This window comes from Archangium sp. (assembly GCF_057119385.1).
Window position 1 is genome coordinate 1 of record NZ_DBNGVP010000030.1, and the last position, 45,117, is coordinate 45,117.

Genomic DNA, 45,117 nt, shown 5'->3' on the forward strand with positions numbered 1-45,117 from the left:
GCGGGATGGAAAGTTGACGACCGAGCCGAAGCCGGAGAAGTGAGAGGCACCAGCGTCGCTCCGCTCCGATGATCGGCTTCGCCCGGAACTGGTGATCGGCTTGAGCCGGAATCGGTGATCGGCTTCGTCCGGAACAAGTGATCGCAATGGCCGGAATACGCAGTATGCGTCACGCCGCGTCATCCACGGTGAGCAGTGGGATGCCGCGCTTCTTCAGTTCGGGAGCGCGGCGCCCCCTGCGAGTAAAGGCCCCCTACTGACTCAACTCCCTCTTGATGCGCTCTAGTACTGCGTTGGGACGCCCCATGAAGGCATCAAGCAGACGTCTTTCGACACCGTGCGGTTCCCAAACAGTCGCTGGCTCGAGCCCGATACATTCTTCGGGGGTCGCCTCTCTCGAATTGCCGAGGGTGTCGAAAATCCAACAACGCCGGAGTGGGCCCACTTCCATTCTGAATTGGACAATGGGTTGCGTCAGGCGCTCCTCAATCTCTCTCCACCCAATGAGCTCCCATGACTTCGGGTAGGGATGCTTGACCATGATCCTGAAGAGAACGGGCTCGGATGCGATCCTGTCCAGGTCCGAGTCTGGACTGGTGGTCCTGTGATTGTAGAAGGCATCAAAATGCAATTCGAGAACCCTTCCATAGCCGAAGGAGCCGTCTGGGAGGGGAATTCTCCAAAATGAACCTGGCTTATGCGTTGGCTGCATGCCCTAGTACCCTGTGTAACGGTGAAGTTCGCCCCAGCGAATCGTGGCAGCATCATGAAGCCGTCTGCCCCGAGGGTTGTCTTTTGACACTGCGCGCACGATGTTCTCGGTTCGATGGGGCTTGCCAGTGTCGGACTGGGCGCCTCCACTGAAGTCTATCAGTTGCTGCTCTCTTCCGCGAATCCGCCAATACGCAGGGTCATCATACCTCTGAGCGTAGTCGATGGCGGCTCCAACGTCGAACACATCAAGTTGTGCATCATCGAATGAAACACCCCTCGGCTCTTGGTTCTCGTCAATGTGATGATTCCTGTCTCGGAGCCTGATGGCCAACTGTGCCTGGAGGTCAAGGGGCAGGCTGAGGTCAACGACCATGCTGGTCCGGCCAGAGTAGTAGAGGTTGGTTGCCTCATTGAACTTTCTGTAGGCCGCATAGAGACGGCCGCGTTTCTTTTTGCTTTCTCTGGCGGATTCCGTATCTGGCCACTCACTGGGCGGAGCGCGGGGAGAAGACACCGACTCAGGTTGGGGCGTGGGCGCGCTTGTCTCTACTGACACCGTGCCATCAGGCGCATGGTGAATGAGGATCTCCATCTCGATGGTGCTCGGAGTCGCAGAGTCCTTTGGGGAATACCGGCCTTGAACCCATCCAGAAACATCTCCGAAGTGCGTGCCGTAGAACTTGTCCGCGACGTCGATAGGGGTCTGCTCACCGTCCACAACCGCTTTGATGGTGAAGCAAAGCAGCAGAACACTGCCTGCGGCCGCGGCGACCGCGCCACTCGTCACCAGGGATTCTCCTACCGCAGCGCCAGTGCCTGCTCCTGCCGCGGTCGTGCCGCCTTGCGGCACCGGGCGAAGCATGCCGCGGGGGACCCCATCTCCTGTGCCTCCGCCCGGAATCCCTCGCAGCGGTGGCCGGGAAGGGAGAAGTGGAGCCGTCGGCTGCCTCGCTCCCGGCGCAGGCACGGCGGCAGATGCTCCACCTTGTTCTGCCTTCTCGAAGCCGCTGCTCGGGACGTAGACGCAGTACCTTGTCTGTGCAGTGGCAGGGAGAGCGCTCCGGGGTGCGCTACTGCACCCCACGAGCAACATGCATGTCAGCAAAGCCACCCCTCTGGGCACTCGGCGCCTCCTGGCATGGGCTCAGCTCGCGAAGAGCCCCTCGCGGTATTACAGGGAGGCGGAGCGTGCCGTTCAAGACTCCGTAGCACGGCATGAGGGAAGGGCGGCCTGTGCAGCCGGGGGCGGTGCCTTCTTTCACTCCCCACTCACTCCGAGCACCGCGCGCAGCCGTGCCGCCATGGCGTCCACCTGCGGCGGGTGGATGCTCCCGACGTGGCTTCCCGGCAGGGGCACCAGGTCCAGTTGCTCCCGCTTCACGTACTGGTCCCAGCCGAGCGTCTCGTCGCGGATGGAGCGGGACTCCTCGCTGGTGAAGAGCATCACCCGGCCGTGGAGCGCCGGCACCGTCCAGCGCTGCACCTGGGGCACCAGCACCTCGCCGAGCACGTGCCACACGCGCGCCAGGTGCTTGCCGTCGAAGTGCGGCGCCACGACTCCGGCGTCACGGGCCCGCTCGGCCACCCGCTCCCATTGGGCGGCGAGGCTCATCCCGGCCAGCTCGCCCTCCAGCGTCTCGTCCAGCACGCCGAACTCCTGCGCCATCAGCCGCACGCCCTCCATCTGCTGGGGCGCGTGCGTGGCGAGCGCCGTGAAGGTGTCCAGCAGCGCCAGCAACTCCACCTTCTCCCCCGCCGCCTCGAGTGCCGCCGCCACGCCGAACGCCGCGCAGCCTCCGTATGAATAGCCGAGCAACCGGTACGGCCCGTGCGGCTGCACCGCGCGGATGTCCTTCACGTACGAGGCGATGCGCTCGTCGAAGGTGGCGAAGGGACGCGCCGCCAGCGTCTCCGGTGCCTGGATGCCGAAGTGGCGGAACTTCCGGCCCAGCCGCTTGATGAGCGGGTAGTAGTGGTGCAGCTCTCCGTCTCCCGCGTGCAGGAAGAAGAGCGCCGGGGCGTCCTCCGGCGTCTCCGCTCCCGACAGGTGCACGATGCTCGTGGGCGGCGGTCCGGCTTCCAGTTGCTCGCGCAGGGCCTCCGCCGTCTCACGCAGCACCGGGTACTGGAACAGCGTGGCCAGCGGCACCGGGATGCCGAACTCCTCTTCCAACCGTCCCAGCAGGCGCATCGCCAGCAGCGAGTCGCCGCCGAGCTCGAAGAAGTTGTCTCCGGCGTTGACCTCGGGCCGCTGCAGCACTTCCTTCCACAAACGCTGGAGCGCCATCTCCAGCGTGGAGCGGATGGGCATCTCCAGGGTTCCCATCGCCGGGGTCTCGGCGGGGGCCGGGGCCGTGGGGGCCGCTGCCTCCGGAGCCGGCAGCGCCTTGCGGTCCACCTTGCCGTTGTTGTTGACCGGCAGCCGCTCCATCACGACGAAGGACGCGGGCACCATGTACGTGGGCAGTAGCGCCGCCACGTGCGCGCGCAGTGCCTCCGCCCGCACCGCCGATGGGGCCTGCACCCAGGCGCACAGCTGCTGCATCCCCGTGGCTCCCGTGCGCGCCATCACCACCGCCTCCTCCACCTTGGGGAAACGCCGCAGGCACGTCTCGATCTCCGACAGCTCGATGCGGAAGCCGCGGATCTTCACCTGGTGGTCCGCCCGCCCCAGGAAGCGCAGGCGTCCATCCGGCTGCAGCCGCGCCAGGTCCCCCGTGCTGTACATGCGCGCACCGGGCTCGTGGGAGAACGGATCCGGCATGAAGCGCTCGGCCGTCATGTCCGGCGCGCTCAGGTAGCCGCGCGAGAGCGCCGCCCCGCCGATGTACACCTTGCCCGGCAGGCCCGGCAGCACCGGCTCCAGGTGCTCGTCGAGCAGGTAGACGCGCACGCGCGGAATGGGCCGGCCAATCGGGAACGTCGGCGCCGTGCCCACGCCCTCGGCACCCGGGATGTCACACGTGGCCGAGGTGATGGTGCACTCGGTGGGCCCGTACACGTTGACCCACGGGGCATGCGCGCCTCCCACGCGCACCCAGGACTCGAACGTCTCGCGCTTGAGCACGTCTCCGCCCGGCGCCAGCAGGTGCAGCTTCGCCGGCACGCGCTGGCCCTGCGCCTCCATCTCGCGCACCCACTCCTCGATGTACGTGGGCGGCAGGCTGATGACCGTGATGCCTTCCTGCTCCAGGTAGGGCGTCATCGCGTGCGCCGGCACGAGCCCGCTGCGCATCACCACCGTGGCTCCCACCACCAGCGGCGGGTACAGGTCCTCGGCGGCCGCGTCGAAGCTCAGCGGGGCGAACTGCAGCATCCGGTCTCCCGGCCGCAGCCCGAAGCGCTTCGCGATGGCCACGTTGTGGTTCACCACCGAGCGGTGCTCCACCATCACGCCCTTGGGCTCACCCGTCGAGCCCGAGGTGAAGATCATGTACGCCAGCTGCGCGTCGGATACCTCGCGAGGCCCGGGGACGAGCTCGCCCGGGACGTGCCCGGGCTGCTCGGGGACTTCCACCACGGGGGCGTAGTCGTCGTGCGTCTCCATCGCCTCCGCGTCCACCCAGAGGCGGCGCACGCCGGCCCGCTCCAGCACCGCGCGCTTGCGAGGCTCCGGCCAGCCCGGATCCAACGGGACATAGGTGCCGCCCGCCTTGAGGATGCCCAGCAGCACGGCCATGGCCTGCGCGGTGGGCTCCATCATCACGCCCACCCGGTCCTCGGGCCGCAGCCCCTGCGCGACGAGCCGGGCCGCCAGCAGGTTGGCGCGGGCGTTGAGCTCGGCGTAGCTCCAGGTGGTGGTGTGGTGGGCCACCGCGGGCGCGTCCGGCGAGCGGCGCACCTGGGCCTCGAAGAGCGTGTGGATGCACGCCCCGGCCGGGATGTCCTGAGGCCCGCCGTCGAGCGCCGCCAGCACCCGCGCCCGCTGCGCGGAGGACAGGAGCGACAGCCGGGACAGCGCCACGTCCGGGGCTCGCACCGCCTCGGAGAAGAGCTGCTCGAAGGCGCGGGCCATGCGCTCGGCCGTCTCCGGCGTGAAGAGCGCGCTGTCGGTGGCGATGACGCCGGAGGTGGGGCCCTCGGGCTTCTCCACCAGATGCAGCACCACGTCGTACGCCGGGATGATGCTCTCTCCCTCCAGCGTGGACACGCCGAGCCCCTCGAAGGCCGGAGCCCCGAGCGTGTCCAGCAGCAGCAGTGCCTGGGCCAGCGGCGGCGCCGAGCGGTCCGCGTCCGGGTGGACGGCGTCCGCGATGCGCTTGAAGGGCACCTCCTGGTGGGCGGTGGCGTGGACCACGGTGCCGTGCGCCCGCTTCAGGAGCGCGCGGAAGGAGGGCTCGCCCGAGACATCGGTGCACAGCGGCACCACGTTGGCGAAGTAGCCCACCAGCCGCTCCGTGCCCGGCAGCAGGCGGCCCGAGAAGGGCGAGGCCACCACCACGCTCGACTGGGCGCTCAGCCGGTGCAGCCACGCCTGCATGAGCGCGAGCATCGCGGTGAAGGTGGACACGCCCTCCTGCCGGGCCAGGGCCTTGAGTGCGGCCACGTCTCCAGTGCGCAGGGACAGCCGCACCGGCCGCATGTTGGCGTTGAGCGCGGGCGCCCGGCGCGGGAAGTCGAGCGGCAGATCCAACACCGGCGGCGCGTCCGCCAGCGCCCGCTTCCAGGACTCGAGGCCCTCGTCGAGCCGGCGGAGCTGCTCGGGCCGGCGCTGCCAGAGCGCGAAGTCCGCGTACTGCACGGCCGCGGGAGGCAGCAGCGAGGGCTGTCCGGCGATCGCCGCGCGGTACGCCTCCGCCCACTCACCCAGCAGGGCCTGCAGGCCCATGCCGTCCAGCACGAGGTGGCTCACCGCCGTGACGAGCACATGCCGCGTGCCCGCCTCGTCCAGCCGCACCAGCTCGAAGCGGTACAGCGGTCCCCGGAGTGCGTCGAAGGGCTGGTGGTCGTGCCGCGTCGCGATGGCGCTCGCCGCCTTGCGCGCCTCCTCGGGCGGCAGGTGCGAGAGGTCCGTCCGCGTGAGCACCGGAGCGCTCCTCGGGTTCACCTGGGCGAAGACGGTCCCCGCCTCCTGGGTGAAGGTGGTCCGCAGCGTGTCGTCTCGGTCCACCACGGCCTCGAGCGCCGCTTCCAGCTTCGCGACGTCGAGCGGGCCCTCGAGCACGAGCGCGGACACCACCACGAAGGGCGGGGCCTCGGGCAGTTGCAGCGCGTACCAGAGCCGCTCCTGCACCAGCGAGGCCGGGAGGCGCGCGGGACGCTGTCCGGACGGCTTCCACTCCGCTTCCCGACGGGGCTCGCTGCCGAGCAGGGCCGCCAGTCCCGCGACGGTGGGCGAGGCGAAGAAGGACGCGAGGGGCAGCTCGGCACCGAGGGCCTGGCGCACGCGCACCACCAGCCGGGTGGCGCTCAGCGAGTGGCCGCCGAGGCGGAAGAAGTCCTCGTCGCGGTGCACCGTGTCCACACCCAGCACCTGGCAGAAGAGCTGAGCGAGCAGCTCCTCCACGGGCCCGCGCGGTGGCTCACCCGTGGGCCGGGCCTCGGAGGCGTCCAGGGGCAGGGCCTCCAGGGCCTTGCGGTCCACCTTGCCGTTGGCGTTGAGGGGCAGGGCCTCCCGCGTGACGAAGCGGGAGGGCACCATGTACGCGGGCAGCGAGCGCGCCAGGGCCCGGGCGAGCGCGGTGCTCTCCACTCCGGGCCCGGCGGGAACCACCCAGGCCACGAGCTGCTTCTCTCCGCCGTGGAGCTCGCGTGCCAGCACGGCGGCGTCGCGCACCTCGGGCAGGGCGAGGAGGGCGGCTTCGAGCTCCGCCAGCTCGATGCGCACGCCGCGCACCTTCACCTGGAAGTCGGCGCGGGTGACGAACTCCAGCAGGCCATCGGCGCGCAGCCGGGCGAGGTCTCCCGTGCGGTAGAGCCGCTCTCCGGGCCGGGCACTGAAGGGGTGCGGCACGAAGCGCTCGGCGGTCCACTCGGGACGGCCGAGGTAGCCGCGGCCCACGCCCGCTCCGCCGATGAACAGCTCGCCCACCACGCCCACGGGCACGGGCCGCAGGGACTCGTCGAGGACGTACGTCTCCAGGTTGGCGCGGGGCGTGCCGATGGGCGTGCTGCCTCCCGTAGGAGCCGTGCGCAGGAGGTGCATCGTGGTGGTGTCCGTGCACTCGGCCGGCCCGTACACGTTGCCGAAGGACACCGCCGGGTAGCGCTCCAGCCAGGTGCGGCACAGCGCGGGCGGAAGCGCCTGCCCACCGATGAGCATCCACCGCAGGCGGCGGAACGTGGGCGCGTGGGCGGCGTCGCCCTCCTCCAGGATGGACTGGAGGACGGACGGCACCAGCTCGAGGAAGGTGGCGCCACAGGCGTCCAGCTCCGCGGCCATACGCGGCGGCTCGCGGACCACCTCGTCGTCGACGACGTACGTGGAGCCGCCGAAGGAGAAGGCCCCGAGCATCTGCCAGACGGAGATGTCGAAGCCCATGCTCGCCGTCTGGGACAGCCTGTCCTCCGGCGTGAGGCCCAGGTCCTCCTGCTTCCCGAGCGCATGGTTGAGCAGGCTCCGGTGGTCGATCATCACGCCCTTGGGCGTGCCGGTGGAGCCCGAGGTGAAGACGACGTAGGCGAGGTTGCCGGGCGTGGCGCGGCGGGGCAGGGGCTCGGGGCTCTCGGCGTCGAGTCCCTCCAGGGAGAGCACGCGAGGACGCCGCGCCTCGGGGAGGAGGGCCAACGCCTCGGAGAGCAGCTCACTGGTGCCGCCGAGCGGAAGGACGAAGGGCGCACGGCTCTCGGACAGCAACTGCGCGATGCGAGCGGCGGGCAGTTGTGCGTCGAGCGGCAGGTAGGCACCCCCGGCCTTGTGGAGGGACAGGACGGCGCGGATGAGCCCCTCGGTGCGAGGAGCGAGGACGGCCACGAGCTGCTCGGGACCGACGCCCTGGGACACCAGCCGCCGGGCGGCGCGATTGGTGTGGGCCTCGAGGTCTCCATACGTCCACTGTCCGCCTCGGAATGCGAGCGCCACGCGCTGGGGCGCGGTGCGGGCGTGGGACGAGAAGCGCTCGTGGATGCAGGTGTCCAGGGGCCAGTCGCGCGTGGCGCCGCGGGCGGCGTGGAGGACGTCCTGGCGCTCCTCGGGCGTGAGCAGGGGCAGCGTGTCGAGCCGCGCGTGGGGCTCGCGCAGCGCGTGGGTGAGGAGCTGGACGTAGTGGCCCAGCAGGCGCTTCAGGGTGCCGGCCTCGAAGAGCTCGGTGCTGTAGCGGATGGCGAGCTGGTAGCCATCGGGGCCCTCGAGGATGCCGAGGGAGAAGTCGAGCGGGCTGCTCGCGGACTCCACCGTGAGGGGGCGGCCCTGGAGGCCCGGGAGCGCATCGGCGAGGGCGTGCTCCACCCGGTTCAGGTCGAACAGCACCTGGAAGAGGGGCGAGTGGCTCGGCGTGCGCGGGACGTCGAGCGTCTGCACGAGGCGCTCGAAGGGAACGTCCTGGTGGGAGATGGCCTCCAGGGTGGTGGCACGCACCTGGGAGAGCAGCTCGGCGAAGGAGGCGGAGGGCTGGAGGCGGGTGCGCAGCACCAGGGTGTTGACGAGCAGGCCGACGGTGTCCTCGGTGGCCGGGTGCGAGCGGCCCGAGACGGGCGTGCCGACGCAGAAGTCCGTCTGCTGGGAGTAGCGGTGGAGGAGTGTGGCGAACGCCGCGTACAGCACCATGAAGGGCGTGGCCTGGTGCTGGCGGCAGAAGGCGCGCAGGGCGTGGACGAGCTCGGAGGGGAGCGCCTGGTGGCCCGTGAAGCCGCCCTGATGCGAGAGCACGGCGGGACGGGGCTTGTCGGTGGGGAGCCGCAACAGTCCCGGCGCGCCCGTGAGCTGGCGCTTCCAGTACTGGAGCTGGGCTTCCTCGCGCGCACGCACGGGCGCGGTGCGCTGCCACGCGGCGATGTCGCTGGAGTCCAGGCGCACCGGTGCCAGCGAGGGCGTGCGGCCCTGGCCGAGCGTCCGGTACGCCTCGGCCAGCTCGCGCACGAGGATGTCCAGGGACAGGCCATCCACCAGCAGGTGGTGGAAGACGAGCAGCAGCACGTGGCGCTCGGGGCCCGTGCGCAGCAGCCGGAAGCGGTAGAGCGGGCCCTCGTCCATGGAGAAGGGCCGGTGCACCTCCTCGCGCAGCCAGTGGGCGAGCCGTTGCGGCGTGGCGGCTCCGTTCCACTCCTCGGCGAGCAGGAGCCGGCCGGGCAGCGGCTGGAGGACGGGCTGGGGCTGTCCCTCGCGGGACGGCACGGCCAGCCGCAGCACGGGGTGACGCTCCAACAGCCAGCGCAGCGCCGCCTCCAGCGTGTCCTCGTCCAGCGGGCCCGTCAGCTCGACGGCCTCGGGGATGTGGTAGGCGCCGGAGTCCGGGTGGAGCTGCTGGATGAACCACATCCGCTCCTGCGAGAAGGACAGCAGCGGCGGAGCGCCCGCGGGGCGGGGCGTGGGGGCGGGGAGATCCTCGGCGGCGGTGCCCCGGAGCTTCGACAGCGCGCGCGCCAGTCCCGCGATGGACGGAGCGGAGAAGAAGGCGGCCAGGGGCAGCTCGGCGCCGAAGGCCTGACGGATGCGGGCCACCAGCCGGGTGGCGCTCAGCGAGTGGCCGCCCAGCTCGAAGAAGTCGTCGTCGCGGTGCACCTTCTCCACGCCCAGCACCTGGCAGAAGAGCTGGCCGAGCAGCTCCTCCACGGGGCCTCGCGGGGCCTCGCCCGAGGGGGCTGCCTCGCTGGCGTCCACCGGCAGGGCGAGCAGCGCCTTGCGGTCTACCTTGCCGCTCGTGGTGAAGGGCAGCTCGGGCAGCGAGACGAAGCGCGAGGGCACCATCGCCTCGGGCAGCGACGCGGAGAGCCCCTCGCGGAGACGGGTCACCTCGCGGGCCGCGTCTCCCTCCAGCACGAGGAAGGCCTCCAGCCGCGCGTCCTTCTGGCTGCCGCGCACCACCACGGCCGCCTTGCGCACGCCGGGCTGGCGCAGGAGGGCGGCTTCCACTTCCTCCAGCTCGATGCGCACGCCGCGCACCTTCACCTGGAAGTCCGTGCGGCCCAGGAAGCTCAGCGTCCCATCCTCGTTCCACCGGACGCGGTCGCCCGTGCGGTACAGGCGGGCGCCGGGGTCACCGGAGAGGGCATCGGGCACGAAGCGCTCGGCCGTGAGCTCCGGGCGCTCGCGGTAGCCGCGCCCCAGGGGCGTGCCGCCGATGAACAGCTCACCGGGCACACCGGGAGGAACGGGCTCGCCGCGCGCATCGAGCACGTAGATGCGGCAGCGGTCCAGCGGGCGTCCCAGGCGCACGGGCTCGCCGAGCCGCATGCGTCCCGCGACGACGTTGATGCTCGTCTCCGTGGGGCCGTACGTGTTGACCAGCTTCGTCCGCGTCAGCGCGAGCTGGCGTACCAATGGGTCGGGCAGCACCTCGCCGCCGGTGACGAGCACCTTCAGCGAGCGGAAGGCCTCCAGCGCACCGGGCTCCTCCAGCGCGGTGGCCAGCGAGGAGGGCGTGATGACGACGTGCGTGACGCCGTGCTGGACCAGGTCGCGCCCCAGCCCGAGCGGGCCCACCTCGCGCAGCACGGTGCGCGCGCCGCGGGTGATGCTGAAGAGCAGCTCCTCCAGGTGGATGTCGAACGAGAGGCTTCCGGAGGAGGCCCAGCAGTCACCCGGCTGCGTCTCGTAATACGGATCGAAGGCCGCGAAGCAGTGGACGACGTTGCGGTGGGTCAGCTCCACGCCCTTGGGCTCACCCGTCGAGCCGGACGTATAGAGGAGGTAGGCGAGGTTCTCGGGGCGGGCCCTCGGCCAGGGCGTGGAGGACGGGAGCACCGTCTGGCGCACGGCCACCGGATCCACCATGGGCACGCCTATCTCCACGCCGTCGAACAGCGCGGGCCGGGAGACGACGAGCCGTGCACGGGCCTGCCGCAGCAGCGCGGCGCGGCGGCTCGCGGGATGCGAGGCCTCCAACGGGAGACACCCGGCGCCGCTCATGAAGATGGCCAGCAGCGACACCACCGCGTCGAGCGAGCGCTCCAGGCACAGGCCCACCACGGTCTCGGGCCGGGCGCCCGCGGCCACCAGGTGCGCCGCGAGCCGCGAGGCCCGCTCGGACAGCTCGCGGAAGGTGAGCGTGCCCTCGGGGGCCACCACCGCCGGAGCGCCCGGGGTGCGCGCCACCTGGGCCTCGAAGAGCGAGGCGATCGTCGCCTCGATGTCGAAGGGCCGCGCGGTGTCGTTGAAGGTGAACAGCACCTGTTCGCGCTCGGCGGGGGACAGCAGCGGCAGGGCCTCCACGGCCGTCCGGGGCTCGGCCACGGCGTGCCCCAGCAGGCGCAGGTAGTGCTCCAGCATGCGTTGCACGGTGCCGGCCTCGAAGAGGTCGGTGCTGTACTGGATGAAGAGCTCGTAGCCCTCGGGGCGCTCGACGACGCTGAGGGACAGGTCCAACAGGCTGCTGAGCAGCTCCTGCTTCAGCGAGCGCGTCTGGAGGTTCGTGAAGGCCCCGGCCAGCGGGTTGTCCACCCGGTTGAGGTCGAACATCACCTGGATGAGGGGCGAGTGGCTGGGCGTCCGGTCCACGCCGAGCGCGCCGACGAGGCGCTCGAAGGGGACGTCCTGGTGGGAGATGGCCTCCAGGGTGGTGGCGCGCACCTGGGAGAGCAGCTCGGCGAAGGAGGTGGACGGCCCGATGCGGGTGCGCAGCACCAGGGTGTTGACGAGCAGGCCGACGACGTCCTCGGTGGCGGGGTGGGATCGGCCCGAGGAGGGGATGCCGACGCAGAAGTCCTCCTGGCCGCTGTAGCGGTGGAGGAGCGAGGCGAAGGCCGCGTACAGCACCATGAAGGGAGTCACCTGGTGCTGGCGGCAGAAGGCGAGCAGCGCCTGGGAGAGCGCGGGAGGCAGCGGGTGGTATCCGACGAAGCCGCCGCGGTGCGACAGCACGGCCGGGCGGGGCTTGTCGGTGGGGAGCTGCAGCAGGCCCGGGGCGTCCTCGAGCTGGCGCTTCCAGTAGCCGAGCTGCGTCTCCTCGCGGGCGAGCACGGGCGCGGTGCGCTGCCACGCGGCCACGTCGGCGTGCTGGAGGCGCACGGGCGGGAGCGCGGGTTGCTGGCGCTGGTGGAAGGCGGACCACGCCTCGGCCAGCTCTCGCAGCAGGAGGTTGAGGGACAGGCCATCCACCAGCAGGTGGTGGAACACGAGCAGCAGCACGTGGTGCTCGGGGCCGAGCTTCAACAGCCAGAAGCGGTAGAGGGCGCCGGCCTCCAGCGAGAAGGGCTGGTGCACCTCACCGCGCAGCCGCGAGGCCAGCCGCTCCCGGGCGTCGGGCAGTCCCTCGAGGGACTCGACGCGCAGGGGCTCCTGGGGCACGGGCAGGACGACGGGGTGGGGCTGTCCCTCGCGAGACGGGATGAACAGGCGGAGCACCGGGTAGCGCTCCAGCAGCCAGCGCAGCGACTGGCGCAGGGCCTCGAGGTCCAGGGGGCCCGTGAGCTCGATGGCCTCGGGGGTGTGGTAGGCGCTGGAGTCCGGCTGGAGCTGCTGGATGAACCACAGCCGCTCCTGCGCGGAGGACAGCACGGGAGGCGAGCCCTCCGGACGCGGCGTGGGGGCGGGGAGGCCCTGGGCGCTGGTGCCCTGGAGCTGGGACAGCTCGCGCGCCAGTCCCGCGACGGTGGGCGAGGCGAAGAAGGCGGGGAGCGGCAGCTCGGCGTCGAAGGACTGGCGGATGCGGGCCACCAGGCGGGTGGCGCTCAGCGAGTGTCCGCCGAGGTGGAAGAAGTTGTCCTCGCGGTGCACCTTCTCCACGCCGAGCACCTGGCGGAAGAGCTGAGCGAGCAGCTCCTCCACGGGCCCGCGCGGCGGCTCCCCGGAGGACTGGGACTCGGCGGAGTCGAGGGGCAGGGCCTCCAGGGCCTTGCGGTCCACCTTGCCGTTGGCGTTGAGGGGCAGGGCCTCCAGCAGGAGGAAGCGGGAGGGCACCATGTACCCGGGCAGCGAGCGCGCCAGGGCCTGCTGCAGGGACGCGGGGCTGGTGCCGGCCCGGGCCGGGGCCACGAAGGCCACGAGGAGCTTCTCGCCAGGGCGCACCTCGCGGGCCAGCACGGCGGCCTCGCGCACCTCGGGGAGCGCCTGGAGCGCGGCGTCCACCTCGGCCAGCTCGATGCGCACGCCGCGCACCTTCACCTGGAAGTCGGCGCGGGTGACGAACTCGAAGAGCCCATCCGCGCGCAGCCGGGCGAGGTCTCCGGTGCGGTAGAGCCGCTCTCCGGGCCGGGTGCTCAGCGGATGCGGCACGAAACGCTCGGCGGTCCACTCGGGATGATCCAGGTAGCCGCGGCCCACGCCCACGCCGCCGATGAAGATCTCTCCCACCACGCCCACGGGCACGGGCTGGAAGGCCTCGTCGAGGAGGTACACCTCCAGGTTGGCCTTGGGCGTGCCGATGGGCGACCAGGTGCCCGCCGGGGCCTCGTGCGGCGTGCGCATGTAGTGGTGCGTGGCGGTGTCGGTGCACTCGGCCGGGCCGTAGGCGTGCACCATCCCGATGTGCGGGAAGCGCGCGAACCAGGTGCGGCACAGCGAGGACGGGAGCGCCTGTCCGCCGAGGAGCTGCCAGCGCAGACGGCCGAGGCTGTGCACGTTGGCGGCCTCGAGCTCCTCCAGGAAGTTCTGGAAGACGGGCGGCACCATCTGGTGGACGGTGGAGCCGGCCTCCACGAGGGCCGCGGCCAGCTTCAGGGGCTCGCGGATGACGTCGTCGTCGAAGACGTAGGTGCCGCCGCCGAAGCACAGCGGGCCGATCATCTGCCAGATGGAGATGTCGAAGCCCATGCCCGCGGTCTGGGACAGGACGTCGTCCGGGGTGAGGGCGAGGTCCTCCTGGAGCCACAGGGCGTGGTTGAGCATGCCCCGGTGGTCGCACATGACGCCCTTGGGCGTGCCGGTGGAGCCGGAGGTGAAGACGACGTAGGCGAGGTTGTCCGGCGTGGCGCGGCGGGGCAGGGGCTCGGGGCTCTCGGAGTCCAGCGCCTCCAGCGACAGTACATGGGGCCGCTGCGTTTCGGGGAGGAGCGCCAGGGCCTCGGAGAGCAGGGCCCCGGTGTCACCGAGCGGAAGCACGAAGGGCGCGCGGCTCTCGGCGAGCAACTGGGCGACGCGGGCGGCGGGCAGTTGCGCGTCGAGCGGCAGGTAGGCGCCGCCGGCCTTGTGGACGGAGATGAGGGCGCGAATCAGGCCCTCGGAGCGAGGGCTGAGGACGGCGACGATGCGCTCGGGGCCGACGCCGTGGGACACCATGCGGTGGGCGGCGCGGTTGGTGTGGACCTCGAGCTCCCCATACGTCCACCGGCCTCCGCGGAAGGCGAGCGCCACGCGTTGGGGCGCGGTGCGGGCGTGGAGCGGCAGGTACTCGTGGAGGCAGGTGTCCAGGGACCAGTCGCGCGTGGAGGGGCGGGCGTGGTGGAGGACGGCCTGGCGCTCCTCGGGCGTGAGCAGTTGCAGCGTGTCCAGCCGGGCCTGGGGCTCGCGCAGCGCGTGGGTGAGGAGCTGGACGTAGTGGCCCCGCATCCGCTCCACGGTGGCGGGGGTGAACAGGTCCTCGCAGTAGCGCAGGAAGACGTTGAAGCCGCGGCTGCTCTCGTAGACGGAGAGGGACAGGTCGAACTGGCAGGCGCGGGTGTCCACGCGCACCGGCCGCGTCTGGAGTCCCGAGGCGGAGAGCGCATCCGCCAGCGAGTGCTCCACGCGGTACAGGTCGAACATCACCTGGAAGAGGGGCGTGTGGCTGAGGCTGCGCTCGGCGCCCAGGGCGCTGACGAGCCGCTCGAAGGGAACGTCCTGGTGGGCGAGCGCCTCCAGGGTGGTGGTGCGCACCTGGGCCAGCAGGGAGGAGAAGGTGCTGGAGGGCGCGACGCGGGTGCGCAGCACCAGGGTGTTGACGAAGAGGCCGACGAGCCCCTCGACGGACGGGTGGGTGCGGCCGGAGACGGGCGTGCCGACGCAGAAGTCCGTCTGCTGCGAGTAGCGGTGGAGCAGCGCGGAGAACGCCGCTTGGAACACCATGAAGGGGGAGACCTGGCGCTCGCGGCAGAAGGCGCGGACGGACTCGGTGAGCGCGGCGGGCAGCGGGAGCAGCGGTGTTTCCGCGCCGCGGGTGGAGCGGATGGCGGGCCGGGGCAGATCCATGGGCAGCTGCAGCAGGGCCTGCGCGTCCGCGAGCTGGCGCTTCCAGTAGTCCAGCAGCTCGGTCTCGCGGGCGGAGACGGCGGGCAGCCGCTGCCACGCGGCGAAGTCGGAGTACTCGATGGCCACCGGAGGCAGCCGGGGCTCCTGCTGGCGGGCGAGCGCGGCATGCACCTCGCCCAGCTCGCGCATCAGCACGTTGATGGACCAGCCGTCGAAGACGATGTGGTGGACCACCAGCAGCAGGACATGCCGCCGCGGGGACACGCGGAACAGGCGGAAGCGGTAAAGCGGGCCGTGCTCCAGGTCGAAGGAGCGCGTGGCCTCCTCGCGCAGGCGGCGGGAGATGCGTGCCTCGAGCCCCTCACCGTCCGCCTCGGGCGCGAGCTCCTCCACCTCCAGCACGCGCGCGGGCACGTCCTGGAAGGCGAGCCGGGGAAGGCCCTCGGAGGTGGGGAAGGTGGCGCGCAGGGCCGTGTGCCGCGCGAGCAGGTGACGCAGCGCCGCGTCGAGCACGCCCGCGTCCACGGTGCCGTTCAGCTCGGCGGCCTCGGGCACGTTGTAGGTGGCGGCACCGGGCTGGAGCTGGTGCAGGAACCACATGCGCTCCTGCGCGAAGGACGGAACGGGGGCCTCGTCCGCGGGGCGCCGCACGGGCCCCGTCGCGAGCGTCAGGTCACCGGTGCCCGGGGTGCCGGCGCCCGGAGCGGCGGGGGGATTGCCTCGCTCCAGGAGCTGCTTGAGCAGCGCGCGCTTCTCGGCGGAGGACAGGGCATCGAGGTTCTTCGGGGAGGCCATGGTCGGGGACCTTCTACATCCTCATCTGGACACTGAATCCCACGCGGAAGAGGCTCAGCCCCGTTGCGGGGAGGGGCGCGATCGCGGGGTCGGGCACGAAGCGGAACTCGGTCCCGCGCTGGCCGAAGGGGGCTTCCACGAAGGCGAAGACCTTCAGCTCGGTGATGGGCACCACCATGAAGTCCACGCGTCCGTAGAAGGAGCGGTCGAGCACGTTCGACAGGACGGTGAAGTTCAGCGTGGGCACGTAGATGCTGCGGCGGGTGAAGGACAGCTGCCCCATGGCGTAGTAGCGGCCGAAGAAGAGCGGCTGGTAGTCGTCCTGCGCGATGAGCCAGGTGAGGTATGAGCGATCCTCGTACCCCAGCGAGTTGTAGAAGCCCTCCAGCCGCAGGCCGAGCCGGTAGACATCCGCGAAGCGGAGCTGGGTGTTCACCCCCGCGCTGGCGAGCAGCTTGGGCCCGCCGAACTCCCGCGGCTCGAAGCCGTCCGCGGTGCGCTGCCAGAGGCCCACGGTGGTGTCCTGCACCAGCGCGAGCTCCGCGTTGAGATCGAACGGCCCCGCGCCCATGGACCAGTCCAGGCCGAAGCGCGGACGCCGTCCCTGCAGGAAGGCCGCGGAGGCGGCGAATTCGCTGGTGCCCACCGCCACCTCGGCGCGCACGGCGCCGCCATAGCGCAACGGATCTCCCGCCGGGCCGTTGAGGTCCGCCGTGGCGAAGAGCGAGAGGTTCGAGGACAGCGGCTCGAAGGGGATGTTCACCTTCAGCATGTCCACGCCCGTGCGCAGATCAAAAGCCTCGAGCGGCTGCGGGTTGGGGCGCTGGAGGAAGTCGGTGGGGTTCCAGATGCGCGAGCTGCCCCATTTGATCTGCTGACGTCCCAGCGTGAAGAACACGCGGCTGGCGACATCGAAGCGCAGCCACAGCTGGTCGAGGATCACCCGCGGTCCGCTCAGGCCTTGGTCCAACGGGTCATAGACGAGCCGTCCCACCACGAAGCCGCGGAAGCTGCTGCCCGGGGTGGCATCCAGGTAGAGGTCCACCAGGGCGGGGATGCTCGGCCGCATCCGCGTATCCGGGCCGAGCCGCGAGCCGGACACATAGCCCTGCTGGAGGATGCGGCCTCCCATGGCGAGGGTGGTGCGCTGCAGCGACTCGGCTTCGCGAGCGGTCTCGGAGGCGGTGGGCGCGGAGGCGAGCGTCCGGGGCTCCGCGGGCGCGGACTCGGGCCCGGCCCCGGATTCAGACTCCGATTCGGACTCGGGCTCGGAGGACTCGACGGCCGCGGGACGCAGCGACATGTCGAGCTCGCCGGAGGCCGTGCCGGAGCCGGACGAGGGTTCTGGCGTGGACGCCAGCGGCTCGGACTCCGATTCCGATTCCGATTCCGATTCCGGCTCCGGAGCGGGGGCCACGTACGTCAGGGACTTCACCCGCTTCTTCTCGAAGTTCACCAGCAGCCCGAGCCGCGCGTAGTTCAGGGCGAAGCCCCGGGGCGTGCGCTGGACTTCGTAGCAGGGGCGCTCCGGGGGCGTGTCCTCGGAGCACTCCGGCCCGTGGGTCTTCTCGAGGCTGGCGCGCGTGGGAGGGCGCTTGGGAATGACGTCGATGCGCTGGAGCAGGCCCTCGGCGTCGAGGGTGAAGAAGGCGCCGCGCGTGCCCTCGGGGGCGGCGGTCCGCTGGTAGCTCAGGACGGTTCCGCCCTTGGGCGTGGGCGTGCGGCGGGTGGGCCTTCCGAAGGAGCGCAGCACTTCCTGGCCCGTGGTGACGCCGGGACGGGCATCGCGCAGCTCCTGGGCCCCGGCCACGCAACTCCACGTCACGAGAAGCACGGCGGCCAGACGGTCGAAGGGGGAGGTCATCCGGAGCGGGGGGGCGGAAGGCGGGTGGAAGTATAGCGAGGCGCGGGCTTACGAGCGCATGGCCACACCGGCGGTGATCCACAGCAGGCCGGCGATGGCGAACGGCAGGTCATCCAGCACGTAGCCGGGGATGGATCCGAACCGCAGGCCGGAGGTGGCGATCAGCACCACGGTGAGCGGGCCCGTGACGGCGAGGAGGGTGCTTCCCCAGCGTGGCAGCACCTGCTCCCGCCGGGTGGCGAGCCCCAGCAGCACGGCGCCCGTGCAGACACCCAGCACTCCCAGTGCGGCCAGGCCGCCGATGAACCGGGGGGGCCCCAGCAGTCCCGTCAGCATCAGCACGTTGACGGTGCCCAGGGCGATGGCGAGGGCGGCCATCACCGTCGAGGCCAGTCCCAGCCGGGGGGCCCGCCCCTGGAGCCGGGCCTTCAGCCCCATCAGGCCGATGCCGAGCGCCAGGAGGGCCCCGCTGAACGCGGCGGCTCCCAGCCGCAGCAACCCCGAGTCATTCACGTCCCGGGGGCCCTCGCCCAGCTCCCGCCCGGCGAGCGCCGACGCCCCATAGAACAGCAGCCACAGGCTCCCGCCGAGCATCGCGGCGAGGCCCTCCCCTCGGGGTTGCTCGTGCTTCGAGGACAGGGCGGCGGAGGGCTGGCTCATGGGCTTCACGGATTGAGATGTTGAGAAAAAGTGGGGCTTCCCTGGTTGACAGGAAGACCTTATCCGCACGAACATCTCGATTTACACTGAGTTCACAGCTTTCTTCCAGGAGCCCCCCATGGCCGCCGAAGAGACCACTCCTGTCGCCCTTGCGTCTTCCGCTGAGTCCACCCCCGTGCAGGCCGCCGCCCCCGCCGCGGCGCCGGAGAAGCTCGACGAGCTGGAGGAGATCAACTTCCTGCTCGAGGAGATCGAGAGCAAGATCGCTCCGCTCGCGCTGGCCTGAGCGTGCGGTGAGGGATGGAAACCGGCGTGCGCTCCTACGAAGAAGCCTTCTCGGCGTACTGGCACCCCGTCGCCTTCTCGCATGAGCTGAAGGAGCGTCCCCTCCCGGCGCGGTTGCTGGGCAGGGAGCTGGTGGTGTGGCGCACGGGTCCGGGCGTGGCGGTGACGCAGCGCTATTGCGCGCACCGTGGCGCGGACCTGTCGCAGGGAGCCGTGGTGGGCCAGGGGCTGCGCTGCGGCTTCCATGGGTGGACGTACGGCCAGGATGGGCGGTGCGTCCACGTTCCCTCGCAGCCTTCCGTGCCCATTCCTCCCAGGGCCGCGGTGGCGTCATACCGGGCCACCGAGCGCTACGGCCTCATCTGGGTGTGCCTGGCCGCCGAGCCCGCGGCGCCGCTGCCCGACTGGCCCGAGCTGGAGGACGGCAGCGTGGCCACCGTCGCGCTGCCGCTGCTGGACTGGAATGTCTCGGCGGGGCGCATGCTGGAGATCGTCCTGGACGTCACGCACCTGTCCTGGGTGCACGAGGGCACCTTCGGCAATCCGGCGCAGCAGCAGGTGCCACCCTATGACGTGGAGCGGCTGCCCCACGGGGTCCGGGCGCAGATCACCTATCCCGCGCTCGCGCCGTCCATCGGGGGCGCGCCGCCCAAGGTGGATCGCACCACGCTCACGTACGAGGTGACGTACCCGTTCGCGGTGCGCCTGACCTTCAAGCCAACGCTCTTCTTCAAGCACACGGTGTATGCGATCGCTTCACCGTGGTCGGAGGAGAAGATGCAGTGCTTCTACTTCTCCTCGTACCACCCGAACCTGAAGATGTTCCCGGACATCTTCGTGAAGTCGGAGCGGGCCATCCTCGAGCAGGACCGTGTGATGGCCGAGGCCCAGCGGCCGAAGGCCCATCCACTGGACTTCTCCGGTGAGGTCCACGTGAAGGCGGATCGGCTCACCAACGAGTACCGGCGGGGTGTGATCGCGCTCCGCCTGGGCCACCCCGTGGAGGGGCCCGCTCCCGACTGAAACGGTCCGTGTGCCTCCGGGTGGGCCTCTTGGCTTTACAGCGAGGCGCTTGGTAGGGTCGTACCGCCGGGCCAATGTCTCTTTCCGCCATGCCGCTGTGGCGGAGCGCGCAGGATTCGTCTCCCCCCCAATGAATCGTCTCCAGAAAACCCTCCTCCTCTGCGCTGTGGCGCTCGCTTCGGGCTGTGACGTCTTCCGGGTCGAGGACTCGGAAGGGACGCGTGGCCGTGGCGCCAAGGCCTTCGATCCCTATTCGAGCTCGGCCTCGGGAGCCATCTCGCTGTCGCTGCTTGGCTACAACGGCTGCGCCATGCTGCCCAACGGCGAGCCGGTGGCGCTGGGCAGCTCGCTGGATCCCAGCCTCTTCAACTACCCGGCCACGTGCGAGCGGCCGGACATGGCCTTCGCTCCGGGCCCCATTCCGCCCATCCCGCCCTTCGCGCAGATGAACGTGACGCCGGGCGCGCTCTACTTCCTGCGCGAGTTCTCGGTGGTGCACTCGGTCTTCAACCAGCACACCGACTTCAACGACCGGACCGCGCCGGCGAAGTGGATCCGCAAGCAGTCGCGCTTCAAGAACCTGGACTGGAGCGGGATGACGATGAGCCGCGACGAGTGGCGCACGCTCAACAACCGCGGCCTCTTCCAGCGCGAGACGTACTTCGACAACGCCGCGTGGATGCTCTCCACCGACGACGAGTTCAAGCTGGAGGTGCTGGACGCGTCGGGCAACATCCGCGTGTCGGAGACCTACAAGCGCACGGACTTCCTCGCCGAGAACTCCACCACGGGGCGCACCCGGGTGAGCTGGATGGTGATGGGCATCGGGCGTCCCGAGTACCCGGGCGACACCACGGTCCACCTGTCCGACCTGTTCGGGCCGCCCATGCACCAGACGGTGGTGAAGGTGTCCATGGTGGGCTCCACCAACCCGTTCAAGTCCTTCCGCATGCCGGACCTGACGGGCGAGGGTGTCATCCGCATCACCTGGAGCCTGCTGCCCAACGAGCCCTTCCTCTTCCCGGTCAACTTCGTGAAGGAGCAGGAGCGGGCGCCCACCTGCTACAAGCTCGGCGCGGACGGCCTGCCCGATGACACCCAGACGGTGCCCTGTGGCTTCGGCCTGCAGCAGACGGTGAAGATCGCCCCGCCGCAGAACGGCAAGTTCCACGTGCCGGGCGAGACGGTGGACTTCCAGATCGCCCTGCTGGACGGGGACGGCAACGCGCTGCACCCGCGCGACACCCTGCCCAGCTTCAACGAGTACATGGGCGACATGTCCAACGGCCTGCTGTACTTCAACGACTCGATGCTCTTCCCGTTCCGGGACGCGAGCTCCTCGGAGGCGGGCTACAAGCTGATCGGCCCGCTGCAGGATCTGCAGGTGGTCAACGGCACGTACGAGCTGCCCTACTTCGCGTTCCCGCAGAGCAGCGAGCCGAAGTACTACCTGGATCCGGGCAGCCAGTATTACGGCGGTGGCGGTGACATCCACCCGGCCACGCGGCTGACGGTGAAGCTGCCCACGAACGCGAAGCCGGGCACCTACTCCATCATGCTCAAGGGGCACCGCTACTTCATGGGCGAGCGCCTCAACCGGCTCGACTCGTTCTTCTTCCAGGTGGGCCAGGAGCAGGCCACGACGTACCCGGGCACGGTGGGCAACTGCCAGGTGTGCCACAACGGCGTGAACTCGATGACCAACGTGCACCACGGCGTCTCGGTGGACCACGTGGAGACGTGCAAGACGTGCCACAACGACGAGTCCATCGGCTTCCTGCCGGACGCGGTGCACCGCATCCACATGGGCTCGCGCAAGTACAAGCAGGACAAGGCGGACTGCACCCTGTGCCACCTGACGCGCGAGAGCACGCTGCGGCCCAGCATCAAGTCCTGCAATGGCTGCCACCCCGGGGCGCACGGCACGGAGTACTTCGACCTGGAGTTCCAGCCGGTGCACATCACGCCGAACGCCTACGGCAACTGCGCCAACGGGTGCCACGCCCTGAAGCCGCCCACCTCGCACAACCTGCCGCGCAATTGATTGCCATGAGGACCGACATGAGGGTTTCTCACTTCCTCTCCAGCGTTCTGCTCGCCGGCTCCCTGGTGGGCTGCTCCCTGGTGCCCGAGCCCGAGCTGCCGCCGCCGCCGTCGCCGTACACGAACCTGCCGGGCCGCACGAGCACGCTCTCGGGCGTGGTGTATGACCCGGAGGCCTTCTTCTTCCTGCTGGCCAACTGGCCGTCGGATCCGGAGCACCCGGAGGACGGCGCGCCGCCCGCGCTCTACGACGGCGTGCCCTTCCTGATGTACTCGTCGGTGCCGGAGGCGGGCATCAGCGTCCTGGCTCCGGACAACAGCGTGGGAGGCCGCACGGTGGGCTCGTTCACGGGCTCCTGGCAGCTGTCGGGCGTGCCCTCCAGCAACACCGTGGCGTACACCGCGCGGGCCACTCCGCCGGAGCGGGGCGTGGTGCTCGGCGAGGGGTACATGGATCCAGAGGCGCCGCCGCCGCCCGTGACGGCTCCCGCGGGCACGTACTACCCGACCACGACCCTGCGGCCCATCGTCCCGCACTCCACGCTGTGTCAGTTGCAGGTGGCCACGATGGTGGGCGACGCCGGTGCGCTCCAGGCGGTGGCCAACACCCTGACGGACATGGGGACGCCCACGACGGTGGCGGACCTGATGAACCCGGAGAAGACGGCCGGCGTGGCGCTGCTGTGGGTCTACGCGCCCAGCTACGAGCTGGACATCTTCACGATTCCCGCCGAGGGCATCGCCGCCGAGGCCAACATGGGCAAGCTCCTCGCCATCGAGTGGGCGCCGCCGGAGGAGGGCATCCCCGGGCAGTCGCCCATGGGCTACATGGCCATTCCGGAGGACGGAGCCATCAGCTCGCTGGGCTACTACGCGGTGGTGCTGCCCCCGAAGAAGGACGTGACGGACAAGCTGCGGGTGTCGTTCATCGACACGGTGACCTCGGAGGAGGGGGACTTCCCCCGGCCGTGGGTCATCCCGCCCGTGGAACAGGACATCCGCGAGGGCGTGTCGTTCGGCCGCGTCTTCTCCTTCCCCGGTGGCGAGCCTCCCCCGGTGGACGAGACGGAAGATCCGGTGCCGTTCCCGGAGTCCAACTCGCAGTGCTATCCGGAGTGAGCCGGAGCCCTGGCGGGATGCACCGCCCGGGCTGATTCACCGCCAGGGTTGGACGTGGAGCTGGCGGAAGCGGACGGTCGGCTGCCCGAAGGAGACGGGCAGCGGGCCGTGGTCGAGCTTGCGGCAACCGCGTGTGGCGAACAGGTTCTGGTAGTCCGCGCCCACCGCGTCGATGCTCGCCAGTGCGTCCAGGCCGTTGCCGCTCAGGATGCCGGGGGACACCATGCGCCCGGCTTGTCCGTCGCGGAGCTCCTGGGCCTCGACGATGTAGAAGCTGAAGTCCCCCGACAGCAGGTTCATGTGCCGCGGCAGCAGGTGGCGCACCAGCAGCCCGTGGGGGATGTTCGCGATGAGTTCCTCGAGGTCCCCCTGGTGCGGCTCGACGCGGGTGTGCGCCATGCGGGCGAGGGGCGGGTGTTTGAAGCCCACCCGGCGGCCGTGTCCATTGGGTGTACAGCCGAGCGCCCTCGCGCTGCGAGTGTCGAGCAGGGGCGTGCCGACGTGGCCGGCGTGGAGGAGGGGGACGGGTTGGGCGGGGTGGCCCTCGTCATCGCAGGCGTAGGCGAGCGCGCCGCGGCCATCGGTCGGGTCGTCGGAGACGGAGACGAAGGGCTCGGCGACGCGCTGCCCGAGTCGGCGGGCGAGGTAGGAGCCGCCGCGTGCGACGACATCGCCCTCGAGGGGGTGGCCACACACCTCGTGGAAGAAGGAACCGGAGGCCGAGCCGGGAGGGAACACCACGGGGAGGAGTCCGGTGGGGCAGGGCACGGCCGGGGTGGTGTGCTGGAGTTGCCGGGCCATGCGCTCCACGAGGGACTCGAGCTGGGGCAGGGCGGCGCGGAGGGCCTGGCCATCGGGGTAGGCCGCGCAGCGCCACAGCTCGGCGAGGCCGCCCGGGGTGGGGTGAAACACCTTGAGCTCGAGGAGGGCATGGTGCCGCCGGTCCTCGGCATGGTGCTGCTCACCGGCGAGGAGGATGCGCTGGTCCACCTCGCGCAGGAGGACGTCCAGGTGCGAGGCGCCCGCGGCCCGGGCGGTGTCCACGAGCCGCCGGGCGACGTCGGAGAGGACGGTGGCGTCCGGTGGGGAGGGCTCGGGTTCGAGCAGAGCGCGCGCCGGGTCCAGCAGCTCGGAGGGCAGGGCGCCGGGAGGGAGCGGACCTCCGGCCACTTCCGTCCAGAGCTGCTCCAGACCTTCGGGGACATCGCGGCGGACGGCGTAGCCGCGCTCGCAGACGGGAGCGAGCACGCGCAGTCCCGAGCGCTGGTGGACGACCTCGGTGACCTCGCGCCGCTCGACGAACCAGTCCCGCAAGATGAAGCGCCTCCTCTCTGCTTTCTAACCCCCTTCAGTCAGGTCCGAGAAGCGTGGCCAATTACCCCGCGCCAATTACCCCGCGCCAATTACCCCGCGCCAATTACCCCGCGCCAATTACCCCGCGCCCTCCGGGAGAGGGACGGGGTGAGGGTGCCACGGATCCCGGGTTGAACCCCATGCCCACACCGCGGGCCACGGGTTGAAGAACGGGCCCGGATACCCTCACCCCCACCCTCTCCCGGAGGGCGAGGGAGCGAGCGGGCCACCGTGTAGGGCATGATGTTGTCCCCGTGGAGAGAACGAGATGCCGGTGACTTCCGGTGAGGAGCGCGGTGAGAGCGGACCGAACGTATGCGCGGGCCTGGAGTTGCGCGCGCTGGCCGATGTGGCCCGATCCGCGCTGGACGCGTTCACACGAACGGAGACCCCCACGGGTGCCGAGCTCTTCCTCTCCGCGAGCCGCCGGCTGACGCTGGAGTACGAGGTGAGCACGGGCGTCTCCGTCCTCAGCCGGGGCGAGTCCGTATCGGCGGCGGCGCGGGTATGGCGGGAGGAGCGCTCCGGTTTCGCGGTGCTGCCCATCGGCGGACCCGACGACCTGGGACGCGTGCTGGCCACGGCCGCACAGCGGTTGGGCCCGAGTCCCCGCTCCATGCTTCCCCCGGTGCCGGCTCCCGCCGGGCCCGTGTCCCTGTCGCTACCAGAGCTCTCGGGCGCGCGAGCGAGGGACTCCGCGGAGCGGCTCGCTCGGGAAGTCGTGCCACCCGGCGCCGTGGTGCAGGCGGTGGTGGTCACGCAGTCGGCCGCCTGGAGCGCGCTCGTGCGGGGTGAAGACGGTCTCCTCACCGGAGTGTCCTCCCGGGAGGAGGCCTTCGTGCGCTGCGAGACCGGGCGAGGCGCCATCGTCGACGCCGTGGCCGCGCCACTCGGGGAGCCGTGGGAGCTGGAGTCCCTCCGGGGACGATTCGCGGAAGCCTTCGAGGCGCTGGAGGGCCCCACGGAGGCGGTGGACCCGGGCCTGCCGCTCGTGTTGCGGCCGGCCATCGCGGCCCCGCTCGTCGCGGCGCTGGCGTGGATGCTGCGAGGGGACGTGGTGGCCTCGACTCCCGCGCTCGCGCGCGCGGTGGGAAAGAAGCTCTTCCCCTCGGTGCTGAGCGTGGAGGACGACCCCCAGCACCCGCGCGGGACGCAGCGGCGGAGCACCGATGACGAGGGCATTCCCACGCGCCCCCTGCGGCTCATCGAGGAGGGACGGCTGCGGGGCTTCCTCCACTCGGCGGGGACGGCGGCGGGGCTCGGGGTGGAGCCGAATGGCCGGGGCCTGCGTTACGAGGGCTCACCACCCGCGCCCTCTCCGGTGAACCTCTTCGTCGTGCCGCGCGGGGACGCACTCCCCGAGCGCTACACGGAGCTGGTGGCGCGCATCGAGACGTTCACCACGATGCCGCGTCCCGGCGTGGTGGCGATGATCGCGGGAGGGTGGGAAGTCGATCAGGGCCGGCGCGTGCGCCGGATCGCGCCGGTGGAGCTGAGCCTGCCCGTGCTGGAGACGTTCCGGACGCTGCGAGGTGCCGGCTCGGACCTGGTGTTCTTCCCCACCGCCGAGGGCTGTGGCACGCCGACGCTCGTATTCCCCCCGCTGTGGAGAGGGGAATGAAGCCAGCGCGGCTCAGCGGCGGGCGCGAGGAGGCTCACAGCGCCGCACCGCGCGCCAGCGCACCAGGTCATCGAGCAGCGCGCGGAAGGCCTTGCGGCTGAAGGCGCGTGCCGTGAGCCGGGAGAAGAAGGCGTCCTCGAGTGCCTCCATACTCTGGGGCTTTCCACTGTCGAGGGCGGTGAGGAGCCGCTCGAGCCGGCGGCGCACGGTGGGGGACGGGGAGAGGACGGTGGAGTGGCCATGGGCGGACACCATCCACTGGCCGCCGGGCAGCGGGACGCCGACGATGGGGCGCGAGGGCTCGGCGCGGATCCACTCCTTCGAGGAGAGGGGCGGCTCGGTGGCCACGGGTGGAGTGCCCTCCATGGTGCCACCGGTGAGGAAGCGGACCCACTCGGCGGTGCGCTCGCGCTCGACGGTGAGCACGTGGCGCCGCTGGCTCTGCTGCTGGAGGGACTTGCGCAGCGATGCGGGAAGCTTCCAGCCGGGCCCGCGAGGCAGCTCGGTGGGGCGCAGCCGCTCGGGCCACTGGCCGCCCACGGGTCCCATCTGGGCGAAGAACGGGGAGCGGAAGCTCACCCCGAGCGAGGCGCTGACGGCGAGTCCCTCGGAGGGCTCGGCGCGGTGCCAGTAGGAGGCGGGCCAGTACATCAAATCCCCGCGCTGGCCTCGCAGCAGGGTGGCCTGGGAGAGGAGCCTCTCCTCCTCGGCCTTGTCCTTGAGGACGATGCCACCCGGGCGGTGGATGAAGTCGGGATCCTTGGGGACCTCGTCGCGCTGGGAGAGCGCGTCGAAGGGCCAGAGGCTGATCGTCTTCTGGCCCTCGACGACGAAGTAGAAGACGTGCAGGTCGTCCTTGTGGATGCCGAAGGGGGTGTAGCGGTAGTTGCCGAAGAAGACGGCCGAGTCTCCGCCGCCCAGGGGCACGCCGAGCTGCTCGCGGAAGCCGGTGAGGAAGCTCTGCATCTGGAGCCAGTGGCCCCAGTGGAAGCACTGCGTGCTGTTGAGGGTGATGCCGAAGCGCTTGCCGCCGAGCCACTTGGAGATGCGGGCGATGTACCCCTCGGCATTCACGTCCTCGGGGAGGGGGAGGTGCTGGGGGGTGAGCGGGAAGACCATCGAGTAGTACGGCATCCCGTTGGGGCCGTCCTCGTGCTCGATGAAGAAGCGGAGGATGCGCAGGGGCGGGTACTCGCCGCGGTTGCAGCGCGCGCTGGCCTCGACAAGTGCCGCGAAGATTTCGTCGAGGGTGGGGAAGTGCGCCGCGAAGAGGCCCCGGTAGAGGACGGGCTCGCGGTCCCAATGCTTCCGGGCGAAGTCCTTCCAGAAGGAGCGGGGGAGCAGGAGGGACGGTTCACCGGGAGTCTGGGGCGCGGGGAGGGGAGCCAGCATCGAGGTGCGAGCTTAGCACCCGCGGGATTCGAAGGCGCCGGGGTGGGGTAGGGTGGCGCACCATGACTCCTCCCTCCACGGGTGAATACGCTCCCTCCAAACTCGAGTTGTTCCAGACGGCCCGGCGGCTGGGGAGCCTCGGGTTGATGATGCACATCTGGCGCAACCATGGAGACCTGGCGCGGGTGCGGCTGGGTGGCAATCGCTCGTTCTTCCTGGTGGTGCACCCGGCGCACGTGCGGCACATCGCGGTCACCCACCGCCAGAACTACGAGAAGGGCCCGAGCTACGACGGAGTCCGCCGGCTGATGCTCGGCGATGGGGTGCTCACGGCGGTGGGGGAGGACTGGCGCCAGCAGCGCCGGATCATGGCGCCGTTCTTCACCCCGCGCGGGGTGGAGAAGTACTACCCCGTGTTCATCGCGGACACCGCGCGCTACATCGAGCGGCTGCGGTCGGCTCCGCGCTCGGGCCAGCCCGTCGACATGTTCGACGAGATGATGCTCATCACCGCCACCGTCATCCTGCACTCGGTGTTCAGCACGGACTCGGACGAGACGCTGCTTCGCTTCAAGGACGCGGCGGAGACGCTCATCGCCTACGTGTCCAACCGCGACCGGAAGCTCATTCCGTTGCCCGAGTGGGTGCCCACTCCCGAGAACCTGCGCTACCAGCGGATGCGCCGGGCCGTGAATGAGTACATCGGCGGGCTCATCGCGAAGCGCCGCTCGCTGCCCGAGGGCCAGTGGCCGGATGACCTGCTCACGAAGATGATGACCACGCGAGACGAGGAGTCGGGGGCCACCATGGCGGACCGGATCCTGCTCGACAACGGCATCACGCTGTTCTTCGCGGGGCACGAGACCACGGCCCGCACGCTCTCGTTCCTGTGGTACGCGCTGGCCCGGAATCCAGAGGTGGAGGCACGCCTGCACGCCGAGCTGGACGCGGTGCTGGGCGAGGCCCCGCCGGCGCTCGAGGACCTGAAGAAGCTGCCGTACACGCTCCAGGTGGTGAAGGAGGTGCTCCGGCTGTATCCGGCGGCGCCCATGTACGTACGGGACGCGGTGGCGGAGGACACGTTGGACGGAGTGCGCATTCCGGCGGGCTCGCGGATGCTGCTGTTCCCCTATGCAACCCACCGGCACGAGGGCTTCTGGGAGGAGCCGGAGCGCTTCCACCCGGACCGCTGGCTGCCCGAGCGAGAGGCGGCGCGAGATGCCCACGCCTACCATCCGTTCGCGGCGGGCCAGCGCATCTGCCTGGGGAACAACTTCTCCCTCTTCGAGACACACCTGATGACGGCCATGTTGGCGCGCCGCTTCAAGATGCGCCTGGCGCCCGGCTACCAGCTCCGGCTCGATGCCTCCGGCACGCTGGGGGCCCGGGATGGCATGCCGATGTTCATCGAGCCGCGATAGCATCGAGGGACTGCAACCCAGGCAGGGAGGACGGGAGTGAGCGTCGCGACCATCGAAGAGGGCCCGTTGCTGGGTCCGAGCTTCTTCCTCTCCCGGACGGCGCTCCGCTCGCTCGCGTTGGCCCACCGTGACGGCTACGGCGCCGCACGGCCCTATCCCCATGTCGTCATCGATGGCTTCCTGGGAGAGCGGCTCGCATCCGGACTGGCGGAGGTCTTCCCGGGCGCCTCCGAGGCCCACTGGAAGCGGCGAGATCACCAGGAACAGGCGGCGCGCCTGGGGCAGCTCCAGCGCAAGGCCTTCGAGGGGGTGCATGGAGCGCTCCGGCACCTGCTCTCGGAATTGTCGAGCATGTCGTTCCTCGACTTCCTGGAGACACTCACCGGCGTTCAAGGGCTCATCGCGGATCCGCACTTCCGGGGCGCCGGGCTGCACCTCACGCTGCGGGGAGGCCATCTGGCGCTTCACGCGGACTTCAACCGCGACCGCTTCCGTGCGCTCTCACGGCGGCTCACCGTCCTCTACTACCTGAACCCCGGCTGGGAAGCGGCCTGGGGCGGTGACCTCGAGCTGTGGAATGCCGACCTCACCCGGTGCGAGACGAAGATCGCTCCGCTCCTGGATCGGCTGGTCGTGATGGCGCACGGCGATACGTACTGGCATGGCCACCCGTCTCCCCTGGAGTGTCCCGAGGGACGGGGCCGAGCCGCGGTCGCGGCCTACTTCTACACGGCGGAAGCGTCGCCCGACGCGCCGGAGGCCCACAGCGCCATCTGGGCGCCAGGGCGTTCCGGGTCCTCGACGGAGTGACGTGGGCTCAGGAAGCGGGCGGCCCGGCCACTCCCGCCGAGAGCTCGCCCTCGGCGACGCGTCCCGGTGCCGCGGCGCCGGGGTTCGCCTCCGTGGGGGGCTGGAGGATGCGCTTCGACCTGCGGCGCGCGGCGGAGAGGAGGGGCTCCTCGAAGAACTGGTAGCTGACGGCGGCCAGCACCGTGGTCACCGCGATCCACACCGCCAGGAGGACGACAGCGCGCAGCGCGGAGTCGGCGGGCAGGGCGGAGGTGGGGAGCAGCCTGTCCACCCACGTGCGGGTGATGGGGTGGAAGATGTAGAGCCCGAAGCTGAGCTTGCCGATGTACGTCAGCGGCGCGAGCGCACGGGCCTCCCAGCGGCCCAGGGTGAGCATGCGCGCCGCGGGCCGCTGCACCCAGAGCAGGCACGCGCCGAAGACCAGGCCGATCACCAGGAAGCCCACGACGGGGCGGTGCGGGAAGTACACGAGGACGCCCAGACACAGGGCGATGACGGCCCAGGTGGAGAGGCGGACCTGGCGCTCGGAGCGGGCCCACGTCCAGCCATTGAACGCGTGCGAGGCGACGGCGGTGATGAGCCCCACGGCGAGCTGGTCCATGCGCGACAGCGTGCTGTGGAAGAGCTTGAAGACGTAGAGGTTGTCGGGGATGACCCCGTCGCCGCGCAGGGTGAACAGCTCGTGCCGGTACACGAGCGACACGGCGATGGCGGCCAGGGACAGCCCGAGGAACGCCGAGGCCAGTGTGTCGCGGCGCCGCGAGCAGACGAGGATGAGCAGACCCACCGCGAGGTAGAACTGCTCCTCGATGGCCAGCGACCAGAAGATGCCCAGCTCGAGCGTGTTCTGGCCGAAGTAGTTGGACGTGAAGGTGACGTAGGGCCGCCACCAGTCGCGCAGCACCGAGGCGGCCTCCGGGTTGAAACCCGGCAGCCCCAGGGCGTAGACGGCGAGCAGCACGAAGTAGAGCGGGAAGATGCGCGCCGAGCGCAGCAGCCAGTACGCCTTGGCCTGCTTGCCCTGGCCGCGCTCGCCCGAGGTGGCTGCCCGCTCCAGGCAGGTGCTGCCGATCAGGAAGCCCGACAGGACGAAGAAGAGATCCACGCCCCGGCCGCCCCACTCGCCGAGCTTGCCGAAGTGATGGCCCAGGCCCGAGGGCAGGTGGTGGAAGAGGACGGTGAGGATGGCGATGGCCCGCAGGACGTCCACGAAGGCCATGCGGTTGCCCAGCACTCCGGGCGTGTGCTCACGCCGGGCCTCGCTCGGGTGTCCAACGCTCATTCCAGTCTCTTGGCTCACGGGTGGGGCGTGGGGGTGTACACGGTCACTCCGGGGACTTCAACCCTGCCCGGCGGACGGCCACCGGGGGCGCTCGCCCTCCCGCTTGCCTGTCCTGGGGGCCCGAGCCGGTTCCGCCCCCTGGCACGAGCCGATGATTCCTTGGCGCGATCGGATGGGCATGCCCTGGCGCTCTTCGTGACTCTTCGTCTGGCCCCCGGTGCCAAGACCGCCAGATAGGGCTACTGGCACCTGCGGGAGAAGCGGCTTCCCCAGGCGCTCGCGTTCCTGGAGCGCGGCGTGGCCCTGGGCCGCGAGCAACAGGATGCCCACGTTCCCGACTTCCAGCGGCACGTGGACGCGCTGCGCGCACGGCTGTAGGGGGAGCTCACGCACCTGGCGCGAGAGAACACTGCTCGTCCTGGAGAAGCTCGGGCTGGGTGGGCAGGCCTGCCTGGATGAGCTTCCGCGCCGCCATCATCTCGCGAGGCCTGTTCATCGCGAAGGCCGAGATGGGCTTCCGGTCTGCGAGGAAGAAACACACGAAGGAGCGGTCGGGGAGGGAGCCGCGCACGACGGCCTGGTCGGCTCCTTCCGCTCGCCCCGCGAGTTGCAGCCGCACACCATACTGCTCCGAGCCCGCCCCCGGCAGCACCAGGGCCGGGGTGGGCCTGCCGGCCATGCCCTGACCCGCGGCGATCCCCTGGGTATGTGCACTCCCGTAGCTCTCCAGGCGCAGGGCGCTCCCTTCGCCAGGGTGGAGCACACGTGTGACGTCGCCCGCGGCCCAGATGCCGGGCACCCGGGTGCGGCAGTGGTCGTCCACCATCACGCCGTCGTCCAGGAGGAGACCGGAGCCGAGGAGCCAGCCGGTGTTGGGCTGCACTCCCACCGCGAGCAGCACGAGCTCGCAGGCGAGGGTCTCGCCGTTGGAGAGGCGCGCACGCTCCACGCTTTCCTTGCCCTCGAAGGCGTGGACACGGGTCGACGTCAGGACGGTGACGCCGTTCGCGCGGTGGAGCGCCTCCACCGCCTGGGTCGCCACGTTGGAGCTCCCGAGGAGGCGCTGGAGGGGGGCGGGACTGGACTCCACCACCGTGACGTCCATGCCCAGCTGCCGTGCGGAGGCCGCCGCCTCGAGGCCCACCAGGCCCGCTCCGACGACGAGCAGGTGCCGGGTGCGGGAAAGCCGCTCCTTGAGGGCCTCCGCATCCGCACGGGTGCGCAGCGTGAGGACTCCGTCGAGCTCCGCCCCGGGGACGGGCAGCCGTCGCGCGCTCGCCCCGGTGGCGATGAGCAACTGCTCGAAGTGGAGCCGGCGGCCATCCGAAAGGCGCACCTGCCTGGCCCGGGTGTCGAGCGACTCGGCGTTCTGGCCGAGCATCAGCTCCACGCCCATGTCGCGGTAGAAGGACTCCGGTTGGATGAGGAGCTCGTCCGGGGGAGTCCGGCCCAGGAGGAATCCCTTGGAGAGCGGTGGCTTTTCGTAGGGGAGGCTGTCCTCGGCGGAGACGAGGACGAGGCGTCCCTCGTAGGCCGCGCCTCGCATCGCCTCCACTGCGCGAACGGCTGCGATGCCACTTCCGATGATGAGGTTCATGGGGCTCGGGAGGGGAAGGAGCGCCAGACGGAAGCCCGGACACGCGGGGCCCGCCGCCTGGCGCTCGTCGCGGAGACATCACACCGCCGGGGTGGACTCGTAGCCGGCGTCGCGAAGCGCCTCCACCATGGCCGTGAGCGGCGCGGAGGCCGGGTCGTGCTGCACGTGCACCTTGCCTTCCTTCACGCGCACCTCCACCGCTCCCACGCCCTCCAGGCCTTGCAGCGCATCGGTGACGTGGCGCACGCACGAGTTGCAGGTCATTCCGGAGACGGCGAGGGTGATTCGCTGCGAGTTGCTCATGGGAGTCTTCCTTTCGGGTGAGCGGGGCGGAAGCTCTTCCGTCCCCGCACCTGGAAAACGCGGCGGCGCCCGGCGAATTACAGGCGCCGCACGCGTGAAATGGCGTCAGGCGAGGTCGATGCCGTCCGCGCGCATCCGGGCCGCGTCGGCGGGTCCCGCCACGGTGCCGGCGGGATGCTGGTACCAACCCTCACGGTCCTCGGGCCGCGGGTCGTCGCGCACCTTGAGCACGGTGAACATGCCGCCCATGTCGATGTAGCTGAAGGGCCCGTGGGCGCCCCGCATGGGAAGGCTGTTGGGCGGGAGGGCCATCTCCATCTCCCCCATGCCTCCCATGCCCGTCGTCCCCATCGTCATGTACTCGGGAGCCACCCGGCTCATGCGCCGGTCCAGCTTGCGCGTGTCCACCCCCACCATGTTGGGCAGCCCATGGCCCATCTGCGTCATCACGTGGTGGGTCATGTGGCAGTGCATGGCCCAGTCCCCGGGCTCGGTGGGGACGAACTCGATGACGCGCGTGGCGCCGGTGGGCACGAGCACGGTGGTCTCCGGCACCTGGGCGGAGGCCGGCACGTAGCCCCCGTCCGTCGCCGTCACCTTGAAGTTGAGCCCGTGCAGGTGGATGGGGTGGTGGTCCATGGGCGAGAGGTTGCCCAGGCGGATGCGCACCCGGCTGCCCGTGCGCACCAGCAGCGGCTCGGTCGCGGGGAAGGACTTGCTGTTGAAGGTGAGGACGTTGAAGTCACTCATCTCGTTGGGGTCCGGCCGCTTCGCCCCCACGTCCAGCTTCCACTCGTGCGTCATCAGCGCGAAGTCGTGCTCCACGCGGGGCCCACGCGGGGTGCGCGGGTGCACGATGAACATGCCCTCCATGCCGAGCGCGATCTGCGTCATCTCGTCGTAGTGCGGGTGGTACATGTACGTGCCCGGCTCGCGCACGACGAACTCGTAGACGTACGTCTCCCCCGGTGGAATGGGCTTCTGGTTGAGCCCCGCCACCCCATCCATGCCGTTGGGGAGGATGATGCCGTGCCAGTGCACGGTGGTGGGCTCGGGCAGGCGGTTGGTGACGTAGAGGCGCAGCCTGTCTCCCTCCACCGCCTCGAGGGTGGGCCCGGGGGAGCGGCCGTTGTAGCCCCACACCCTGGCCGACAGGCCCGGGGCGAAGGTGTGCTCGAGCTCCTCGGCGATGAGGTGGCCCACCTTGACGCCGCCCACCACCTTCCACGGCAGGGTGGCGCCATTGGGGGTGACGACGCCTGGCTGCCCACCCGGAGCGACGACGCGGCGGGGCTGGAAGGGCGGGAGCTCCGCGGGGGCGTGGGGGCCGGGCGTCACCTCGGCGTGGGCCACGCCGGCCCGGCCCAGCAGGGCGGCTCCGGTGGCCAGGCTGCTCCACTGCAAGAAAGAACGACGGTCCATGATTCAGTGTCCTCCGGCCTCACCGGCGGGCGTGCCGGGAGTGGAAAGGGTTTGAAGGGGAAGTCCCACGCGCTGCCCGCCCAGGAGCGCGTCCACCGCGGCCCGCGCCGTCCAGTAGTCCTGGAGCGCCGAGGCGTGGGCCAGCTCGGCGTCCAGCTGCTCGCGGCGCGCCTGGAGGAGCTGGAAGATGCCCACCTGCATCGCGTTGAACTGCAGCTGCACCTGCTGCATCACGCGCCGGCGCGCCGGCACGATGACGCCGCCGTACTGACGGGCGCGGGCCTGGGCCATCTGGAGGCGATTGCGCGCCTCGCGCGCGGCCGAGCGGATGCCGGTCGCCGCCGCCTCGTAGCGCTCCGAGAGGGCGTCGAACTGCGCCTCGACGGAGGCCACCGTGCCCTGGCGCCGGTCGAAGAGCGGGAGGGACAGGCTGGCACCGCCACCCACCTCCCAGGTGTCCCCGTCCCGCTCCGCGTGCACGTCCACCTGCACCTCCGGCACCCAGCCCGCGGTGCGCTCCAGGGCGGTGCGGCGGGAGAGTCCGTCCAGCCGGGCGCGCATCTCCCCGAGCTCGAGGCTCGCCTCGACGGCCCGCCGCTCGAGCTGCTCCGGCGGGGCCGCCGCCTCGGGGGCCTCGGGCAGGCCGCTCGCGACGGTCCACCGCGTCTGCTCCCCATGCAGGCCGAGAAGGCGGTGGAGGCGCTCGCGCTGCTCGAGGACGGCCAGCTCCAGCTCCGCCGTGGTGGCGCGGGCCGACTCGTAGGCGGCCTCCTGGCTGGCCAGGGTGAGCTCGGGCACGTTGCCGGCCTCGTAGAGGGCCCGCGCCGCCTCGCGCCCCGCGGCGAAGGCCTCCAGCGCCCGCGTGGAGGCCTCCAGGCGCTGCCGCGCTGCCTGGAGGGCGTAGAAGGCGCTGCGCACGTCGTAGGCCAGCTGCACCACCGCGGCGGCCGCCCGGTAGCGCGCGGCCTCCATGCCGGCGCCCGCCACCGCGGTGCGCAGCGGCGTCAGCAGGGCGTGCGTGAGGTCGAACCCGATGAAGTAGTCCTGCTGCAGGGGCGCGCCGGGCTCCATCGTGGCACGCAGATCGAACTCCACCTCCGGGTTGGGCAGCAGCCCCGCCTGGATGAGCTCGCCGCGGGCCACGCCCATGTCCCGCATGGCCCCGCGCAGCGCCCGGTTGTTGAGGAAGGCCACCTGCACGGCGCTCTCGGCCGTCAGGGGCTGGGCGAGCAGCGGCGCCACCTCCTCCTCCGTCCGCGGGGCCTGGGGGAGGGGGACGTTGACGGCGGAGGGGAGCGGTGCGCGTGTCAGCTCGCGCACCCGGGCGAGGTCCGCGGCGTGGTAGGGCGTGGCGCAGCCGACGAGGCCCGCGAGGGCCCCCAGGGACAGCAGGTGCCTAGTGCGCATGGGGGCTCCCCTCCGTCGTGGGCCGCGGCTCGGCCAGGCCCTGCCAGTCCCCCGTGGGCTCGCCCGGCAGCGGCGGCTCCTCGCCGAGTGCCACCCCGACGGCGGCGGCCGGGGCCTCCGGTGCGGCGGCGGAGGCGGCCGAGGTGGGCGGGGGGGCCACCTGGCGCGTCCGCGAGGCGCATGCACCGAGCCCTCCTCCCGCCACCCATGTCAGTCCCAGCAGGGCGGCCATCCGCCTGCCCTGCGTCCATCGTTTCTCCATCTGTGATTCCTCCAGCTTCGGGGCTCTCGAGCGCTGGAGACGTAAAGGGGGGCGCGGGCATTACACCGCGACGGGAGGGGGGGCGCTCGCCGGGCTGTAATGGGCGGGGAGGGGGCGCGTCTGCCGGGGCATGAGCGGCGGTTTTCGCCGCTGCGCAACCAGAGGAGTGCAAGGCATGCAGACCCCGGTCCAGAAACTCCAACCCATGCAGGGAGGGGCCGCGCCCGGTGCGAGCGACGAGCTGCCCATCCTGGGAATGACGTGCGCCGCGTGCGTGCGGCGCATCGAGAAGGCCCTGGGGGCGGTTCCGGGCGTCGCCTCCGCGTCGGTGAACCTGGCCCTCAAGCGGGCGAAGGTGACGTACGACCCGAGCCTGACGTCGCCTTCGCGGCTGGCCGAGGCGGTGAAGCGGGCCGGGTACGAGGTCCCCGAGGTGCCGCTCGTGAAGGGCAGCGCGTCCGCCCGCCGCTCGGAGGCCGCGGACGCCGCGGAGGAGAAGGATCGGCGCGCCCTGAAGCGCGACTTCCTCCTCGCCCTCTCCTTGACGGTGCCGCTGCTGGTGGTGGCGATGTCCCACGGGGCCATCCCCGGGAGCGACGGGACGTGGGGCCGGTGGCTGCAATTCCTGCTGGCCACGCCCGTCGTCTTCGGCCCGGGGCGGCGCTTCTTCCGCCTGGCGTGGGCGGCGCTGAGGCACCGGGCCGCGGACATGAACACCCTCGTGGCCATGGGCACGGGCGCCGCCTGGGGCTACTCGACGGTGGCGCTCGTGGCACCGGGCCTCTTCCCCCACGCGGAGCACGGCATGGTGCCGCACCTCTACTTCGAGGCGGCCGGGGCCATCCTCACCTTCGTGCTGCTGGGCAAGCTGCTCGAGACGCGGGCCCGCAAGCGCCTGGCGGATGCGGTGCGGGGGCTCGTCGCGCTGCAGCCGAAGCTGGCGCGCGTGGTGGAGGACGGCGTGGAGCGGGACGTGCCCGTGGAGGCGCTCACCGCGGGGCACCTCGTGCTGGTGCGTCCGGGGGAGCGGGTCCCCGTGGATGGAGAGGTCGTGCGCGGGCAGTCCGCCGTGGATGAGTCCATGCTGACGGGGGAGAGCATGCCCGTGGAGAAGGGGGTGGGGGCGCCCGTCTTCGGCGGCACCCTCAACCAGAGCGGTGCCCTCACCTTCCGGGTGACGCGCACGGGGGGCGACACGGCGCTCGCGCGCATCGTGGAGGCGGTGGAGCAGGCCCAGGGCTCGCGCGCCCCCATCGCCCGTCTGGCGGACGTGGTGAGCGGCATCTTCGTGCCGGTGGTGCTGGCAATCGCCACGGTGACGTTCGGGGTGTGGCTGGCCGTGGACCCCACGGCCGCGGGCCTGGCCACGGCGGTGGAGCGCTTCGTGGCCGTGCTGGTCATCGCCTGCCCGTGCGCGCTGGGGCTCGCCACCCCCGCGGCGGTGGCCGTGGGCACGGGCCGCGGGGCGGAGCTCGGCGTGCTGGTGAAGGGCGGGGCGGCGCTGGAGGCGGCAAGCCGCATCGACACGGTGCTGCTGGACAAGACGGGGACGCTCACCGAGGGCCGGCCGACGCTGACGGACGTGGTGGACATCTCGGGAGAGGGCGAGGAGGTGCTGCTGGCGCGGGTGGCGAGCGTCGAGCGCGAGAGCGAGCACCCGGTGGCGCGCGCGCTGGTGGAGGGCGCGCGGGAGTGGGGCGTGACGCCGCGGCAGCCCGTGGGCTTCCGGGCCGAGGCCGGCTACGGGGTGGAGGCCGAGGTGGACGGCCGGAAGGTGCGGGTGGGCACCGAGGCCTGGCTGCGGCAGGTGGGGGTGTCCACCCAGCCACTCGAGGAGGAGGCGGAGCGCCTCTCCGCTTCCGGGCGCACGCCTTCCTTCGTGGCCGTGGACGGGAAGCTCGCGGGCCTGGTGGCGGTGGCGGACCGGCCGGCGCCCGGCGCGCGCGGCGCGGTGGAGGCCCTGCGGGGCATGGGCATCCGGGTGGCCATGGTGACGGGGGACCGGCGCGGGACGGCCACCGCCGTGGCACGCGAGCTCGGCATCCAGGAGGTGCACGCGGAGGTGAAGCCCGAGGACAAGGCGCGCCTGGTCGCCGAGCAGCGGGAGAAGGGGAGGACGGTGGCCATGGTGGGGGACGGAATCAACGACGCCCCGGCGCTGGCGGGAGCCCATGTGGGTGTGGCCATCGGGAGTGGCACGGACATCGCCGTGGCGGCCGCGGACGTGGCGCTGCTGCGCGGCGGCATCGTGGGGCTGCCCGGGGCCCTGCGGCTGGCGCGGAGCACGCTGCGCACCATCCGGCAGAACCTCTTCTGGGCCTTCGTCTACAACGTCATCGGCATTCCCATCGCCGCGGGGCTTCTCTACCCGTGGACGGGCTGGCTGCTCTCCCCGGTGCTCGCCAGCGCCGCCATGTCGCTCTCGAGCGTCTCGGTGCTGGCCAACTCCCTGCGCCTGCGGCACTTCCGCCCCGCCTGAGCCGGGCCGCCGCCCCCGGGGTGTAATTCCCGGGGAGCGGCTGCGTCTCTCCGGGTGCTGGACACACCCACCCTGGAGGTACCCCATGTGGAAGCCTGGTTCCCTGATTGCCGCCCTGCTCGCCCTCTCGCCTGCCGTGGGGGTGCTGCCGCCCATGAACGCCCATGCCGGGGAGGCGCCCACGCCCCGCGAGGTCCAGGTGCGCGTGGAGCGCGGCTACAACCCCGCCCGCATCGAGGTGCGGGAGGGGGAGCGGGTGCGGCTCACCTTCCTGCGCACCGAGTACACCCCCTGCACGAAGGAGGTGGTGTTCCCCACCCTCGGCATCCGCGAGGAGCTGCCGCCCCACCAGCCCGTCACCGTGGAGCTGCCGCCGCAGAAGGTGGGCGAGGTGGAGTTCCACTGCGGCATGAAGATGAGCCGCGGCAAGGTGGTGGTGACGCCCCACGCTCACGAGGCGCACTGAGGAGGCCGGCATGTCCGCACCCCAACTGGCGCCCGTCTCCCCCCCGCTGTCCGCCGAGGCCGTGGCGGACGTCCTCCTCGCCCACCGGCGCACCTTCCTCGGCTTCCTGCGCAAGCGCATGGGGGGCGGGGCCGCCGCCGAGGACGTGCTCCAGGAGGCACTGGTGCGCGCACTCACGCGGCTTCCGCTCCTGGAGGACGAGCAGGCCGTCCTGAGGTGGTTCTACCGCGCCCTGCGCAACGCCCTGGTGGACCAGCACCGGCGGCACGAGGCGGCCTCCCGCGCGCTGGAGGCGCTCGCGCGGGAGCCCGAAGAGGTTGGCGTGCCTGATGCTTCTCAGCGCCAGACCCCCTGCGGGTGCGTCACGCGCCTGGCCACCTCCCTCAAGCCGGAGTACGCGCGGGCGCTCGAGCGCGTGGAGGTGGAGGGCATCGCGGTGAAGGACTTCGCCGCCGAGCAGGGCCTCTCCCGCGGCAACGCGGCCGTGCGTGCCTTCCGCGCACGCGAGGCGCTGCGCAGGCAGGTGTCCTCCACCTGCGGTGCCTGTGCCGACGAGGGCTGCCAGGACTGCAGCTGCGGGGAGGAGTGAAGGCGCCTACTGGCCACCTAACCGGGGCAAGCCCAGAGCCCTACCTCTCGATGCGGTCGAAGAGCTTCGCCAGGACGGACTCGTAGAGCCGCAGCTGCCCGGTGACAATCTCGCCTCGCACCTTGTAGCCCGGGCGGACCTCGAACGGGTGTGGAGGGGGCAGGTCCACGATGGCGAAGAATTCATTGGCATCGTTCGGTGGGGACACGTAGCGGACCTGCCCCTTGAGCACCCCGTACCGATGGAAATGAAACGCGTCCACCTTGAGGTGCGCCGGCTGGCCTGCCAGCACTCGCTTCACCTCGTCCTGCGTCAGCTTGAACTTCGCATACAGCGCGCTCCCCTCCTCCAGCACGGGCGCCACCTCGACCAGGATTTCTCCCGCGAGGAGCCGGTCGCTGCTCGCCTTCGTATTGTAGACGTAGCGGATGGTGCCACGGATGTCCGCCCGCACCTCCCGCCTGGCCGCGAGCCGGCCGCGCAGCTCCTTCTCCTCGCGCTGCTTCTCCAGCTCCCTCCGCAGCTTGTTGGCCCGCTCGAGCAGCGAGAGCCGCGCCGCCTCCGCGCCGAGCAGCTCCAGCTCGACGCGGGTGAGCTCGCCGCGGTAGGTGCCCCCCAGCTTGAGCCCCGCCGCCTCCTGCTCCCGCCGGAGCCTCGACAACTCGGCGGCGGCGCTCTTCGTCTCCAGGACGCCGCGGTAGTCCGCCTCGTGCTCCTCCTTCGAGAGCAGCCCTCGCTCTTGCAGCCCGCGGCTGCGCTCCGCTTTCACCTCCGCCAGCGCCTGCTTCTCCCGGGCGAGCTCCAGCTGGCGGGAGAGCGCGTCCAGGCTCTGGCGGGCCTGGGCCTCCTCCACCCCGTGTTTCTGCCGCAGGAGCGTGAGCTGGCGGCGGTGGTGCACGACCTGCTCGCCCGCGTTGTCAATCTGCTCCACCACCGTCCGCAGCTCCTCCTCCAGGGCCTGGGAGTCCGCCTCCGCCTTTCGCGCGGTGGCGGCGACCTCCTCGTTGTCCAGGAGCATCAGGAGCTGGCCCTCCTCCACGGCTTGCCCCTCACGGACGTACTGGGCCACCACCCGCACCTCGTACGGCGCCTTGTGGACGGAGCGGGGCCGGTAGGAGAGCACCTCCCCCTCACGGACGTGCACGACGGCATTCACCTCCACCGTCGCGAAGAGCACCACCCCGAGGCCGAAGCACCCCACGAGCAGCGCGAACATTCCCCTTATATGGCCGAGGCCGCCCATGCCACCTCCCGGGCCGACGTGCCGTCCGTCATGCCCTCCTCGCCCGCCTCCTGGATGCGCCCGCCGCGCAGCAGGACCTTGCTGCTCAGCTGCAGCCCCTCCACGGGCTCGTGCGAGATGAAGAGCATCGCCCGATCGCCAATCTCCCCCAGCAACCTGGCGATGGCGGCCTTCGATTCCTGGTCGATCCCCCGGAAGATCTCGTCGAAGATCAGCACGTCCGCCTCCGAGAGCAGGGCGCGCAGCACCAGCACCTTGCGCCGCTGGCCGGTGGACAGGTTGCGCCCCCCTTCCTCGATGAGCCGCTCCAGGTTGTCCGGGTGCTGGACGATGCAGTCGTAGAAGCCGATTCGCTTCGCCAGCTCCACGATGCGCCGCGTGCTGTGGCGCCGGCCGAAGGTGATGTTGAAGCGCAGCGTCTCGTTGAAGAGGGTGTCCTCCGCCGAGACCAGCACCACCCGTCGCCGCAGTGCCCGCTCGCCGAGCAGCTCACGGGGGACGTCGTTGACCAGCACCGTCCCACTGGAGGGCTGCTGGAGCCCGGCCAGCACTCGCACCAGGGTGGACTTCCCGCTCCCGTTGGCCCCCATCAGGAGCACCTTCTCCCCTTTGTGCAGCGTCAGGTCCGCCCCGTCCAGGACGGAGAGGCCCGAGGGGTAGCGATAGGCGAGTCCCCGCGCCTCCAGCACCTCCACCCGCACGTCCTCCTCTGGCGCGCGCGGGGCGCGGCTGGCTCCACCCTCGCCGAAGTCGAAGTAGCGCCTCAGGATCACGAGGTTCTCCTGCAGCGAGAGGTTCTCCTCGAGCAGCGTGGTGAAGGAGGAGAAGATCTTCGCCGACAGGGCGATGAAGGTGAGGAGCTGTCCGAGCGTGATCGCCTGCTGGGCAATCAGTCCGCGGGCGCACAGCAGGATGAGCAGCAGCGAGGCCGCCGTGGTGACGAGGGCGACGGCCGCGGTGCTGGCGAGGTCGAGCAGCTTCCCCTTGCGCTGCGTCTCCAGGTAGCGCCCCGCCTGGGTCCCCAGCTGCGCGCTGAAGTGCGCCTCCAGGTTGAAGGCCCGGATGGGTTGCACCCCCTCCAATCCTTCCACCAGGCAGGAGAGCAGGTCGGCCTTGTTGCGGAAGCGCTCGCTCTCCAGCCGCCGGAGCACCGGCGTCACCGCCAGGAGGAGGGCGCCCAGCACCAGCAGGGTCAACAGGACGAGCGCGGCGGCCCGCCAGTTGAGCACGAACAGCACGACGAGCGCGTTGAGGGAGACACAGGCGTTGACGACGATTCGTGAGAAGTAGCTGGTGAAGAAGCTCTTGAGCTTGAGGCTGTCGCTGACGCGCTCGAGCAGGTCCCCCCGCGTGAAGGAGCGCAGGTATTGGATGCTCCCCGTCAGCATCCGCTTCCCGAAGCGCAGCAGGAAGTAGCGGTCCAGCTCCAATCCCAGGTGCACCGCCACGTACCGGGTGTACACCCCCATGAGGATGTCGAACAGCCTGAAGAGTCCCAGGCCCAGGACGAAGGTGGTCAGCACTCCAAAGTCGAACTGGGGGATGATCTCGTCGACGAGCAACTGGTTGACGAAGACGGCGGTGTGCGTCGTCACGGACGAGAGCACGGCGGCCAGGAGGAAGAGGTACCAGATACCGCGCAGCGCGCCGACCTCCTTCACCAGCCGCCAGAGCGGATGGGCCGGCGGCTCGTCAGGCACCTGCCGCTCCGCCCTCGAGGCCGGCGGCCGCACCACGAGCACCACGGGCGTCGCCAGCACCCGCCGCTCCTCACTGCCCTCCACCGCGCGGAAGCGCTGGGGAACGGACGAGAGTTGCTGGTGGTGGACCAGGTCGGCGAGGAAGGCCCGCTCGGCCGCCTCGTCCTTCAACCCGAAGTTCTGCTTCACGTAGCCGAAGTAGAGCAGCTTGTTGTACAGCGCCCCCACCTCGGCCTCGCTGGGAGGAGTGTCCAGCTGGAGCCCGTACCTCCCCAGCTCCTCCATCACCTGGCCCCGGATGCGGCCGCGCCACAGTTCCTGCGTCAGGGGCACCTGGACGGGGTGCACGCGCCGGACGAAGTCGGCCACCGTCCAGCGCTCCACCTGCCCGTGGGTGGGGTTGAGGATGCGCAGCCGCCCCCGCTCCACCCCGTCCACCACCACGTAGTGCAGCAGTCCGGTGGCCCGCACGCGCACCGTGGCCAGACACGGGGCGAGCTCGCCCAGCTTCCTCTCCAGCCCCGCGGCATCGTTGACGTCCAGCGGTTGCGTGCGCACCCCGAAGCCGTGCTCCTGGAGAAACGCCTTGAGGCTGTCGAGGCGCAATCCCTCGGCGTCCAGAGGAAGGGCGGCGGCGATGGTCTCGCGACTCATGGGGACCCCGAGCCGCTCGCAGAGCGTCTTCACCGCGCTGATTCCGCAGTCGTTGCTCCTCAACTGCGGGTCCACCTTCAGACGGGCCCGGCGCAGCCATTCCCCGAGGCTCATGGGCGGACGGGCTCCCCGGCCCGGACGGGCCGCGCGCCGCGCCGCCAGGCCGCACGCCAGCCCTCCAGCAGCTCCACGGCGTTGGGGAGGCGCTCCTCCGGAGCCTTGGCGAGGGCGCGCTCGATGATGTCGGCGAGGGCCGCCGGGATGCGCTCGCCCTCCGGAGTCCACACCGCGCGGGGGGCGGGTTGGCCGCGGATGGCCTGCGCCAGCCGTCTCCACAGCACCCTCTCCGCGAAGGGCGGGTGGCCCGTGAGGATTTCGTGGAGCAACACCCCCAGCTGGAACACCTCCGAGCGCATGTCACCCGGGCGGCTGCTGATGCTGAGCGAGCCGGGCTCGATGCGCTCGGGGGGGGCATGAAGGCGGGAAGGCCGCCATGGGGGACGGAGGCCTCCTCCTCCGGGTCGCCGCTGCGCCGCGAGAGGCCGAAGTCGATGAGCTTCACCCGGTGCTCGTCCGTCAGCATGAAGTTGCGCGAGTGGACATCGCCGTGCAGCAAGCCGTGGCGGTGCAAGTGGGCGAGCGCGGCGAGCGCCTCGGTCCCGATGCGCACCCGCTCCGGCAGGGACAGGGAGGACTCCGCCATGGCGTGACGAATCGAGTTGCCGCCGGCGTACTCCAGCGCGGCGTAGCAGGGCTTTCCGGGGTGGAAGGCCAACAGGCGACAGACGTTCTCATGCGGGGCCAGCCCGGCCATGAAGGAGAACTCCCGCTCGAAGAGCTCGCGCTCACGGTCCGCCCTGGGACCCTGCAGGATGAAGACCTTGAGCACCACGGACATCCCGGTGCCCACCTGCCGCGCGTGATGGAGCGCCACGTCTGACTTCTCCACGATCAGCGCTCCGACGCGGTACTCACCGAGCACCTGCCCGGGGGTGAGCGTCCAGGTGGACTCCTCCCGGAGGTCGGCCCCCGCGGAGCGCAGCAGGCCGGCGCGCCGCATGCGCTGGAAGAAGGTGCGCACCGTGGGGGCGATGGCCTCGGGTGGACACCCCGCCTGGCGCGCCAGCTCCTCCAGCGCCTCCGCCTCCGTCCGCGGCTTCCTGAACAGCTCCAGGTAGCTCTTGATGACGCTGTTGACCAGGTAGCAGTACTGGTGAGCGCGCGTGTCCACCACCATGAAGCGCTCGCCGGCGCTTGCGCCGGTGCTCGCATCCGAGCCACCGGGGAGACTCGAGCCCTCGCTCGAGGAGTGGAGCTCGAAGTACTCCGGAAACACATAGAGACGTTGCGGTGTCATGACCGGGACAAGGGCGTGGTGCGCCAGGGCTGAAGCCTGTTCTTCAGCCCGTTCTACTTGTGGCCAGACTTCCAGGAGCAGCTCTTGCTCTTGCTCCGACTCTTGCTCCTGCTCTTGCTCTTCTTGCTCTTGCTCTTGCTGGTGCCCCAACCGGCCTTGAACTCGAGGACGCGGTCCATCTGCTCTTCGGTCAGCTCATCGAGAATCTTCGAAAGATTCAGCATGGAAACCCCTCCAAGAAAGAACTGATGGCGAATGCTTCGGATGACGATGCCCTGGCGCACCCCGCCCCCCGATGCGACCTGCTCCGAATCGCACCGCAACGGAAAGCTAGGCAGCGGTCTTCTCGCGGTAGAACTGTCCCTGAGGCAGTCCGTGACGGCGAATAGTGGGCAGGAACTGCGCCTCCCCCTTGCCCGGCCTGGCGAAGCGCACCGGTTGCGAGACGGGCTCAACCGGCCTCGCGAGGCGCTGAGTGCCCACCCCACCTGAGCCATCCGAACCATGCCCTCGAGGACGTGCACAGCGGCAGCAAGAGGACAAGGAAGCGCAGGGCCATTGGGTAAAAGAAAAGAGCGCCAGACTTTCGCCTGACGCCCTTCTCCGAGTGGGTTGGAACCGCAGGACGTCAGCGGGGATGACCGCCAAGGTCCTTATGCCGAAGCACGGGCGCTCTTGATGCGCCCCTCGATTGACGCCGCTGAGAGCGGCGGGCCCGGGAACTGTCAGCCCCGTCGGATATCCCATCGGATCGGCTACCCGTCGGGGTGTGGCCATCAGCAAGCGTGCTCACGTCTCCATCAACAAGCGTGCGCGGTAACACGCAACAACATCATTCCCGCGCAGCCGGGTGTGCATTGTTGACGCGCAAGCTGGTTGATGGGCGCGTGAGCGAGCTGGGTGATGGGCATCACGCCGGTGGTGGTGCACCACGGCGGGTGATGGGAAGGCGACGAGCCGCCACCCGGGAGAGTGGCGGCCCGCCGGGTGCAAGGCATCAGGAGGAGGAGACCTGGCGGTCGAGGACGCTCCGGGCGATGTCGGAGTCGACGAGCT

The 45,117-nt window shown here is 70.9% G+C and carries 27 protein-coding genes and 1 pseudogene; 10 read left to right on the forward strand and 18 right to left on the reverse strand.

Annotated elements, in window-relative coordinates:
• Positions 1-253: 253 nt before the first annotated feature.
• From AC16DP_RS08175 to AC16DP_RS08195, 5 genes are all read right to left on the reverse strand, one after another.
• Positions 254-712: an immunity 26/phosphotriesterase HocA family protein gene (locus tag AC16DP_RS08175; RefSeq protein ID WP_329731654.1), complete on the reverse strand. Its 459-nt coding sequence runs from the start codon at positions 710-712 to the stop codon at positions 254-256.
• Positions 713-715: 3 nt separating this feature from the next.
• Positions 716-1,501 carry a hypothetical protein gene (locus AC16DP_RS08180; protein WP_329731653.1) on the reverse strand — a complete coding sequence of 262 codons (786 nt, stop codon included), beginning with the start codon at positions 1,499-1,501 and terminating at the stop codon, positions 716-718.
• 471 nt (positions 1,502-1,972) lie between these two features.
• Positions 1,973-15,709 carry a non-ribosomal peptide synthetase gene (locus tag AC16DP_RS08185; RefSeq protein WP_329731652.1) on the reverse strand — a complete coding sequence of 4,579 codons (13,737 nt, stop codon included), beginning with the start codon at positions 15,707-15,709 and terminating at the stop codon, positions 1,973-1,975.
• A 13-nt stretch (positions 15,710-15,722) separates the two neighbouring features.
• Complete coding sequence (locus AC16DP_RS08190; RefSeq protein ID WP_329731651.1) at positions 15,723-17,519, reverse strand: hypothetical protein; 1,797 nt, start codon at positions 17,517-17,519, stop codon at positions 15,723-15,725.
• A 102-nt stretch (positions 17,520-17,621) separates the two neighbouring features.
• Positions 17,622-18,233 carry a hypothetical protein gene (locus AC16DP_RS08195; protein ID WP_329731650.1) on the reverse strand — a complete coding sequence of 204 codons (612 nt, stop codon included), beginning with the start codon at positions 18,231-18,233 and terminating at the stop codon, positions 17,622-17,624.
• A 118-nt stretch (positions 18,234-18,351) separates the two neighbouring features.
• Between AC16DP_RS08195 and AC16DP_RS08200 the strand changes: the two genes are divergently transcribed.
• From AC16DP_RS08200 to AC16DP_RS08215, 4 genes are all read left to right on the forward strand, one after another.
• Positions 18,352-18,519: a Xan family putative trans-acting RiPP leader peptide gene (locus AC16DP_RS08200; protein WP_329731649.1), complete on the forward strand. Its 168-nt coding sequence runs from the start codon at positions 18,352-18,354 to the stop codon at positions 18,517-18,519.
• A 26-nt stretch (positions 18,520-18,545) separates the two neighbouring features.
• Positions 18,546-19,541, forward strand: a complete 996-nt coding sequence (locus AC16DP_RS08205; RefSeq protein WP_329731648.1) for an aromatic ring-hydroxylating dioxygenase subunit alpha — start codon at positions 18,546-18,548, stop codon at positions 19,539-19,541.
• Between the two features lie 130 nt (positions 19,542-19,671).
• Complete coding sequence (locus tag AC16DP_RS08210; RefSeq protein ID WP_329731647.1) at positions 19,672-21,585, forward strand: hypothetical protein; 1,914 nt, start codon at positions 19,672-19,674, stop codon at positions 21,583-21,585.
• Positions 21,586-21,602: 17 nt separating this feature from the next.
• On the forward strand, positions 21,603-22,703 hold the full coding sequence (locus AC16DP_RS08215) for a hypothetical protein (protein WP_329731646.1): 1,101 nt from the start codon (positions 21,603-21,605) through the stop codon (positions 22,701-22,703).
• A 36-nt stretch (positions 22,704-22,739) separates the two neighbouring features.
• On the opposite strand, the gene AC16DP_RS08220 is transcribed toward AC16DP_RS08215, so the two are convergent.
• Positions 22,740-24,017: a TldD/PmbA family protein gene (locus tag AC16DP_RS08220; protein ID WP_329731645.1), complete on the reverse strand. Its 1,278-nt coding sequence runs from the start codon at positions 24,015-24,017 to the stop codon at positions 22,740-22,742.
• 307 nt (positions 24,018-24,324) lie between these two features.
• Here AC16DP_RS08220 and AC16DP_RS08225 point away from each other — a divergent pair, with 307 nt between their 5' ends.
• Positions 24,325-25,677, forward strand: a complete 1,353-nt coding sequence (locus AC16DP_RS08225; protein ID WP_329731644.1) for a metallopeptidase TldD-related protein — start codon at positions 24,325-24,327, stop codon at positions 25,675-25,677.
• A 12-nt stretch (positions 25,678-25,689) separates the two neighbouring features.
• Here the strand turns inward: AC16DP_RS08225 and AC16DP_RS08230 are convergent, their stop codons facing one another.
• Positions 25,690-27,069, reverse strand: coding sequence for a hypothetical protein (locus AC16DP_RS08230; protein ID WP_329731643.1), 1,380 nt, complete (start codon positions 27,067-27,069; stop codon positions 25,690-25,692).
• A 62-nt stretch (positions 27,070-27,131) separates the two neighbouring features.
• Here AC16DP_RS08230 and AC16DP_RS08235 point away from each other — a divergent pair, with 62 nt between their 5' ends.
• A complete protein-coding gene (locus AC16DP_RS08235) occupies positions 27,132-28,490 on the forward strand; it encodes a cytochrome P450 (protein WP_329731642.1) in 1,359 nt (452 codons plus the stop codon).
• Between the two features lie 36 nt (positions 28,491-28,526).
• A complete protein-coding gene (locus tag AC16DP_RS08240; RefSeq protein WP_329731641.1) occupies positions 28,527-29,300 on the forward strand; it encodes a 2OG-Fe(II) oxygenase in 774 nt (257 codons plus the stop codon).
• A 7-nt stretch (positions 29,301-29,307) separates the two neighbouring features.
• Here the strand turns inward: AC16DP_RS08240 and AC16DP_RS08245 are convergent, their stop codons facing one another.
• The 6 genes from AC16DP_RS08245 to AC16DP_RS08270 all read right to left on the reverse strand — a co-directional run bounded on the left by AC16DP_RS08245 (position 29,308) and on the right by AC16DP_RS08270 (position 35,573).
• The gene (locus AC16DP_RS08245; RefSeq protein ID WP_329731640.1) at positions 29,308-30,582 is read right to left on the reverse strand and encodes an acyltransferase family protein; all 1,275 of its coding nucleotides are present in this window, start codon (positions 30,580-30,582) and stop codon (positions 29,308-29,310) included.
• A 385-nt stretch (positions 30,583-30,967) separates the two neighbouring features.
• Positions 30,968-32,179: an NAD(P)/FAD-dependent oxidoreductase gene (locus tag AC16DP_RS08250; RefSeq protein ID WP_329731639.1), complete on the reverse strand. Its 1,212-nt coding sequence runs from the start codon at positions 32,177-32,179 to the stop codon at positions 30,968-30,970.
• A 78-nt stretch (positions 32,180-32,257) separates the two neighbouring features.
• On the reverse strand, positions 32,258-32,482 hold the full coding sequence (locus tag AC16DP_RS08255; protein WP_329731638.1) for a heavy-metal-associated domain-containing protein: 225 nt from the start codon (positions 32,480-32,482) through the stop codon (positions 32,258-32,260).
• A 105-nt stretch (positions 32,483-32,587) separates the two neighbouring features.
• Entirely contained in the window at positions 32,588-33,904 is a 1,317-nt protein-coding gene (locus AC16DP_RS08260; protein ID WP_329731637.1) for a multicopper oxidase family protein, read from the reverse strand.
• A 3-nt stretch (positions 33,905-33,907) separates the two neighbouring features.
• Positions 33,908-35,311 carry a TolC family protein gene (locus AC16DP_RS08265; protein WP_329731636.1) on the reverse strand — a complete coding sequence of 468 codons (1,404 nt, stop codon included), beginning with the start codon at positions 35,309-35,311 and terminating at the stop codon, positions 33,908-33,910.
• Entirely contained in the window at positions 35,301-35,573 is a 273-nt protein-coding gene (locus AC16DP_RS08270) for a hypothetical protein (RefSeq protein ID WP_329731635.1), read from the reverse strand. The genes AC16DP_RS08265 and AC16DP_RS08270 overlap by 11 nt, the downstream gene beginning before the upstream one ends.
• A gap of 175 nt (positions 35,574-35,748) precedes the next feature.
• On the opposite strand from AC16DP_RS08270, the gene AC16DP_RS08275 reads away from it, so the two are divergent.
• The 3 genes from AC16DP_RS08275 to AC16DP_RS08285 all read left to right on the forward strand — a co-directional run bounded on the left by AC16DP_RS08275 (position 35,749) and on the right by AC16DP_RS08285 (position 39,107).
• A complete protein-coding gene (locus AC16DP_RS08275; RefSeq protein WP_329731634.1) occupies positions 35,749-38,052 on the forward strand; it encodes a heavy metal translocating P-type ATPase in 2,304 nt (767 codons plus the stop codon).
• Between the two features lie 85 nt (positions 38,053-38,137).
• Positions 38,138-38,518, forward strand: a complete 381-nt coding sequence (locus AC16DP_RS08280; RefSeq protein WP_329731633.1) for a cupredoxin domain-containing protein — start codon at positions 38,138-38,140, stop codon at positions 38,516-38,518.
• Positions 38,519-38,528: 10 nt separating this feature from the next.
• On the forward strand, positions 38,529-39,107 hold the full coding sequence (locus AC16DP_RS08285; RefSeq protein WP_329731632.1) for an RNA polymerase sigma factor: 579 nt from the start codon (positions 38,529-38,531) through the stop codon (positions 39,105-39,107).
• 40 nt (positions 39,108-39,147) lie between these two features.
• On the opposite strand, the gene AC16DP_RS08290 is transcribed toward AC16DP_RS08285, so the two are convergent.
• The 5 genes and pseudogenes from AC16DP_RS08290 to AC16DP_RS08310 all read right to left on the reverse strand — a co-directional run bounded on the left by AC16DP_RS08290 (position 39,148) and on the right by AC16DP_RS08310 (position 44,285).
• Positions 39,148-40,323: a beta-barrel domain-containing protein gene (locus AC16DP_RS08290; RefSeq protein WP_329731631.1), complete on the reverse strand. Its 1,176-nt coding sequence runs from the start codon at positions 40,321-40,323 to the stop codon at positions 39,148-39,150.
• A 5-nt stretch (positions 40,324-40,328) separates the two neighbouring features.
• Positions 40,329-42,818 carry an ATP-binding cassette domain-containing protein gene (locus tag AC16DP_RS08295; RefSeq protein ID WP_329731630.1) on the reverse strand — a complete coding sequence of 830 codons (2,490 nt, stop codon included), beginning with the start codon at positions 42,816-42,818 and terminating at the stop codon, positions 40,329-40,331.
• Positions 42,815-43,120 (reverse strand): protein kinase family protein, encoded by a 306-nt coding sequence (locus AC16DP_RS08300; RefSeq protein WP_329731629.1) that lies wholly within the window; start codon positions 43,118-43,120, stop codon positions 42,815-42,817. The genes AC16DP_RS08295 and AC16DP_RS08300 overlap by 4 nt, the downstream gene beginning before the upstream one ends.
• 134 nt (positions 43,121-43,254) lie before the next feature.
• A pseudogene (locus tag AC16DP_RS08305) lies at positions 43,255-43,764 on the reverse strand (protein kinase domain-containing protein); the annotation flags it as partial.
• Positions 43,765-44,114: 350 nt separating this feature from the next.
• Complete coding sequence (locus AC16DP_RS08310; protein ID WP_329731627.1) at positions 44,115-44,285, reverse strand: hypothetical protein; 171 nt, start codon at positions 44,283-44,285, stop codon at positions 44,115-44,117.
• Between the last annotated feature and the right edge of the window lie 832 nt (positions 44,286-45,117).

Coding starts and splice junctions, on each gene's coding strand:
- AC16DP_RS08175 (WP_329731654.1), bottom strand. CDS start 712: ATGCAGCCAACGCATAAGCCAGGTTCATTTTGGAGAATTCCCCTCCCA.
- AC16DP_RS08185 (WP_329731652.1), bottom strand. CDS start 15,709: ATGGCCTCCCCGAAGAACCTCGATGCCCTGTCCTCCGCCGAGAAGCGC.
- AC16DP_RS08195 (WP_329731650.1), bottom strand. CDS start 18,233: ATGAGCCAGCCCTCCGCCGCCCTGTCCTCGAAGCACGAGCAACCCCGA.
- AC16DP_RS08200 (WP_329731649.1), top strand. CDS start 18,352: ATGGCCGCCGAAGAGACCACTCCTGTCGCCCTTGCGTCTTCCGCTGAG.
- AC16DP_RS08210 (WP_329731647.1), top strand. CDS start 19,672: ATGAATCGTCTCCAGAAAACCCTCCTCCTCTGCGCTGTGGCGCTCGCT.
- AC16DP_RS08215 (WP_329731646.1), top strand. CDS start 21,603: ATGAGGGTTTCTCACTTCCTCTCCAGCGTTCTGCTCGCCGGCTCCCTG.
- AC16DP_RS08225 (WP_329731644.1), top strand. CDS start 24,325: ATGCCGGTGACTTCCGGTGAGGAGCGCGGTGAGAGCGGACCGAACGTA.
- AC16DP_RS08230 (WP_329731643.1), bottom strand. CDS start 27,069: ATGCTGGCTCCCCTCCCCGCGCCCCAGACTCCCGGTGAACCGTCCCTC.
- AC16DP_RS08235 (WP_329731642.1), top strand. CDS start 27,132: ATGACTCCTCCCTCCACGGGTGAATACGCTCCCTCCAAACTCGAGTTG.
- AC16DP_RS08245 (WP_329731640.1), bottom strand. CDS start 30,582: ATGAGCGTTGGACACCCGAGCGAGGCCCGGCGTGAGCACACGCCCGGA.
- AC16DP_RS08250 (WP_329731639.1), bottom strand. CDS start 32,179: ATGAACCTCATCATCGGAAGTGGCATCGCAGCCGTTCGCGCAGTGGAG.
- AC16DP_RS08255 (WP_329731638.1), bottom strand. CDS start 32,482: ATGAGCAACTCGCAGCGAATCACCCTCGCCGTCTCCGGAATGACCTGC.
- AC16DP_RS08260 (WP_329731637.1), bottom strand. CDS start 33,904: ATGGACCGTCGTTCTTTCTTGCAGTGGAGCAGCCTGGCCACCGGAGCC.
- AC16DP_RS08265 (WP_329731636.1), bottom strand. CDS start 35,311: ATGCGCACTAGGCACCTGCTGTCCCTGGGGGCCCTCGCGGGCCTCGTC.
- AC16DP_RS08270 (WP_329731635.1), bottom strand. CDS start 35,573: ATGGAGAAACGATGGACGCAGGGCAGGCGGATGGCCGCCCTGCTGGGA.
- AC16DP_RS08275 (WP_329731634.1), top strand. CDS start 35,749: ATGCAGACCCCGGTCCAGAAACTCCAACCCATGCAGGGAGGGGCCGCG.
- AC16DP_RS08280 (WP_329731633.1), top strand. CDS start 38,138: ATGTGGAAGCCTGGTTCCCTGATTGCCGCCCTGCTCGCCCTCTCGCCT.
- AC16DP_RS08285 (WP_329731632.1), top strand. CDS start 38,529: ATGTCCGCACCCCAACTGGCGCCCGTCTCCCCCCCGCTGTCCGCCGAG.
- AC16DP_RS08290 (WP_329731631.1), bottom strand. CDS start 40,323: ATGTTCGCGCTGCTCGTGGGGTGCTTCGGCCTCGGGGTGGTGCTCTTC.
- AC16DP_RS08295 (WP_329731630.1), bottom strand. CDS start 42,818: ATGAGCCTCGGGGAATGGCTGCGCCGGGCCCGTCTGAAGGTGGACCCG.
- AC16DP_RS08300 (WP_329731629.1), bottom strand. CDS start 43,120: ATGCGCTCGGAGGTGTTCCAGCTGGGGGTGTTGCTCCACGAAATCCTC.
- AC16DP_RS08310 (WP_329731627.1), bottom strand. CDS start 44,285: ATGCTGAATCTTTCGAAGATTCTCGATGAGCTGACCGAAGAGCAGATG.